Origin of the sequence: Burkholderia sp. BCC1208, from assembly GCF_902833095.1 — a bacterium.
GTDB lineage: Bacteria > Pseudomonadota > Gammaproteobacteria > Burkholderiales > Burkholderiaceae > Burkholderia.
Window position 1 is genome coordinate 460940 of sequence record NZ_CADFDY010000003.1, and the last position, 56481, is coordinate 517420.

General features: G+C 66.1%; 54 protein-coding genes and 1 pseudogene (2 of these 55 only partly in view). 17 read left to right on the forward strand and 38 right to left on the reverse strand.

The window, feature by feature from the left end; genetic code table 11:
• Nucleotides 1-262: the 5' end (the start) of a hypothetical protein gene (locus HWX09_RS09660; protein ID WP_027786360.1), read on the reverse strand. It extends 293 nt beyond the left edge of the window; 262 of the gene's 555 nt are visible here — the first part of the coding sequence; it begins with the start codon at nt 260-262; the stop codon falls past the left edge of the window.
• A gap of 106 nt (nt 263-368) precedes the next feature.
• Here HWX09_RS09660 and HWX09_RS09665 point away from each other — a divergent pair, with 106 nt between their 5' ends.
• From HWX09_RS09665 to HWX09_RS09675, 3 genes are all read left to right on the forward strand, one after another.
• On the forward strand, nt 369-602 hold the full coding sequence (locus tag HWX09_RS09665) for a hypothetical protein (protein WP_143751684.1): 234 nt from the start codon (nt 369-371) through the stop codon (nt 600-602).
• Nucleotides 603-715: 113 nt separating this feature from the next.
• A complete protein-coding gene (locus HWX09_RS09670; RefSeq protein ID WP_027786359.1) occupies nt 716-1969 on the forward strand; it encodes a LysR family transcriptional regulator in 1254 nt (417 codons plus the stop codon).
• Nucleotides 1970-2151: 182 nt separating this feature from the next.
• Nucleotides 2152-3048, forward strand: a complete 897-nt coding sequence (locus HWX09_RS09675; protein ID WP_027786358.1) for a DUF1932 domain-containing protein — start codon at nt 2152-2154, stop codon at nt 3046-3048.
• 62 nt (nt 3049-3110) lie between these two features.
• Here the strand turns inward: HWX09_RS09675 and HWX09_RS09680 are convergent, their stop codons facing one another.
• The 14 genes from HWX09_RS09680 to HWX09_RS09745 form a co-directional block, all read right to left on the reverse strand.
• Nucleotides 3111-3716 carry a DNA-binding protein gene (locus HWX09_RS09680; RefSeq protein ID WP_027786357.1) on the reverse strand — a complete coding sequence of 202 codons (606 nt, stop codon included), beginning with the start codon at nt 3714-3716 and terminating at the stop codon, nt 3111-3113.
• Nucleotides 3713-4960 carry an MFS transporter gene (locus tag HWX09_RS09685; protein WP_027786356.1) on the reverse strand — a complete coding sequence of 416 codons (1248 nt, stop codon included), beginning with the start codon at nt 4958-4960 and terminating at the stop codon, nt 3713-3715. Before HWX09_RS09685 ends, HWX09_RS09680 begins: the two co-directional genes overlap by 4 nt.
• 263 nt (nt 4961-5223) lie before the next feature.
• On the reverse strand, nt 5224-5553 hold the full coding sequence (locus tag HWX09_RS09690) for an H-NS histone family protein (protein ID WP_027786355.1): 330 nt from the start codon (nt 5551-5553) through the stop codon (nt 5224-5226).
• Between the two features lie 324 nt (nt 5554-5877).
• Nucleotides 5878-7227, reverse strand: coding sequence for a reverse transcriptase family protein (locus HWX09_RS09695; RefSeq protein ID WP_027786354.1), 1350 nt, complete (start codon nt 7225-7227; stop codon nt 5878-5880).
• Between the two features lie 420 nt (nt 7228-7647).
• On the reverse strand, nt 7648-8403 hold the full coding sequence (gene hutC, locus HWX09_RS09700; protein ID WP_027786353.1) for a histidine utilization repressor: 756 nt from the start codon (nt 8401-8403) through the stop codon (nt 7648-7650).
• Between the two features lie 50 nt (nt 8404-8453).
• Complete coding sequence (hutH, locus tag HWX09_RS09705; protein ID WP_027786352.1) at nt 8454-9947, reverse strand: histidine ammonia-lyase; 1494 nt, start codon at nt 9945-9947, stop codon at nt 8454-8456.
• Nucleotides 9948-9954: 7 nt separating this feature from the next.
• Nucleotides 9955-10746 carry an ATP-binding cassette domain-containing protein gene (locus tag HWX09_RS09710; protein WP_027786351.1) on the reverse strand — a complete coding sequence of 264 codons (792 nt, stop codon included), beginning with the start codon at nt 10744-10746 and terminating at the stop codon, nt 9955-9957.
• Between the two features lie 28 nt (nt 10747-10774).
• Nucleotides 10775-11521, reverse strand: coding sequence for an ABC transporter permease subunit (locus HWX09_RS09715; protein ID WP_027786350.1), 747 nt, complete (start codon nt 11519-11521; stop codon nt 10775-10777).
• Nucleotides 11522-11533: 12 nt separating this feature from the next.
• A complete protein-coding gene (locus HWX09_RS09720) occupies nt 11534-12256 on the reverse strand; it encodes an ABC transporter permease subunit (protein ID WP_027786349.1) in 723 nt (240 codons plus the stop codon).
• Between the two features lie 91 nt (nt 12257-12347).
• Complete coding sequence (locus HWX09_RS09725) at nt 12348-13208, reverse strand: transporter substrate-binding domain-containing protein (RefSeq protein ID WP_027786348.1); 861 nt, start codon at nt 13206-13208, stop codon at nt 12348-12350.
• Nucleotides 13209-13604: 396 nt separating this feature from the next.
• Nucleotides 13605-14588, reverse strand: coding sequence for a succinylglutamate desuccinylase/aspartoacylase family protein (locus tag HWX09_RS09730; protein WP_027786347.1), 984 nt, complete (start codon nt 14586-14588; stop codon nt 13605-13607).
• Between the two features lie 81 nt (nt 14589-14669).
• Entirely contained in the window at nt 14670-15998 is a 1329-nt protein-coding gene (locus HWX09_RS09735) for an MFS transporter (RefSeq protein ID WP_027786346.1), read from the reverse strand.
• 181 nt (nt 15999-16179) lie between these two features.
• On the reverse strand, nt 16180-17097 hold the full coding sequence (locus HWX09_RS09740; protein ID WP_027786345.1) for a LysR substrate-binding domain-containing protein: 918 nt from the start codon (nt 17095-17097) through the stop codon (nt 16180-16182).
• A gap of 98 nt (nt 17098-17195) precedes the next feature.
• The gene (locus HWX09_RS09745; RefSeq protein WP_027786344.1) at nt 17196-18155 is read right to left on the reverse strand and encodes an SDR family oxidoreductase; all 960 of its coding nucleotides are present in this window, start codon (nt 18153-18155) and stop codon (nt 17196-17198) included.
• Nucleotides 18156-18283: 128 nt separating this feature from the next.
• On the opposite strand from HWX09_RS09745, the gene HWX09_RS09750 reads away from it, so the two are divergent.
• Nucleotides 18284-19543, forward strand: coding sequence for an IS256 family transposase (locus HWX09_RS09750; RefSeq protein WP_027786343.1), 1260 nt, complete (start codon nt 18284-18286; stop codon nt 19541-19543).
• 303 nt (nt 19544-19846) lie between these two features.
• Here HWX09_RS09750 and HWX09_RS09755 read toward each other — a convergent pair whose 3' ends face one another.
• The gene (locus HWX09_RS09755; RefSeq protein WP_027786342.1) at nt 19847-20260 is read right to left on the reverse strand and encodes a DoxX family protein; all 414 of its coding nucleotides are present in this window, start codon (nt 20258-20260) and stop codon (nt 19847-19849) included.
• 980 nt (nt 20261-21240) lie between these two features.
• Here HWX09_RS09755 and fliD point away from each other — a divergent pair.
• A complete protein-coding gene (gene fliD / locus HWX09_RS09760; RefSeq protein WP_027786341.1) occupies nt 21241-22755 on the forward strand; it encodes a flagellar filament capping protein FliD in 1515 nt (504 codons plus the stop codon).
• 123 nt (nt 22756-22878) lie between these two features.
• On the opposite strand, the gene HWX09_RS09765 is transcribed toward fliD, so the two are convergent.
• From HWX09_RS09765 to rbsK, 4 genes are all read right to left on the reverse strand, one after another.
• Nucleotides 22879-23526: a hypothetical protein gene (locus HWX09_RS09765; RefSeq protein WP_027786340.1), complete on the reverse strand. Its 648-nt coding sequence runs from the start codon at nt 23524-23526 to the stop codon at nt 22879-22881.
• A gap of 448 nt (nt 23527-23974) precedes the next feature.
• Nucleotides 23975-24922: a dihydrodipicolinate synthase family protein gene (locus HWX09_RS09770; RefSeq protein WP_027786339.1), complete on the reverse strand. Its 948-nt coding sequence runs from the start codon at nt 24920-24922 to the stop codon at nt 23975-23977.
• A gap of 41 nt (nt 24923-24963) precedes the next feature.
• On the reverse strand, nt 24964-26286 hold the full coding sequence (locus HWX09_RS09775; RefSeq protein ID WP_027786338.1) for an MFS transporter: 1323 nt from the start codon (nt 26284-26286) through the stop codon (nt 24964-24966).
• A gap of 60 nt (nt 26287-26346) precedes the next feature.
• Nucleotides 26347-27273 (reverse strand): ribokinase, encoded by a 927-nt coding sequence (gene rbsK / locus HWX09_RS09780; protein ID WP_027786337.1) that lies wholly within the window; start codon nt 27271-27273, stop codon nt 26347-26349.
• Between the two features lie 241 nt (nt 27274-27514).
• On the opposite strand from rbsK, the gene HWX09_RS09785 reads away from it, so the two are divergent.
• On the forward strand, nt 27515-28585 hold the full coding sequence (locus HWX09_RS09785) for a LacI family DNA-binding transcriptional regulator (RefSeq protein WP_027786336.1): 1071 nt from the start codon (nt 27515-27517) through the stop codon (nt 28583-28585).
• A gap of 14 nt (nt 28586-28599) precedes the next feature.
• Here HWX09_RS09785 and HWX09_RS09790 read toward each other — a convergent pair whose 3' ends face one another.
• The 3 genes from HWX09_RS09790 to HWX09_RS09800 form a co-directional block, all read right to left on the reverse strand.
• Nucleotides 28600-29619, reverse strand: a complete 1020-nt coding sequence (locus HWX09_RS09790; RefSeq protein WP_034185516.1) for a lysozyme inhibitor LprI family protein — start codon at nt 29617-29619, stop codon at nt 28600-28602.
• A gap of 187 nt (nt 29620-29806) precedes the next feature.
• On the reverse strand, nt 29807-29941 hold the full coding sequence (locus HWX09_RS33835) for a hypothetical protein (protein ID WP_256980735.1): 135 nt from the start codon (nt 29939-29941) through the stop codon (nt 29807-29809).
• A 115-nt stretch (nt 29942-30056) separates the two neighbouring features.
• Complete coding sequence (locus HWX09_RS09800) at nt 30057-30974, reverse strand: LysR family transcriptional regulator (protein ID WP_027786334.1); 918 nt, start codon at nt 30972-30974, stop codon at nt 30057-30059.
• Between the two features lie 129 nt (nt 30975-31103).
• On the opposite strand from HWX09_RS09800, the gene HWX09_RS09805 reads away from it, so the two are divergent.
• Nucleotides 31104-31829 carry a pirin family protein gene (locus HWX09_RS09805; protein ID WP_027786333.1) on the forward strand — a complete coding sequence of 242 codons (726 nt, stop codon included), beginning with the start codon at nt 31104-31106 and terminating at the stop codon, nt 31827-31829.
• Nucleotides 31830-31890: 61 nt separating this feature from the next.
• Nucleotides 31891-32493, forward strand: coding sequence for an NAD(P)H:quinone oxidoreductase (gene wrbA, locus HWX09_RS09810; RefSeq protein WP_027786332.1), 603 nt, complete (start codon nt 31891-31893; stop codon nt 32491-32493).
• An 88-nt stretch (nt 32494-32581) separates the two neighbouring features.
• Here the strand turns inward: wrbA and HWX09_RS09815 are convergent, their stop codons facing one another.
• The 6 genes from HWX09_RS09815 to HWX09_RS09840 form a co-directional block, all read right to left on the reverse strand.
• Nucleotides 32582-32887 (reverse strand): hypothetical protein, encoded by a 306-nt coding sequence (locus tag HWX09_RS09815; RefSeq protein WP_027786331.1) that lies wholly within the window; start codon nt 32885-32887, stop codon nt 32582-32584.
• Nucleotides 32888-33110: 223 nt separating this feature from the next.
• Nucleotides 33111-33845, reverse strand: a complete 735-nt coding sequence (locus tag HWX09_RS09820; protein ID WP_027786330.1) for an LrgB family protein — start codon at nt 33843-33845, stop codon at nt 33111-33113.
• The gene (locus tag HWX09_RS09825; RefSeq protein WP_027786329.1) at nt 33842-34213 is read right to left on the reverse strand and encodes a CidA/LrgA family protein; all 372 of its coding nucleotides are present in this window, start codon (nt 34211-34213) and stop codon (nt 33842-33844) included. Before HWX09_RS09825 ends, HWX09_RS09820 begins: the two co-directional genes overlap by 4 nt.
• 266 nt (nt 34214-34479) lie before the next feature.
• Nucleotides 34480-35514 (reverse strand): alpha/beta hydrolase, encoded by a 1035-nt coding sequence (locus HWX09_RS09830; protein ID WP_027786328.1) that lies wholly within the window; start codon nt 35512-35514, stop codon nt 34480-34482.
• Nucleotides 35515-35571: 57 nt separating this feature from the next.
• Entirely contained in the window at nt 35572-35997 is a 426-nt protein-coding gene (locus tag HWX09_RS09835) for an organic hydroperoxide resistance protein (RefSeq protein ID WP_027786327.1), read from the reverse strand.
• 224 nt (nt 35998-36221) lie between these two features.
• Nucleotides 36222-36788, reverse strand: a complete 567-nt coding sequence (locus tag HWX09_RS09840; protein WP_027786326.1) for a TetR/AcrR family transcriptional regulator — start codon at nt 36786-36788, stop codon at nt 36222-36224.
• A 288-nt stretch (nt 36789-37076) separates the two neighbouring features.
• Here HWX09_RS09840 and HWX09_RS09845 point away from each other — a divergent pair, with 288 nt between their 5' ends.
• The 3 genes from HWX09_RS09845 (at nt 37077) to HWX09_RS09855 (ending at nt 41086) form a co-directional block, all read left to right on the forward strand.
• Nucleotides 37077-38930, forward strand: a complete 1854-nt coding sequence (locus tag HWX09_RS09845; RefSeq protein ID WP_027786325.1) for an ABC transporter ATP-binding protein — start codon at nt 37077-37079, stop codon at nt 38928-38930.
• 169 nt (nt 38931-39099) lie between these two features.
• On the forward strand, nt 39100-39504 hold the full coding sequence (locus tag HWX09_RS09850; RefSeq protein WP_027786324.1) for a helix-turn-helix domain-containing protein: 405 nt from the start codon (nt 39100-39102) through the stop codon (nt 39502-39504).
• A gap of 514 nt (nt 39505-40018) precedes the next feature.
• Entirely contained in the window at nt 40019-41086 is a 1068-nt protein-coding gene (locus HWX09_RS09855; RefSeq protein WP_027786323.1) for an alkene reductase, read from the forward strand.
• A gap of 478 nt (nt 41087-41564) precedes the next feature.
• Here HWX09_RS09855 and HWX09_RS09860 read toward each other — a convergent pair whose 3' ends face one another.
• The 3 genes from HWX09_RS09860 to HWX09_RS09870 form a co-directional block, all read right to left on the reverse strand.
• Nucleotides 41565-43106, reverse strand: coding sequence for a tannase/feruloyl esterase family alpha/beta hydrolase (locus HWX09_RS09860; RefSeq protein WP_230469156.1), 1542 nt, complete (start codon nt 43104-43106; stop codon nt 41565-41567).
• Nucleotides 43107-43344: 238 nt separating this feature from the next.
• Nucleotides 43345-43776: a MaoC/PaaZ C-terminal domain-containing protein gene (locus tag HWX09_RS09865; protein ID WP_027786320.1), complete on the reverse strand. Its 432-nt coding sequence runs from the start codon at nt 43774-43776 to the stop codon at nt 43345-43347.
• A gap of 115 nt (nt 43777-43891) precedes the next feature.
• Nucleotides 43892-45547: an AMP-binding protein gene (locus HWX09_RS09870; RefSeq protein WP_027786319.1), complete on the reverse strand. Its 1656-nt coding sequence runs from the start codon at nt 45545-45547 to the stop codon at nt 43892-43894.
• A gap of 242 nt (nt 45548-45789) precedes the next feature.
• Here HWX09_RS09870 and HWX09_RS09875 point away from each other — a divergent pair, with 242 nt between their 5' ends.
• Complete coding sequence (locus HWX09_RS09875) at nt 45790-46512, forward strand: nitroreductase (RefSeq protein ID WP_027786318.1); 723 nt, start codon at nt 45790-45792, stop codon at nt 46510-46512.
• Between the two features lie 64 nt (nt 46513-46576).
• Nucleotides 46577-47944, forward strand: coding sequence for an MFS transporter (locus HWX09_RS09880; RefSeq protein ID WP_027786317.1), 1368 nt, complete (start codon nt 46577-46579; stop codon nt 47942-47944).
• Nucleotides 47945-48124: 180 nt separating this feature from the next.
• On the opposite strand, the gene HWX09_RS09885 is transcribed toward HWX09_RS09880, so the two are convergent.
• On the reverse strand, nt 48125-48769 hold the full coding sequence (locus HWX09_RS09885) for a TetR/AcrR family transcriptional regulator (RefSeq protein WP_027786316.1): 645 nt from the start codon (nt 48767-48769) through the stop codon (nt 48125-48127).
• Between the two features lie 350 nt (nt 48770-49119).
• Here HWX09_RS09885 and HWX09_RS09890 point away from each other — a divergent pair, with 350 nt between their 5' ends.
• Entirely contained in the window at nt 49120-49920 is an 801-nt protein-coding gene (locus HWX09_RS09890; RefSeq protein WP_227789474.1) for a Crp/Fnr family transcriptional regulator, read from the forward strand.
• 179 nt (nt 49921-50099) lie between these two features.
• Here HWX09_RS09890 and HWX09_RS09895 read toward each other — a convergent pair whose 3' ends face one another.
• The 3 genes from HWX09_RS09895 to HWX09_RS09905 all read right to left on the reverse strand — a co-directional run bounded on the left by HWX09_RS09895 (nt 50100) and on the right by HWX09_RS09905 (nt 52491).
• Nucleotides 50100-50567 carry a hypothetical protein gene (locus HWX09_RS09895; RefSeq protein WP_027786315.1) on the reverse strand — a complete coding sequence of 156 codons (468 nt, stop codon included), beginning with the start codon at nt 50565-50567 and terminating at the stop codon, nt 50100-50102.
• 57 nt (nt 50568-50624) lie between these two features.
• Nucleotides 50625-51293 (reverse strand): hypothetical protein, encoded by a 669-nt coding sequence (locus HWX09_RS09900; protein WP_027786314.1) that lies wholly within the window; start codon nt 51291-51293, stop codon nt 50625-50627.
• A gap of 220 nt (nt 51294-51513) precedes the next feature.
• Entirely contained in the window at nt 51514-52491 is a 978-nt protein-coding gene (locus HWX09_RS09905) for a LysR substrate-binding domain-containing protein (protein ID WP_027786313.1), read from the reverse strand.
• Between the two features lie 57 nt (nt 52492-52548).
• Between HWX09_RS09905 and HWX09_RS09910 the strand changes: the two are divergent.
• From HWX09_RS09910 to HWX09_RS09920, 3 genes and pseudogenes are all read left to right on the forward strand, one after another.
• A pseudogene (locus HWX09_RS09910) lies at nt 52549-53446 on the forward strand (EamA family transporter).
• A gap of 643 nt (nt 53447-54089) precedes the next feature.
• Nucleotides 54090-55244, forward strand: a complete 1155-nt coding sequence (locus HWX09_RS09915; RefSeq protein ID WP_027786312.1) for a branched-chain amino acid ABC transporter substrate-binding protein — start codon at nt 54090-54092, stop codon at nt 55242-55244.
• A gap of 87 nt (nt 55245-55331) precedes the next feature.
• A complete protein-coding gene (locus HWX09_RS09920) occupies nt 55332-55634 on the forward strand; it encodes a hypothetical protein (protein ID WP_027786311.1) in 303 nt (100 codons plus the stop codon).
• A 52-nt stretch (nt 55635-55686) separates the two neighbouring features.
• Here the strand turns inward: HWX09_RS09920 and HWX09_RS09925 are convergent, their stop codons facing one another.
• Together HWX09_RS09925 and HWX09_RS09930 are read right to left on the reverse strand one after the other, a co-directional pair.
• Entirely contained in the window at nt 55687-56172 is a 486-nt protein-coding gene (locus tag HWX09_RS09925; RefSeq protein WP_158683530.1) for a prolyl-tRNA synthetase associated domain-containing protein, read from the reverse strand.
• A gap of 84 nt (nt 56173-56256) precedes the next feature.
• Nucleotides 56257-56481 carry the 3' end of an aspartate ammonia-lyase gene (locus HWX09_RS09930; RefSeq protein WP_027786310.1) on the reverse strand. The gene runs 1191 nt beyond the window's last position, so only the last 225 of its 1416 coding nucleotides appear in the window; its start codon lies off the right edge, out of view; its stop codon occupies nt 56257-56259.

A 56481-nucleotide genomic window follows, 5' to 3' on the forward strand; every position in this document is an offset into this window, starting at 1 on the left:
AGTACGACCCGATGCCGAGCGCGTCCTGCACGGCCTTGCCGAACACGAGCCCCGTCGCGTTGCGCGGGATGCCGGCAAGCGGCATCAGGTGCTGCGCGCCGACCCACACGAGTGCCTCGTAGACCCAGATCAGCACCGCGCCCGTCAGGCCGCCGCGAATGCCCGCGCGCACCGTGGCCGCAACGGCGGCACGACCCGGCGATGCGTCAGCCTGCGTGCCGCCCACCGGTTTGCCGGCTCCCAACGTATGCTGCCGTCCCATTGCGCTGCCTCGCTCGTCAAATGGGCACCGCGCTCGGCGGAACGCCCGGGGGTAATCGGACAAACAATGAATCAGATGGCGGCCCGACACGCCGGAAACTGCGTCGATGCGGCTGCCGGGATCGAAATTACGCAAGGGGCCGCCGGACCCAGTAGCCAGGGAAAACCCTGAAATTCCGTCGAAATGGCCGGACCTTCAAGCATTCCGGAACAACGCCATTCACCTGACGGATGGCCTGGAAGCCCGCCGGATATGGCGCTCGCGCCCGGCCGCACGCCGCTCCGCGAGCGTCATCGTCGGTCCTGACGAATCGAACCCGATAAATAAAACAGATAGCTGAATAAGCACGACGCAAGCTGCGGCACCCCCGTTCCGGTAAAGTCGAGCGACCTGCCGCCGGCGCGCCGCGCGCCGGCCGGCATTCAACGCGGCCCATCTGCACCTGACCGACCCATGGACAACAGCGACCTTCCGAACCTCGCCGGCCTGTACGCGGTGCAGCGCGTGTCCGAAGCGGGCAGCGTGAGCCGCGCGGCCGCGACCTTGTTTCGCGCGCAGTCTGCTGTCACGCGCGCCGTGCAGGAAATCGAAACGGCGCTCGGCGAGCCGCTGTTCGACCGGAAACCATCCGGCATGCTTGCGACACCGGTCGGGCGCGCAGTGCTCAAGCGCGGTGAGCGCGTGTTCGCCGAACTCGGCGAGCTGGCGAACTGGTGCGTGCTACGCCAGTCGCGACGGCGCGCATCGGCCGAGGGCGGGCTACCCGCGTATCTGCTCAACACGCGACGGCTTCAGCTGTTCTCGACGCTCGCGCGGCACCGGCACATGCCGAGCGCGGCGCGCACGCTCGGCGTCACGCAGCCGGCCGTCAGCAGCGCGATCCGGATCCTCGAGAGCGGCGCGGGGTTCGCGCTGTTCCATCGCCATCCGCGCGGCCTGCTGCTGACGACCGACGGCGAGACGTTCCTGCTGCACGTGCGGCGCGCGCTGAACGAATTGCGGCACGTCGCCGACGACGTCGCCGCGCTGCACGGCAGCATCCAGGGCACCGTGACTGTCGGCGCGCTGCCGCTCGGCCGCACGCTGATCCTGCCCGAAGCCGTCGCGCGCGTCGTCACGCGCTTTCCGAAGGTGCGCGTGATCACCGACGAAAGCGCGTATGAAGCGCTCGTCGCCGGCGTGCGCGCGGGCGATATCGACTTCATCCTCGGCGCGCTGCGCGCCAGCGACCCGACGAGCGATCTCGAGAACGAACGCCTGATGTCGGAGAACCTCGTCGTGCTCGCGCGGCGCGATCATCCGCTCGCCGGCGTGCGCAACCTCGGCATCAAGAGCCTCGCCGCGGCGCAATGGATCCTGCCGCGCAGCCATGCCCCCGCGCGCGGCCTGTTCGACGCGCTGTTCCGTCGCCTGAAGCTCAAGCCGCCGATGCCGACGGTCGAATCGGCTGACCTTGCCGTAATCCGCGGCCTGCTGCTGCACACCGACATGCTCGCGGTACTGTCCGCGCAGCAGCTGCATTACGAGTGCGACTCGGGGCTGCTGGCCGTCCTCGACGTCGCGCCGATGCGCGAGACGACGCGCGATATCGGCCTGATGACGCGCACCGGCAGCCCGCCGTCGCCGGCCGCGCGTGCGCTGATCGACGCGATCCGGATCGTCGCGACCGAAGTCGCGCGCTCGCCGCACGCAACCGTCGCGCGATAAAGAAAGCGCATGACCGGAGCGGCGGGTTCACATTGCATGGGCGCCGGCCGTCAGCCGACAATATCCAGCACCGGCCGATCGGCGCGGCGTCGATTCTCGATAGCGTCATCAACGACCCGGATACCGACGTTGCGAGCGCGACACGGCTTTTGCCCGACCCAGGTTCTGAAGGAGCGACACGCATGAACGAATCGACGCTCGCGTTCATCGGATTCGGCGAGGCCGGCGGCCTGCTCGGCGGTGCGCTGGCCGCGCGGAATCTGCGCGTGACGATGTACGACCGGCAACTCGACGACGCGCGCGCCGCGCCGGCGATGCGCGACAAGGCCGCACGCCTGAACGTGCAGGCCGCGCCGAGCGTCGCCGACGCGATCCGCGATGCGCGGTGGATCGTCTCCGCCGTCACCGCATCGTCCGATGCCGACGTCGCCGCAGCCGTGGCCGCGTGCATCCGGCCGGGCCAGACCTTCATCGACATCAACTCGGTGTCGCCCGCGCTGAAGCTGCACGGCCAGCGGCTGATCGAAGCCGCCGGCGGCCGCTATGTCGAATCGGCCGTGATGGCGCCCGTGCCGCCTGACGGGCTCGCGGTGCCGATGCTGCTGGGCGGCCCGCAGGCCGAAGCGGTCGCGCACGAACTGAAAGCGCTCGGCTTCAACGCGCGGGCCGTATCGCCCCGGGTCGGCGTCGCGTCGGCGGCCAAGATGTGCCGCAGCGTGATGATCAAGGGCATCGAGGCGCTGACCGTCGAATGCCTGGGCGCCGCCCGCGCGTACGGGGCCGATGCGCTCGTGCTCGCATCGTTGCGGCAGACCTTCGACCGGTTCGCGACGTCGCCCGACCTGCCCGGCTACCTGATCGGCCGCGTTGCCGAGCACGGCCGCCGGCGCGCGGCGGAAATGCGCGAAGTAGCCGAAACGCTACGCGAAGGCGGCATCGCACCGGAGATGAGCGACGCGTGCGCGCGCGTGCAGGATCGGTTCGTCGACAGGATGGCCGAACGTGGCCTCGACTATGCCGCACTGCTGCCGTTCGACTGGGCGCAGGTGCTCGACCTGCTGGACGACCGGCGGCGCTAAGCACCGGCAGTGGCGCGTGGAGGCCGCAACGCCTGCGATCGAAGCCGATCGCGCGACCTGACCTATCGCAGCGCCTGCGCCTGCTCCGCCGAAAACGCGTCTGCCACGAACCGGATCACGTCGTCGAGCGACGACGTGCACACCGCGTCCGCGGCAAGCGAGCGAAACGCCCCGTCCGGCCCGAAGCAGACGAGCGGCTTGCGCCAGCGCTGCGCGAGCGCAATTTCCTCGGCCGTGCCGTGCCCGCCCGGCAGCGCGACGATCAGGTCGCTGCTCAGCACGTTCACATAGTTGCGGTTGATCGTGTCCGGAGCCGCGCCCGGTTCCCGGCGCGGCAGCGGCGTGAGGACCGGAATGTCGACGAACGGATGCGGATAGCCGTCGAGCGGCACGAAGCCCGCGACCGGATCGGCCTGCGTCGGCAGGATGCCGATCGATCGGCCAGCCCGACCGGGCACGCCGGCGAACGCGCGCGCGACCGCCAGCATCACGCCCTGCCCGCCGCCCGTCAGCAGGTTGAACCCGGCCTGCGCGAGCCACGCGCCGAGCGGCTCCGAAAACGCGAGCCACGGCTCCTTGCCCGAGCCCATCACGCCGATCGTCCTGTTGTTCCGTTGCATCGTGGTTTCCGGTGAAATCGTGGCGGCGCAGGCGCGCATCGCGCTCATTCGAGCTCGACGCCCTTGAGTTCGGGGATCAGGAACAGCGTCGCGACCATGTCGAGCACGTAGAGGCCGGCGAGCAGCGCGATGGCCGTCTGGAACGAGTAGCGCGCGGCGAGCGCGCCGACCGCGACAGGACCAAAGCCGCCGACCGCGCGGCCGATGTTCCACAGTACGTTCTGCGCGGTCGCGCGTGCGGCCGTCGGATAGCCTTCCGACATCAGCGTCCCGTAGCCGCCGACCATCCCGTTGACGAACATGCCCATCAGCGCGCCGGCCCACAGCATCGCCGTCGGGTCCGACAGCCGTGCATACGCGACGACCGTCACGACCGAGCCGAGCTGGTACAGCAGGAACGTCGGCTTGCGGCCGATGCGGTCGGCCAGTTGGCCGAACACCCAGACGCCGATCATCATCCCGACGACGGTCGCCGCCGTCCACAGTCCCGATTTCGTCAGCGAGAAGCCCATCTGCTTCGACAGGAAGGTCGGCAGCCAGATCACGATTCCGTAGTAGCCGAAATTCTGGACCGAACACAGGATCACGATGCCGAGGCTCGTGCGCGCGGTGCGGCCGTCGGCGACGAGCATGCGGAAGGCGTTGGACTTCGGCTGCGCCGCGCGCTGCACGAACGCTTCGGGCTCGTGCAGCTTGTTGCGCATCGCCCAGGCGAGCAGCGCCGGCAACACGCCGACCACGAACATGCCGCGCCAGCCGATGTGAAGCAACAGAAACGGCGTCAGCAGCGCGGCCAGCAGCACGCCGGCCTGCCAGCCGAGCGCGACGTAGCACGACACGCGCGCGCGCTTGCCGGCCGGCCACGCTTCGGCCGCGAGCGCCATGCCGATCCCGAACTCGCCGCCGAGGCCGATGCCCGCGATGGTGCGATAGACGAGCAGATCCTGGAAGCCTTGCGCGAATGCGCACAGGCCGGTGAAGATCGCGAACAGCAGGATCGTCCAGGTCAGCACGCGCACGCGCCCGTAGCGGTCGCTCAGCGCGCCGAATACGATGCCGCCCGCGACCGCGCCGATCAGCGTCCACGTGACCAGCGCGCCGCCCTGCCCGGGTGTGAGGTGCAGCGCCGCCGTGATCGCCGGCAGCATGAAGCCGAGGATCAGCAGGTCGAAGCCGTCCATCGCATAGCCGATCGCCGATCCGGCCAGCGCTTTCCACGCGTACGCCCCGACCTGCTCCACGCGCGGGGCCGACGGGCCGCCGAGCGCCGAAGATTTCATGTTTGCTGCCATGGTGTCCTGCCACGAATGTCCGGCGACATTCTAAGGCCTGTGCCGGCGAACGACCGAGGCGCGCGCGTCGGCCCGCGCTGGCCGGACGGCTGGCGAGCAACGCGTGGAAAGGAGAAAGGGAAACGGGGATCCGGTGCGGCGGCAAGGCCGGCGATGTCGCGATCAGGCCGGACACCGGATGCAAGACTGCAGGCTGGCGGGGGATTGCCGGCCGAGCCGCCGGCGCGAACCAAACGGCGCCGGATGGCCCTGCGGCGCGGGCTTCAGCCCTGATCGTCCCCCGGCCACCAGGTTTTGGCCTCGCGGTCGACGGCGAGCGCTTCGAGATCCTTGCCGTCGAGCCATTTCGGCCGCGGGCCGCGCCCCGACCATGAGCGGCCGGTCGACGGATCGTAGTACTTGGCAGGCGCCTTGCGCTTGCGCTGAACGATGTAGCCGAGCGCGCTCAGCACTTCCTGCTGCGAAATTCCCAACAACTCGACCTGTTCCTTGAAGGCCGCGAGCGCGGCTTGCTTCTCCTTCTGCTTCGCCTCTGACAGCTTGATGTTCAGGTCCCGAAGTTGTGCTTCGAGTTCCTGCAGGGCCTGGGTCATGTATTCATCCTCTTTGGGCATGTTTTTGCAAAAAGCTCCGATGGCCGAACCTACCACGAAGTTCCGCCGATCGGGGCTGTCAAATAGGTGAATCGTCCACCTGAGCCGGCATGATTTGCGCGATGCGCACTAAACGACGTCGTGCGTCACTGACAGACAGGACCAGGCCGGCAATGGGCGGCACGCCGCGTACGCATGCACCGGGCGGACGGCGGCGGCAGGTGATCGCCGCACCAGGCACGGGTGCGGCATGGCGCGAATGATAGCAGTGCGCGGCGTCGCGATGCAGAAGTCGCCGGCCGGCGTCGATGCGGGCCCGACGGTTCAGCTGTCCGCGCCGTCGGCTTCCCACGCGATCCGGTCGAACAGCGCGCGCAGCTTCGCGCCGCGTGCCGCATTCAGCGCGGTCGCATGCGCGACGCGTCCGGCCAGATGCGCACGGAAATCCGGATGCGCGTCGCGATTCTGCGACGCCGGGCCACGCCGGATGCAGTTGGTCAGGATGGCCTTCAGGTGATCGAACGCGTCGCGCGCCAGGTTCGGATGACGATTGACGACCACGCCGGCCAGTTGCTGGCGCGTGCCGCGCCGCATCACGCGCGTCTTGCGCAAGTGCAGCGCGAAGCCTTCCTCGAGTGCGATCGCGGCGACCCGGACTTGCAACCGCTCGAGGTCGCGCGCGAGCGCGCCGCCGCCGGAAAACGCGAGATCGTCCGCATAGCGCGTGTAGGTCGCATCGAGCGAACGCGCGAGCGCGGCCAGCCGCATGTCGAACCGGAACGCGCACAGGTTCGCGAGCGCCGGCGACGTCGGCGCACCCTGCGGCAGATGCCGTTCGCGGTAGCGCTGGCGGCCGATCCAGTCGAACCGGTCGCGCAGGTCCGGCGCGAGCAGCCGCGCCGACGGCACGCGATTGGTGCACAGCCCGGTGAGCGCACGCGCGACTTCGGCCGGATACCCGAGCGTCGCGAACAACGCATGCACGCGCGCGGCGCGCACCGACACGAAGAAATCCGCGAGATCGAAGCGCACGACCACATCGCGATCCGCATGCGGCGCCGCGAACGACACGATCCCGTGCCCCTTGCGAAAACCGTGTACCGCGCCGTGCGGCGCAATGCGATCGAGCAGCCCGTGCAGGATGCGGCGCTGCGCTTCGCGCAGCCGCCCCTTCGGGATTTCGACGAGGCGGCACCCGCCGCTGCGCTTGTCGACCGCGACGTACGTGTAGTGATGCAGCGGCGTCGCGCTGCCGCGCGCATCGACGCGCCAGTGATCGGACAGCCAGTCGAGTTCCGGCGCGCTCACGCCGAGCCAGCCGGCGAGATCGCCGGGCGTTGGCCATTGCGGCACGTCGCAGCCGGCGAGCGGCGCCGGCAACGGTCGCTGGACCAGCGGCCGCCGCACGATGCGGATCACCGCCGGCCGACGGTCGCCATACCATGCGCGCACGAACGCGGGCGCCTCGGCCAGGACCGCCGCGAGCACGTCGGTATCGGTATCGGCCCAGTTCGTGCCGAAGCGCGCGAGCGCGAGGTTCGCGCATTCGTGCGTCCACGGCGACGCTTCGCCGAGCACGGCGGCCAGCCGGGCGACGACGCCGTCGCGTTCGGGCGGACCGGCGAGCATCGCCTCGGCAATCGTGCGGGTGGTGTCGCGCAGGGATGAGTGCATGGGAAAAGGGAGGCGGGACGATGAGTCAACGTGGCTGGTGCTGCGAGAGCCGTCGTTGCGCAACGCGCAACTTGCGCGCTTGCGACGCATCGGCGTATCGATCTGATCCACGGGGTAGCCCCGTAGTCCTGGAACATCGGCTGCCTGTTCCGGGCGTGTGCTTGACCCACCGCCCCGCGTCGGCGACTTTAACGGCCGGCGACGCCAGGTGTCAAATCGAGCCGGACGATGCGCGATGCGCGCCGGCGCCGCGATGCGGTCGCTCGTTTGCCCGACGCTCCCGACCGAATCGGGAACCCGCGCAGTGTATCGCCTTTCGATGCAGGTACGGCATTGCGCCATCCCGATCCATGCGGAGGCACCGGCCATCGCCGACTGAAGCGGCAAACGGTCCGCTCAGCGCTGACCCATCTCGCTTCCCTACATGTTGCCCGCCAGATGAAACCGCGACGCCGGATGCCACAGCCTGACCGACGTGGCGACCTGCTCGCCGACCCACGTGCGGCGTCGCAGCAGCAAGCACGGCTCACCGATTTCCATCACGAGATGCCGACGCACCTGCGCATTGGGCTTCTCCGCGTAGATCCGGAACTCCGCACGCTGGATCGGCGCCAGGCGCACCATGTAATGATTCGGCGTCTCGATCGTGAAGTCCTGCTCCAGATACGCGGGAAACAAGGCCGGATTGACGTAGCGATCCTCGAACTGGATCGGTTCGTCCTCCTCGTAATGCACGATGCGCGAATGAAACACGGGCCCGGTGCGCAGCCCGAGCGCATCGATCGCGTCCGGGTCGACGCTGCGCTCGATCAGCAGCACGCGCGCACTGTGCCGATGGCCGCGCTCCGCGATCTCGTCCGCGATGTTGCGGATCTCCAGCACCGTCGACTCGTAATGCCGGCGCTCGACGAACGTGCCGGCCCCTTGAATGCGCGTCAGCACGCGCTCGGCCGTCAGTTCGCGCAGCGCGCGCGACACCGTCATCCGGGCCACGCCGAATTCCTTGACCAGTTCGGCCTCGGTCGGGATCGCGCCGCCGGGCTTCCAGTCGCCCTTCGCGATCCGCTCGACGACGTAGCGCTTGATCTGCTGATAGGCCGGCAATGCCCGCGCCGGCACGGTGTCGGCCGACGCCTTCGCCGGCCGCGCGGAAAGTTTGCGTTCCGTTTCGCTCATGCGCCCTCGACCGAATGAATGTTGGGAGATCGGCCCGTCCTCGATCGTCGTCACTGCAACGACGGCGGCACACCGGCGACGATGCCGGTCGCGATCGCGATATCGTCCGCGAGCGGCCGGTCGTCGTGATACGCCGGCACGCGTGCGCGCACATGCCGCCACAGCGCGTCGGTCGCCGCGGCCCGCCCCGTTTCGTCCGGCTGCAGGTCGCACGCCTGCGCGGCGGCCAGCAGCTCGATCGCGAGCACGCGCGTCGTATTCTCGATGATGTCGAGCGCCTTCAGCGCGGCCGGCGTCGCATGACACAGGTGATCTTCCTGCAGCCCCGACGTGATGCCGCCGTCGAGGCTCGCCGGCGCGGCAAGCCGCTGATTCTGCGCGACCAGCGCGACCGCCGTGTACTGCGCGATCATGAACCCCGAACAACTGCCTCCCGGCGCGGCAAGAAACGCCGGCAGCCCGCTGACGAGCGGATTCACGAGCCGGTCGAGACGCCGCTCGGCGATCGCCGCGACCTGAGCCATCGCCGCCGCGAGGCTGTCCATCGCGAGCGCGATGCCCGCGCCGACCGCGTGCGCCTGCGAATGCACGGCCGGCGCCTCTCGCGTGCCGGCCACGATCGGATTGTCGGTGACGGACGCGAGTTCGCGGTCGACGACCTCTGCCGTGACGTCGAACACGTCGCGCGCCGCGCCATGCACGTGCGGAATCGTGCGCAGGCTGAGCGGATCCTGCGTATGCCGGCCGCTCGCCGCGGCAAGCATGCCGCTGTCCGCCAGCAGTGCACGCAAACGGGCGCCGACCTGCCCGATACCGGGCGAAATCCGCAGCGCGAGCGAAGCCGGATCGAATGCGGCGAGTTGCCCGCCGAGGTTCTCGAAGCTCATCGCCGCGATCCAGTCGGCCCAGTCGAGCAGCCGTTCGGCGCGGGCCAGCGCAAACGCCGCCAGCCCCGTGACGCACGGCGTCCCGTTGACCAGGCTCAGCCCTTCCTTCGCGCCGAGGACCAGCGGTTCGCGGCCGATGCGCCGCAGTGCCTCGTCGCCGCGCAGGCGTTCGCCGCGATGGCGCGCATGGCCGTGCCCGATGCAGACGAGCGCGACGTGCGCCATGTGGGTCAGATACCCGACCGAGCCGTGCGCCGGCACTTCGGGGAGGCAATCGTGCTCGAGCAGCGCGACGAGCTGTTCGACGACGTCGGCGCGGACGCCCGAATGCCCGTGCGCATAGTTGTTGATCGCGGCCGCGATGATCGCGCGCGTTTCGGCTGCACCGAGCGGCATGCCGACGCCCACCGCGTGACTCATCAGGATGTTGTGCGACAGCGTGCTCTGCTGTGCCGGCGACACGATCACGTCGCATAGCGCGCCGACGCCGGTATTGACGCCGTATGCGCGAATCCCGCGCGCGACGATCTCGTCGACGAGTTCGCGAGCGGCGACGACGCGCACGCGCGCATCGTCGGCCAACGCCAGCGGCTCGCCGGCCGCCACGGCCGCGACCTGTCGCCAGTCGAGCGGCCGCGCCCCACGGAATACGGTCATGGCAGCCTCAGTTCGCGGTGCGGTCGTGATGGCTCGACACGAATTGCCGGAAGCGCTCGGAGGTCTGCCCGCCGAACACTTCGTCGGGCGTTCCGTCCGTATCGACCTCACCCTGATGCAGGAACATCACGCGATTCGACACGTGGCGTGCAAACCCCATTTCATGCGTGACGACCAGCATCGTGCGCCCTTCCTCCGCCAGCGAGCGCATCACGCGCAGCACCTCGCCGACCAGCTCGGGATCGAGCGCCGACGTCGGTTCGTCGAACAGCATCACCTTGGGATGCATCGCCAGCGCGCGGGCAATGGCGACACGTTGCTGCTGGCCGCCCGACAGGTGCGCGGGATAGTAGCCGCGCTTGTCGGCGAGGCCGACGCGTGCGAGCAGCGCCTCGGCCTCCTCCACCGCTTCCGCGCGACTGCGCTTCTGCACGCGCAGCGGCCCCTCGACGAGGTTGTCGAGCACCGTCATGTGGGACCACAGGTTGAAGTTCTGAAACACCATGCCGAGCTGCGAGCGGATCCGGTCGACCTGGCGCCGGTCGCTCGGATGCAGCTTGCCGTCGCGTGCACGCTTCATCGCCAGTTCTTCGCCTGCGAGCGCGACGGAGCCGTCGTCGGGCGTCTCGAGCAGGTTCAGGCAGCGCAGGAACGTGCTCTTGCCCGATCCGCTCGCGCCGAGGATCGAGATGACGTCACCCTCGTGCGCATCGAGCGAAATGCCCTTCAACACATGATGATCGCCGAACGACTTGTGGATATTTCTGACCGACAGCGCAACGGGAGCAGGGGTGTTCATCGGATTCTCTTCAAAAGGACGGGGACGCTCAGGATGCGGCGCGCTGAGGATTGCGCGTCGCCGCGGCGGGCGCACCGGACGGCTTCGGCGCACGCAGGTGCCCGGAGAGCCGCCATTCGAGCGCGCCGAGCAGACGCACGACGATGAAGTTCAGGCCTAGGTAGATGATGGCCGCGCAGACGAACACCTCGGTCGTCCGGTAGGTTTGCTGGATGATCTGCTGCGCGACGCCCGTCACTTCCCACACCGTGACGAGGCTCGCCAGCGCGGTCGACTTGACGAGCAGCACGGCCTCGGTCGAGTACGCCGGCAGGCACTGGCGCAGCGCGATCGGGCCGATCACGCGCCGCAGCAGCGAGAAGCCCGACAGGCCGATGGAATACCCGGCCTCGATCTGCCCGACCGGTACGGCCATCAACCCGCCGCGCAGGATTTCGGCCGTGTAGCCGGCGGTGCACAGCGCAAGCGACAGCACCGCGCATACGTACGGCTCGCGCAGCACCGGCCACATGAAGCTCTCGCGGATCACGCCGAACTGGCCGAGCCCGTAATACACGAGGAACATCTGGATCAGCAGCGGCGAGCCGCGAAACACGAGGATGTAGGCACGCGCGAAGCGGTTCGGCAGCCAGCGCGGCGACACGCGCATCGTGACGATCACGAGCGACAGCAGGCCGCCGAGCACGAGCGATGCGAAGAACAGACCGAGCGTGGTCGGCACGGCCGCGAGCAGCTGGCGCAGCGTATCGAGGAGAAAAGCGAAATCGATGGACATGCTCGTTCTCCGTCAGTTGCGCGCGAAATTGCGGCGGAACGACCGGCCGACGATCGCTTCCGCCCGGTTGAACACGCGGTTCGACAAGCCCGTCATCAGCAGATACAACGCGCCGCCCGCGACGAAGAACACGAAGTACTGGTGAGTCGAACTGGCTGCGATCTGGCTCGTGCGGAGCAGCTCGGCAAGACCCGTGACCGAGATCAGTGCGGAATCCTTGAGACTCAGTTGCCACACGTTGCCGATACCGGGCAGCGCGAAGCGCAGCACCTGCGGAACCAGGATGCGCCGCAGCACCATGCCGCGCGGCATGCCGATCGCGCGCGCCGCTTCGAGCTCGCCTTTCGACACGGCGAGCACCGCCGCGCGATATACCTCGGCCTGATAGGCGCCCGAGATCATCCCGACCGCGAGCGCGCCGATCACGAACGGCGGCACGCCGATGAAACCTTCCGCGCCGAACCACTGGCCGACGGTCGTCACGAGCGTCGAACCGCCGAAGTAGAACAGATAGATGACGAGCAGTTCGGGCACGCCGCGAAATACCGTCGTATACAGATCGCCGAGCAGGCGGGCGGTGCGGTAGCGCGACAGCTTCGCAGCCGCGATCGCCGCGCCGATCACCGCGCCGACCGCGAGCGCGGCAAGCGTCAGCGCGACCGTCATCAGGGCGGCGAGCAGCAGCACACCGCCCCAGCCTTCGGATCCGAAGCCGAGCATTTCAAGAATCGCCATGCGTGCCTCCCGGCATGCGTTGAGTGAATCCGCTGGATGCGTGCCGCCGCGCGTCGTCAGGCGACTTACGCGGCGGCGCCCGAACGCGCGCTTACGGCGTGACGTCGGTCTTGAACCACTTGTCGGCGAGCTTCTTCACGGTGCCGTCCGCGAGCGCCGCGGCGATCGCCGTATCGAACTTCGTCTTCAGGTCGGCATCCTGCTTGCGAAACGCGAGCCCCTCGCCCGGCCCCCAGATCGGGCCGCCGAGCTTCGGCCCCGCGAGCACGATCGATGCGTTGTCCTTCTTCGCGTTGTTCGCCGCGTAGTACGTGACGTCGTCGAACGATGCATCGATGCGCCCGGCGACCAGATCGAGATCGCGTTCGGGCGACGTCTTGTACACGCGAATCGACGCGATGTCCTTGAAGCTGTCGTTGATGAATTTCGTGTAGACGGTGCCCGACTGGATACCGATCGTCTTGCCCTTCAATTGCTTGCGCAGCGTGTCGACGGTGGGCTTGTCCGCGTTGGCGTCACCCGTGAGCTTGACGATCGGCGCGCCGGGCGCGGCCTTCGGCAGGATCTTCGTATCGGTGACGGCGAACGTCGCCGGCGTCGCCGCGTACGGACGCGAGAACAGCAGGATCTTTTCACGCTCCGGCGTGATGGAAATCGCATCCATCAGGACATCGAACTTGCCGGCCTGCAGGCCGGGAATCATCCCGTCCCAGTCCTGCGCGACCATGTTGCACTGCACCTTGACGCGCTCGCACACGTTGGCGAGCAGTTCCGGCTCGAAACCGCCCAGCTTGCCGCCCGGCAGCGTGAGGTTCCACGGCGCGTAGCCGCCTTCCAGCGCGACCGTCACCGTCTTCCATTCCTTTGCCTGCACCGGTGCCGCAAGCGTTGCCGCCGCGGCCGCGATGACGCCGATCGCCCTGATTGCCCACTTGATGCGCTTGCCGTTCACGAGATTTCTCCTTGCGTTGAAGTTCGCCATCCCTTCGGTGCAGCAAGCCGCCTCAGGAATTTGTCTATACAAGCATGCAAGAAGAAAAACAGCGAGACAAGCGGCGATCAATAAAAACCGGGTAAACGCGGGAAATCCCCTAATTTCAGGGGTCCGGCGTGCATCGTTACGGGGAATTCCGGCACACGTTTGGTGCAATTCGAGCGGCCGAATCTCAAGGATGACTAGACAAATTTCGAATTCGATCGCCGGACGGGTTGGTCGTTCGGCGTCTCTCACACGCGTCGATTTCCGCCGGCTCGTCCGGGACGGACATCTGCGGTCGGCCGCGGTGCGCCGTCCGGGGCCGGTTTTGACGACAGCTTGCCGGTACGGGCCGGCGCCTGGCGGCCCGACTCAGCGTTCGAGCAGCCGCCCCAGCCGCATCATCGTGACGTTCACGCCGAGATGGCGCATCGACGGCTGCACGATCACGCAGTTGTCGTACGGCGTGACGATTGCGTCGTCGCCGTCGCGGGCGATCTCGGTGCCTGCCTTCGCGATCACTTCGAGCCCGGTGAACGGCTGCGAGAACCGGAAATCCATCGAACGCGCGACGACCGGCTCCGTGATTTCGATGAACTTCTGCCGGACCGGCGCGGCTTGCGTCAGGAACGCCGCGACATCGTCGCGCGCGACGACGCCTGCCTGCAGCAGGAAGCGCGCGGCGCTGTCGAGCGCAACGTCGCGCGCGCTCGCGGCGAAGTGCTGCCCCGTCTCGATCAGCAGCGCGTTCTTCGCGCTCGCCGGATCGCCGAAGCCGCCGTAGTCGCGCAGCCGCGTGCCGTTCGCATGGCCGCGATCGACGATCACGTGCTCCGGCGTGCCGAGCGCGGCCGCCAGCGCGATCGCCTTCTCGAGCGGCCCCGTCATCATCAGCGGCGCGGATGCTTCGTGCATCGAATGAATGTCGAGCAGCAGGTCGACCGTGTCGAGCAGCGGCCGCATCGCCCGCGCACGCGCCAGCTCGCGGCTGTCGCGCGTGCCGTCGAGCGCGGCCGGCGTCCACACGCGGTTCATGTCTTCGTCGAGGTAGCGCGTCGCGTCGGCGTTCTCCGCGCTGAAGTGCTCGTACGCGCCGACGTTGCCGAAGCCGAGCGACAGCCGGCCCGCGACCGGCCGCAGGCCGGCCGCCAGCAGCGCGTCCACGGCGATCGCGCCGCTGACTTCGTTGCCGTGCGTCAGCGCGAGGATCATCACGTGCTTGCCGGGCTTGCCGCTGTCGAACGTGTGCAGATAGTCGATGCCCGTATTGCCCGCGTGCCAGCGCGAGATGTCGGGAAAGGCCACTTCGATCGGATAGGCCGGCAGCGCGGCGCGGATGGCTTCAAGCGTGGTCATGTCGGAAGGATTCGTCAGGGTTCGGAAAAGGCGCGGCCGGCGCGGGCCGGTCACGCCGGAATCGGGTACGTGCGTGGCGCATCACGCCTCGGTCGCGCGCGTCGTCGTCGCGGCACCGGCCGCCGCGCCGCGCATCCGGCGGCCGAGCGAAATCACCGACGTGATGCCGAGCACGGCCGTCGCCATCACGTAGAAACTCGGCGCCAGCTTGTTGTGCGTCGCGTCGATCAGCCAGGTCACGATCAGCGGTGCGAAGCCGCCGAACAGCGTCACCGAGAAGTTGTACGACAGCGCGAGGCCCGTGCCGCGCGTGCTGGTCGGGAAGATGTCCGCGAGCAGCGCCGGCAGCGGCGCAAGGCTCACCGCGATCAGCAAGCCGACCAGCGCCTGCACCGCGAGCAGCGTTTCGACGCTCGGATAGCGGTTCAGGATCACGAACAGCGGCCACGTCGTCACGCCGACGAGGATCAGCGCGATCAGCATCACGCGAATGCGGCCGAACCGATCCGACAGGTGCCCGACGACGGGCGCCGCGATCATCAGCATCGCCCCCGTGACGACCGCGCCGAGATACGACGACGTGGCCGGGATATGCAGCTGCTTCACCGCATACGTCGGCATGTACAGCTTGTGCACGTAGTTGAACGCCGTGGCCGTCGCGACCACGCCCGCGCCGAGCAGCATGTTCGCGCGATCGCGCACGAACACGTCGCGCAGCGGCGACTTCGCGCGCCCGGCCTCGCCGAGCCGGCGGAAATCGGCCGGTTCGTCGATGTTGCGGCGGATGTACAGCCCGACCGGGCCGATCAGCAGCCCGACCGCGAATGCGACGCGCCAGCCCCAGGCATGCAGTTGATCGGCCGTCAGCAGCAGGCTCAGCAGCGCGGACACGCCGGCTGCGAGCACCGTCGCGAGCCCTTGCGTCGACATCTGCCAGCTCGCGAAGAAGCCGCGCCGCTTCGCGTCGGCCTGCTCGACCATGAACGCGGTCGCCGCGCCGAATTCGCCGCCCGTCGAGAAGCCCTGCAGCATCCGCGCGACGATGATCAGCAGCGGCGACGCGATGCCGATTTGCGCATACGTCGGTGCGAACGCAATCATCGCGGTGCCGAGCATCATCAGCCCGATCGAGATCGTTAGCGAGGCCTTGCGGCCCGCGCGGTCCGCATAGCTGCCGAGCACGATCGAACCGAGCGGGCGCGTGACGAACGAGATGCCGAACGTGCCGACCGACAGCAACAGCGAGGTGGCCGCGTCGTGCGTCGGGAAAAACAGCTGACCGATGACGATCGCGAAATAGCCGTAGATCAGCAGGTCGTAGAACTCCAGCGCGTTGCCGATGCTCGCGGCGCAGATCTCGCGCCACGGATTGTGCGGGGCCGGCTGCGCGGCGTGCGGGTTGCGGGTCATGCCTGTGCTCCTCCATTGATGCTGGCCGTCAGGATTGTGAAAGACGGCGCGCGGCGGTTGCCGGCGGCCGTTCGGGCCAGTCAAGCGCGGAGTGTAGGCACCGCGGCGCGTGCGTTCGTGCCGTTTCGGCACGCAATCGTGCTGATCGGCGCATCGCGCGCCGCGCGAGCCGCCGGCGGGTTCAACCGGCTGGCGCCCCGCCGTCGTCGCGGGACGGCGCGGTGCGCCAGATCGCGTCGAGGACCGGATGCGATTCGTTCCGGCGCCGGTACAGCGCGACGTCGAAGCCGATCTGCCAGTCGGCGCCGCCGACGATCGCGAGTTCGCCGCGCCGCACGTCGTCCGCGACGAGCCGCTGCGGCAGCCACGCGAGGCCGAGCCCGCGCCGCGCCATCGCGAGGATTGCTTCGTACGAATCGGCCTGGTACACGGGCCGCAGCGTCGGACGGTTCGGCATTTCGGCGAGATGGCGCGCGAGCACCGCGCGCAGCGTCAGCGTGCGGGCGAACGCGAGCCACGGCACCGGCGCCTGCCCGGCCGGCAGCCGGTAGCGCGCGCTGCCGCGCGCATCGAGTGCGCTGACGGGCACCAGCACCTCGCGTGCGACGGACAGCCAGTCGAAGCGGTCGCGATCGATCAGCAGCCGCGTGTGCGGGCTCGAATAGACGATCAGCATATCGGCCTCGCCGGCCGTCAACTGCAGGATCGCTTCCTCCGCACTGCCGGTCGACACGGTCGCCGTGAAAAAGCCTGCGCGCGCAACCGTCTCGTCGTACCAGTCGGGGAAGAAGGTCGCCGACAGCGTGCGGCCGGTCGCGATCCGGAGGGTGTTTTCCAGCACCGGCGACGCCTCCTGCAATTGCGTGCGTGCACCGTGCAGAATGTCGAGCGCGTTCGACGCGGCGTCGAGGAACACGGTGCCGGCCGCGGTCAACTCGAGCGGCTTCGTGCGTGCAATCAGACGCGTGCCGACCCATTCCTCGAGCGAGCGAATGCGGCGGCCGAACGCCGGATGCGTGACGAAGCGGTTTTCCGCTGCGCGCGTGAAGCTGCGCGTGCGCGCGAGTTCGACGAAGTCTTCGAGCCATTTCAGTTGCATAGCCGGGCTCCTGAGTGGGCGTTGAACGGCTGTACGATCCTCGGCGGATCGGCTCGTCGATGTCGGCGGGACGCCGCGAGCCGCCCGGGGTGTCGATCCTACGGCGACTGCGGCGCATCGCGCAGCACGGCCCGCAGCGCCGTATCGAACGGCGTCGCGTAATCGATCCCGAGCGAGCGCACGCGCGCGGCGTCCAGATGGCAGTCGTACGGGCGCGGCGTCGCGTCGGTCGGCTGGTCGATCGGCGCGAGCGACGCGGCGATGCCGAGCGCGGCGGCGATTCGCCGCGCGATGTCGTACTTCGTCATCGGCTCCTCGCTCGACCAATGGCGAATGCCCGTCACCGATTCACCCGCGAGATGGCGCAACGTCAGGTCACGGATGACCTGCGCGACGTCGGGCGTATAGGTCGGGTAACGGATCGCCCATGCGTCCATGCCGACCGCGTCGGCGCCCGGCCGCGCCGACGCGACGACGGCCGGCACGAGGCTCGTGACGGCCGACTCGCTCCAGTCGGCGACCGGGCCGAAGAGCAACGGCAGGCGCAGCACGCACGACAGCGGCGACGCGGCGAGGAGCGCGGCCTCGCCTTCCAGTTTGGTGCGGCCGTAGATGTTCAGCGGATTCGGGACGGCATCTTCGCCGTAGGGCGCGGCCCGGCCGTCGAAGACGTAGTCGGTCGAAATGCCGAGCGTCCATGCGCCGTATCGCGCGGCGAGCGCGCCGATGCGGGCCGGTGCGGTGACGTTGATTGCGCGGGCCGCGGCCGGGTCGCGTTCGCAGACGTCGGGGCGGCGTTCGGCGGCGCAGAGAATCACCGCTGCCGGTCGGCAGGTTTCAAAAACGCGTTCGAGGGATGGCTGGTCGAGGACATCCAGTTCGGCAATGCTTTCGGATGGCAATGCGAGCAATTTGGCGCCGGCGGTTTGCGGGTTCCGGATGGTGGCGAGCAGGGTCAGCGACGATTCGCGCGCCAGCGAGGCGGCAACCGCGCGGCCCAGCAGGCCCGAAGCGCCGATGAGGAGGATGGTTTTGCGTACCGGGGATTGGTTTGGCATGGGTGGCGATAAATCACGGAAACGTATGGATTATCGGGCCTATTGGATCGCATGAACGGCTCGCATCCGATCGAACCTATCCGAATGTTTGTGTGTGAGGCATAAACTGATGGCCAAGGAGCCACTTTATGCCACGCAAACGCAAGGAAGAAGTGACGATTGAACCGGGCAAGGGCTTGAACCTGGACCCGGAACTAATCAAGCAACTGGTACCCGGCACGCTGGATCGGGCGACGATCAACGAGCAGCTTGCGGCGCTCAAGAAGGCAATCTTCGAACGCGCGCTGGGTGGTGAACTGACCCACCACCTCGGCTACGAGAAGGGCGATGCCAAGCCGGCAGGCCGCACGAACCATCGCAACGGCACCAGCCGCAAGCGCATCGCGACCGACGATGACCTGCTCGACGTCGAGATTCCGCGCGACCGAGAAGGTACCTTCGATCCAGTGCTGATCGCCAAGGGCGAGCGACGCTTCACCGGCTTCGACGACAAGATCATCGCGATGTACGCACGCGGCATGAGCGTGCGGGAGATTCAGGGTTTCCTGCTGGAGATGTACGGCATCGAGGTGTCGCCGGACTTCATCAGTACGGTGACCGATGCCGTGATCGACGAAGTGCGCGAATGGCAGCAGCGGCCGCTCGAGCCGATGTACCCGGTCGTGTTCTTCGACGCCTTGCGAGTCAAGATCCGCGACGAAGGCGTCGTGCGCAACAAGGCGATCTACCTGGCGCTGGGCGTGCGGCGCGACGGCACACGCGACGTGCTGGGCCTTTGGATCGAACAGACCGAGGGCGCCAAGTTCTGGCTACGGGTGGTGAATGACCTGAAGCTGCGCGGCGTGCAGGATATTCTGATCGCCGTGGTCGACGGCCTGAAGGGCTTCCCGGAAGCGATCAATACCGTGTTCCCGGAAACGACGGTTCAGACCTGCGTCGTGCATCTGATCCGGAACTCACTGGACTTCGCCAGCTGGAAAGACAGGAAATCGGTCGCAGCGGCGCTCAAGGAGATCTATCGGGCACCGTCGGCCGAAGCCGCCGCCGTGGCGCTGGACGCGTTCGATACGAGCCCGTGGGGTACGAAATACCCTCCGATTGCCGCGCTCTGGCGCCGAGCCTGGGATCAGGTGATTCCGTTCTACGCCTTCGCGCCTGACATCCGGAAAATTGTATATACGACCAACGCGATCGAGTCGCTGCACATGCAGCTTCGGAAGATCATCAAGGCGCGCGGCCACTTCCCGTCGGACGAGGCCGCGCTCAAACTGATCTGGCTGGCGCTGCGCAACGTCGTTGCCAAGTGGACCGGCTCCCGGCACGATTGGAAGAGCGCGATGACGCAGTTCGCGCTGCTTTACCCGGAACGATTCAACATTGGAGTCTGAATCTCAACCCGCCTCACACACGAAATTCCGGATACCTCCATCCGATCGGGAACACGATCGCCCCCGTTCTTCGCCCCTTTCGCGCCTTTCGCGCCTTTCGCGCCGGCCAACGGCTTCGTGCTTCGTACGATGCGTGATCCGCGATGCGGATTCCGGCCGCGAACGGGCGCTGCGCGCCGGGCTTCGGCACGACACCGGTTCTGTCGTCGGCAGCGCACCGACTCCTCCGTCGCCCGCAAAAACGAAACCCGGCACGCGTGAGCGCACCGGGCTTCAGATACCGGACGGAAATACCGTCCCGCCTTACTTCCGGTCAACCGAATACCGGCCTGGCCCGCTCAACGCGAGCAACAACAACCCGCCGATGATGCTCACGTTCTTGTAGAAGTTGATCATCGCCATGTACTGCTCCATGCCCTGCAGCGCCCAGTAGCGATGGCCGATCAGCGCGGTGGCGAGCGTATAGGCGGCGAACGCCAGTGCGAGCGGACGCGTATAGAAACCGATCGCGATCAACACGCCGCCCACCAGTTCGACCGCCACCGCGATCACGGCCGCCAGCTCGGGCGCCGGATTCCCCGTCGACGCCATATACGCGACCGTGCCCGAGAACCCGTTCAGCTTCTGCCAGCCGAACAGCACGAACAGGATCATCATCAGTACGCGAGCCGCCAGCAGCAACTCGTCCTTCTTCGACTCCAATGAAACGTAACGCATAACAATCACCCTTGAATTGACGGTTCGATGCATCCAGTGCCGCTGCGCGCCCAATCGGCACGCTCTGCCGGCTACGGACCAACTCTTCGCGCAATCGGACGGCAAGCCACGTGGCCTGCCGTCGAAGAATCCGCCCGGTGACGCCGCGAGTAGCGGCGCGCTCCGAATCGGTTCTGGCGAAGCACGGGTGCAGTCTACTGTCCCGCCGCAAATCATCAATCCGTCCAAATATGATTCGCCGTCTCGAATCAGTTGACAATCAGGGAAGACCGGCCCGTTGTGCGACGGGTGGTTGGCCACGCAAACCATCGGCCTCCTTGTTTCTCAGCAACGCGAAAGGTGTCCGTTTTCTTTTACGTTATGGGAATCAGTGGATATTTCCGGATTGAATTGGAACGCGCCATCAAAACGGCGCATTTCACTAGTGACCCATCGGCACCCGCCAATACGCAACTCCTCAACGCCGTCTTTAGCCCGGTTACTCCCCGTCTTTACCAGCGATACCCGTATTATTTTTCAAGTCACGGACATGGCGCGAATGCGCCTCTCCGACCAAAACGCATGGAAACCAGACCTGCGAGACGACTCATCCGCCTTATATTTAGCGAAATCAACGAAAAGCATGTCACCAAACATTCATGCTTTCTCAAACTTCCACTCTACCGAAATTCCTTTAATAAATTCGATATAAATCATGCCTTTGTGAGAAATGCATCACACGTTTCCAGCATTCCACATCCTTCCATTCATCCACCTACATTCCCCTCAAGAAACATTACAAAAAATGACTAATTAATACCGATTTAAGAATACGATAGCGCACCGATTCGTTCTTACGTTTTCCCGACACTCCCGCGAGCCACGCGACGCGTCATACGAGAAAGCGCCATGCACGCGAATCGCCGCGCGCCCGCCCCGATCGCCGCAGGCCGACTCGACCGCCGTACGCCACTGGATCGCCTTTCAACCGGAGCTCACCCATGCCAACGAACACGCCCGTCAACAGTGGCGCGAACGCGAACAGCCTGATGCAACAGGCGGCGCAATCGATCATCAACGGCTCGACCGGCAATCCGGCGATGGACGTCGGCTCGCTCGTCAAGACGCTCGTGAACGCGAAGACGGCCGGACGGGCCGCGATGCTTGCCGCGTCGCAAGCGACCGGCAGCACGCGGATTTCCGCGTTCGGCGCGTTGTCGTCGGCGCTCGGCGCGCTCGAGGCCGGCCTGACGTCGCTGAAGAACGGCGCGCTGCAGTCGACGTTCAACGCCGTCGCGAGCGGCAAGGGCTTGACCGCAACGGCGGGTGCGGGCGCGGTCGCCGGCACCTACACGGTCGGCGTCACGCAGATCGCGACCGCGCAGGCGCTATCGTCCGCCGGCTTCAACGGCAGCAAGGCGCTCGGCACCGGCACGCTGACGCTGTCGCTCGGCAGCCAGTCGTTCAAGGTCGAAGTCCGCGGCACCAACAATACGCTGGCGGGCATCTCGGCGGCGATCAACGGCGCGTCGGGCAACCCGGGAATCAGCGCGACGGTCATCAACGGCACGGACGGCGCGCACCTCGTGCTCGCGTCGTCGAAGACGGGCGCGGCGAACGCGATCAGCGTCGCGGTCGGCAACGTGTCCGGCGACAGCGGCCTGTCGAATCTCGGCGTCACGTCGACGGCCGACCCGTCCGGCGGCGCGTCGAAGATCGAATCGGCGAACGGCGCGGCCGCCTGGCGGCAGAGCGCCGTCGCGCAGGATGCGAAATTCACGCTCAACGGAATCGCATCGGCCAGCGCGAGCAACACGGTATCGGGCGTGCTGACCGGCATCACGCTGAACCTGTCGGCGGCCGCGGTGAGCGCGACCGATACGCAGACGCTGACGGTCAGCACCGACACGAAGTCGCAGGCAGCCACAATCACGAATTTCGTGAGCCTGTACAACACCGCCGTCAAGACGATGGGCGCGCTGTCGAGCTACACGGCAGGCGCAAGCTCGCAAGGCGCGCTGATCGGCGATTCGACGCTGAACACGATCCGTAACGCGTTGGCTTCGATCGTCGCGCGCGGCGCCGACAACGGTACCCCCTCATCGAAGGGCAACGGACACGTGAACCTATTGTCGATCGGCATCAAGCTCGAGCGCGACGGCACGCTGAACGTCGACGGCGCGAAGCTCGACAGCGCGCTCTCCGCCAATCCGTCGGGAGTCGCGCGCCTGTTCAATCCGGAGAATGGAATCGGCACGCGCCTGGCCGACCAGATCTCGCAGTTCACGAAGAAGAACGGAATGATCGACGTGCGCACGACCGCACTGAACGCCGATCTGAAACGTGTCGCGCAGCAGCAGTCGGATCTGTCCGACTATGCCGCGCAACTGACGAGGCAGTATCAGGCGCAGTTCACCGCGCTCAACACGCTGATGACCCGGATGAATACCAACTCGCAATACCTGACGCGATTGTTTGGCGGTGCGAACAGTAACGGCACGCTGTCCAGGAAGTGAGCGGGTCGCGCGGTGCGCGCGGCCCGGAGACATCGTTCATGCCCGGCGGCGCGCCGGCGCCCGCCGGATTCGCATCGTCGCGGCCGGCAACCTGCCCGCGGTTGTCCTTGCAGCGCGCACGCGTCAGCCGAGACCTTCGACGCGGTCGGCGAACAAATCGATTGCACACGATACCTGGCGTCCGAAATAACCGGCGCGTTCGCGCTCGTACGCGCGCAGCAGCGACGTGCATTCGCGCTCGGCCCAGCGCCATACCGGGCCCTGCTTGGCGAATACCGGATGTTCGCGCAACTCGGCGGGTACCGCGTGCTCGTCCTCCCAGCCCCAGAAATAGGCCTGGTACGCACGGGCGAACGGCATGCCCAACTGGTTCGCAACGGTCTCGTCATGGCGCAGCGTGAAGTCGACGATCTCCTTGCGCGTGCGCCCGCCCACGTCGTCGTGGCGCGCCTCGACCCAGCAGTGATACCGCGCGAGTTGCGACAGATGCCGCGCGGTGCGGCGCCGCTCGCGCGTCGTGCACAGCGCGTACAGGTTGCCGCCGCCGAAATCCATCACTTCGCCACCCGCGAACGGCCGATAAGGCTTGCCGGTCAGCAGCGTCAGCACCTGCGCGCCGACGATCGCATAGTCGGCGCAGCGCATGTAGCCGCTGCGCGTCGTCGCTTCCGACACGCTCCGGTGGACGACTTCGTCGATCACGGCGTGCAGCATCGCATCAACCGGTGCCGCCAGGATCGGCGGCTGGCTTGTCGTCGTCACGTGTTGCATGGGCGAATGCGGCTTCAGCGGTTCGTCGGTAAAAGTCACTCCGCGGAATGGTATTACTAACCGTTACGACGAACGGATGCGAGATTGCGCAGATTTGTGCGCTTTTCTCGCCGCGTGCGAGAACATGTCGACAGTCCGTCAGACATCGTCAATACGACGCGCAGCAGGATGGCCGGACGAGCATCGACACCGCGCTCGCGGATCGCGGGCGGTTCGAGTGCGTGATTCGGTGATTTCGTGAAAAACCGCCGAATGACAGCCGGACAGCACGGCCGCGCGGCGGCACGCGTTGCCGCCATCGACGGAATGGGAATCGCGACGATCTCGCCGCGATGGCGACGCATCGCGCAACGCGGATCGCTCCAGCAGGCAACGGGCGTGCCGGCCTCGGGCACGGGGCACGCGATGCGATCACGCGCCGCGCTGCCGGTGCGGCGCGCGCCCTCCGTTATGACGCGGCGATCCGCCGGCGGAAATGCTCGGTGCCGGCCACGATCTTGTCGAGCACCGCGTCGAGCGCCCAGAATCGTTCGCGCACGTCGTAGTCGATCGCACGGCATTTGATCGACCCGAACGTGCCGATCCGCTGGTGATAGAGCTTCGCGAGCGCCGGGTAGCCCAGCGCCTCCGATACCGCCGAGACGACCAGGAACGTCGACAGTTCGTCGGCGAGCGCCGGATTCGACTCGCCTTGCGTACGCAGCCACCGGTAGAGATCGGGATGGAAGTTCGTGAACACGCCGTTGAAACCGGCGGACCCGGCCTTCATCGCGTCCCACGCAATCGCGGCGTTCGCGTTCAGAATCTTCAGCGGCGACCCCGCGGCAAGCGCGACGCGCCGCTTCACCGTCGCGAGATCGCAGCTCACGTCCTTGAGCATCACGAACCGGCCCGTGTCGATGCACGCGCGCAGTTCGTCATCCGACAGAAGCCGCCGGTAAGGCGCCGGGCATTCGTACAGGCCGAGCGGGAGATCCGACGGCAGTCGCGCGAGCAGCCTGTGAAGATGGTCGAGCAACGCGGCGCTGCCCTTGCGTTGCGGATCGAGACGGTTGGTCACGAGCACGACGCCCTGCGCGCCCGATTCGGCCGCCGCGCACAGTTCGACGGCCTGCGCGTCGATATCGTCGCTGATGTGGCCCGACGCGACGACCGGCACGCGCCCGGCCACCCGTTCGACCACGAAGCGCGCGAGTTCCGCGCGTTCGGCCAGGCTCAGGAACTGCATCTCGCTCGATTGCGCGACCGCGAACAACGCATCCGAGCCGTGCGCCAGATACCATTCGATGAGCCGCTCGAGCCCGGCGTAGTCGATCGAGCCGGCGTCGTCGAACGGCGTCAGCATCACCGGCACGATCCCCTCGATGGTCACGTTCGATTGCTGCGAGTGTTGCATCGGTTTCTCCTTCCTTCAGTGAATGCGAATGCAGGCCACGATCACGCCGGCAACGGTCCGGGCGCGGCGTTCGCGGCCTGTTCGGGAATCGGCTTGCGCACGAGCAGCAGGTAGGCCATCGCGCCGGCGAACGCGATCGCCGCCGCGGTGAGCAGCGCCGGCACGAACGACCACTTCTGCGCAATGACGCCGGTCAGGATCGGGGCCAGCGCGCCGCCGATGAAGCCGCCGAAATTCTGGATCGCGCCGAGCGACGCGATGCGGCTCGGCGGCGCGGCCGCCGTCGCGAGCGCCCACGAGCACGCCGATGCCGCGTTGGCGAGAAAGATCACCACCGAAATACATGCGAGCGCAACCGTATTGCTCTGCACGAGCGCGGCCGGGATCGTGAACGCGACCATTCCGAGCATCGCGGCCACCACCGCATTGCGCCGACTCACGACCGGCGAACGGCTGCGGCGCGTGACGAAATCCGACAGCCAGCCGGCGACCAGCGACCCGACGAACCCGCACAGGAACGGCACCGATGCGGCAAACCCCGTGCGCATCAGGCTCATGTGCCGCTCCATCGTCAGGTAGCCCGGCAGCCAGGTCAAGTAGACCCAGTTCAAGTACACGGAGCCGAAGAAGCCGATCAGCATCCCCCACGTCGTGCCGTGCGAGAACAGGCTGCGCCATTCGGCGAAGGTCAGCTTCGGTGCCGCGACGACGCTTTGCGCATCGGCATCGAGATAACCGCGTTCGGCGGCGGACAGTTGCGCGCGCACCGGATCGCGATACAGCGCGAACCACACGACGGCGACGACGAGGCCGAGCGCGCCGGTCGCAATGAACGCCCAGCGCCAGTCGAATGATGCGACGAGAACCGACAGCAGCAGCGGCGCAAGCGCGGTACCGAGCGGCGACGCGGCATTGAAAATGCCCGTCGGCGTGCCGCGCGCGCGCAGCGGAAACCAGTTGCTCACCACGCGCGCGGCCGACGGGAATTGCGGCGCCTCCCCGATGCCGAGCAAGATACGCGCGACGATGAACCAGCCGAAGGTGGACACGAGGCCGCCCGCCGCCTGCGCGAACGACCAGACGATCAGCCCGATGCCGAGCAGCCGGCGCGGGCCGATGCGGTCGACCAGCCCGCCGACCGGAAACTGGCACAGCGCATAGCTCCACGAGAATGCCGACAGCAGCAGCCCCATCTGCGCGAGCGACAGGCCGAGATCGCCGCGGATCGCCGAACTCGCGACGGCCAGCGTGCCGCGATCGAGATAGTTGACGATCCCGCTCGCCATCAACAGCGCGAGCGCGATGCGCTGACCGCGCCGAATCCGTGGCGGCGCGTGCGGAACAGGTTGGTTGTCGTAGTTCATGTCGATTGTCTCCATGTCACTGATATGGGCCGGGTCCGGCCGTTCCGTCGCATGCGGAATTCAGGTATCCATACGGTTGACTTCGTCGCGCGTCGGAATCGACGTCTGCGCGCCGTGGCGCGTGACGCTGATCGCGGCCGCACGCTGGCCGAAGCCGATCGCGTCGTCCATCGACGCGCCGCCGGCCCGCGCGGCCGCGAACCCGCCGACGAACGTGTCGCCGGCCGCGGTCGTATCGACGGCCACCACCGCCATCGCACGATGGCGGCCGCTTCCTGCGCTGCCGCGCCAGCAGACGCCGCGCGCGCCGAGCGTGACCAGCACGTTGCCCACGCCTTTCGCGCACAGCGCATCGGCGGCGCGCGCGGCCGACGCATCGTCGCCCACGGCGATGCCGGTCAGCGACTCGGCCTCGGTTTCGTTGACGACGAGATAGTCGACCCGCGCCAGCAACGCATCGAAGAGCGGCTGCGCGGGTGCGGGATTGAGCAGCACCGGCGTGCGGTGCGCGCTTGCGCAGGCAATCGCGCGCGCCACGGTGGCGACCGGCACCTCGAGCTGGCACACGAGCAGCGCGGCTCCGGCGATCGCGTCGCGCGCCGCGTCGATCCGGTCGGCGTCGACGCACGCATTCGCACCGGGCACGACGACGATGCTGTTCGCGCCGTGGTCGTCGACCGTAATCGTCGCGACTCCGGTCGCCGTGCCGCCGATCCGGTGCAGGTGCGTCACGTTGATGCGCTCTGCCGCCAGCGCGCCGTGCAGGCGTGCACCGAACGCGTCGTCGCCGACGCAGCCGATCATCGCGACCGATGCGCCGAGGCGCGCGGCCGCCACCGCCTGATTCGCTCCCTTGCCGCCATGAACGGTTTCGAACGTCGTGCCCAGCAGCGTCTCGCCCGGCACCGGCAGGCGCGGCGCGCGCGTGACGAGATCGATGTTGACGCTGCCGACGACGGCAATACGCGGTGATCGACGGCCGTTCATTGCTTGATGTAACCGCTTACATTTGCGATCGACAAAATGACCGGAAGGGTCGTCGTCTCTGAAAATTTCGCCATACGGATTGAACGAGTGTCTGAGATAATGGAAAGCAGCAGCAAGATAGCGCTTACATTCTCGCAGGCTCGCTCGAGAATGCAAGCGGGGCCATCACGAATCGAGGGTAAACAATGACGCTTTTGACGGCACACGGCGGCGGGACCGCCGCCACGCGCGGAGACGGCCGATGAGCACGCCCCGGGCACGCCGCGGCAGCGGCCGCTCGGTGCTCGGCGACGTCGCGAAACTGGCCGGCGTGTCGACCGCGACCGTCTCGCGCGTGTACAACGATCCCGGCAAGGTGTCGGCCGACGTGCAGCAGCGCGTGCGCGACGCGGCGCTCGCCCTGAACTGGATCCCGAATGCGGCCGGCCGCGCGCTCGCGTCCACGCGCACCCACATCACGGGCGCGATCATCCCGACCCTCGACGACCAGGTGTTCGCGTCGCAGGTCGCCGGCATGCAGACGGTCATGGCCGAGCACGGCATCACGCTGTTTCTCGGCTGCTCGAACTACGACCCCGCGCAAGCGCTCGCGCAGGTGCGCGCGATGCTGTCGCGCGGCGTGGAAGCCGTGTCGCTGGTCGGCGAAGCGTATCCGCCGGAACTGTTCGAACTCCTCGCGATGCATCGCGTGCCGTACGTCGTCACGTACGCCTATCGCGACGACAGCCCGCACTGCTGCATCGGCTTCGACAACCGCGCGGCGTTCGCACGGCTCACCACGCACCTGCTCGACCTCGGCCACCGCGATTTCGCGATCATCATGCAACCGTCGACGGACAACGATCGCGTGCAGGCCCGCCTGCGCGGCATTCACGACACGCTTGCCGCGCACGGGCTCGCGGTGCGCCCCGTGCATCAGCACGAAGGCACGGCCACGATCGCGTTCGGGCGGGCGAGCCTGCGCGCGATCGTCGGCAGCGATGCGGCGACGCGGCCGACCGCGGTGATCTGCGGCAACGACGCGCTCGCGCTCGGCGCATTGCTCGAAGCGCAGGCGCTCGGCATCGACGTGCCCGCGCAGTTGTCGATCACCGGATTCGACGACATCGCGCTCGCGCGCGAGATCCAGCCGCCGCTGACGACGATGTGGGTCGACACCGACGCGATCGGCCGCCAGGCCGCGCATGCGTTGCTCGACACGCTGGAGAACGGCGCGACGGGGCCCGGCCATGCCGTCCTGCCCGAACTGCGCATACGGGAATCCGCGGCGCCCCCAGCACGGACGCAGGCGCGCGCGACGCGCAAGAAATAGCGGGCAGCGCCTGCTTACTGCATCACGTCGATCGGCAGCGTCTTGTCGAGATTGTCGTGCCACGCGTTGATCGTCTTCGGCACGGTTTTCTTCCACGCGGGCACGTTCGAGTAGTAACGCATCCGGACGTTGTTCTTCGCATCGAACACGAGTAGCCCGATCCACAGATCGGTGCCGCGGCGCATCACGATCGCCGCGTTCGTCGTCGCGATACCGCGCACCCAGTACGACGTCACGTGTGCGCCGAGCCCGTCGAGATCCTTCTCCTCGGCGCTGTAGTTGACCATGTCGACGAGCGTCTGATAGTCGGCGCCGAGCAGCTTGTGCGCGGTCGCGTTCTGCTGCGCGTCGGCGACGACCTTGAGGCTCAGCAGGTCGGCTTTCGGTTCGGCCTGCGACTGCGCGGCGGTCACATAGTCGCCTGCGTACGTCACGCCCGCACCGGCGCCACAATCGAAATCGGCGCCCTGTTGCGTGACGCGGATGCGCCCGCCCTTGCGGTCGAAGTCGAGCCGGCACTTGTTCTGGCGGTAGGTGCCGCTGTCGCCGTGCAACATGATGTCGCCGTCGAGCCCGCCGGTATTCGCGCCGTTGTTGGCGCTCAGCTCGAAATGCAGGCGCGGCACCGTGCCGGTGAACGTCAGTTCGCCGCCGAACGACGGGTTGTCGCTCGTCCGATGCCACGTCTGCTGCCAGCGATCGGCAGCGAGCGGCATGCCGCTCAGGCTCGCGAGCCGTTCGCGGTAGCGGTCGCCCAGGCATGACGCATCGCTGCCGCACTGGTCGCGCTGCTTGAGCCACTTCAACTGCGCGGCCTTCAGCGCGGCCGTATCGCCGCCCTTCGCGAGCGCCGTCTTCCACGCGGCCGACAGATCGCCGTCGAGTTTCGATAGCGCGGGTTTCGCGCAGATCGTCTTCTCGGTCGGCGACGCGGCCTTCCCGCAGTCGAAGCCGGCCGCATGCGCGGCGACCGGTGCGAGCATCAGCATCAGCAGCGCGGCCGCCGCGATGGAGGGCAGCCGCGTGCGCGGCATTTCACAGGCGGGAATCGCGGCTTGCCCGCGCGAATTCGATCGGTTCTGGGTTGTCATCGGCTTGATCGTCGCTGGGTCGCGCGCCCGTAGAAGCTACCTGCACGCGACATTCGAAGTAAAAACGCCCGGCCCGGCATGCAGCGCATGCCGCCGCCCGCCGAAGCGTAACCCGGATGCGCGACGCCGATCAATCGACGTTCGATGTCGTCGCAACCATTTCGGCGACCGCACAGCAGCGCCCGACGCCGTCGCGCAACGCAGCTTCCGTCGCGGGATCGATGATCCCGATGAACACCATCACGCAGTCGTCATGCGCAGTCATGCTTTCGTCTTCCAGTGACGAGCACCGGATGCGCCAAGTCCGATACGCCGCATGACTCAACAATCTCCGCAAATCATGCGGAGATTAATCGCCACATTCACCGCAAAATACCCCGCTACCGTATCCGGCCCGCCCCGCTCGCGCCCGTCGGCGTCGATTGCCCGAGCCGCTCCGCGAGAAACCCGATGAACGTGCGCAGCGTGACGAACCCCTCCCGGTGCTGCGGAAACACCGCATTGAGCGTGATCGGCGGCGGCACGTAGGCATCGAGCACCGGCACCAGCGCCCCGCTGTCGAGCGCCGCGCCGACGATGAAGTGCGGCAGCAGCGCGATGCCTAGCCCCGCGATCGCGGCGTCGCGCACCACTTCGCCGTTGTTCGCGACGAGGGGGCCCTGCACGTCGAACGTGCGTGCCGCGCCGTCGACGCGGAATTCCCAGCCGACCCGCCGCTCGCGCCCGTACAGCACGCACGTATGGCCGGCCAGATCGGCCGGCGTCTGCGGCGCGCCGTGCCGCTTCAGGTAGGCGGGGCTCGCGCACGCGATCATCCGCCACGCGCCGAGCGGACGCGCGATCAGCGTCGAATCCTCGAGCGAGCCGATCCGCAGCACGAGGTCGAAGCCCTCGCCGATCAGGTCGACGCGCCGGTCGGTCAGGTCGAGGTTCAGCCGCACGGCCGGGTGCGCGGACAGGAATTCGGCGATCAGCGGCGACACGTGCGTAATTCCGAACGACAGCGGCGCGCTGATCTTCAGCGAGCCATGCAGCTCCGTGCTGCGCACCGACATCGCCTGCTCGGCGTCGGCGATCTCCGCGAGGATGCGCTGCGCGCGCGCATAAAACTCCTGCCCCGATTCGGTCACCGCGAGATTGCGGGTATTGCGATGCAGCAGCCGCACGCCGAGCGACGCCTCCAGCGCCATCGTGCGCCGGCTGACGAACTGCTTGGACAGCATCAGCTGGTCGGCCGCCGCCGTGAAGCTGCCTGCGTCCACGGTCGCGACGAAGATCCTGAGGTCGTTGAGTTCCATATTGTCCACTCCATAGCGACAGTCATTATCGCTACAGCGATTTATTTGTCAAATCGATTGACCTAAGATTCATCTCAACGAACGGCCGGGCCCACTTTCGAGGTCCGGCGACTTCAAGGACAGAAAATCATGATCGATATCCGTGCAGCAAACCAACGTGGCCGTGCGGAGCATGGCTGGCTCAGCTCCCGTCATACGTTTTCGTTCGCGAATTACTACGATCCGAAGCAAGTCGGCTTCTCCGACCTGCTCGTGATCAACGACGACCGCGTCGCCCCGGGCCGCGGCTTCGGCACGCACCCGCACCGCGACATGGAAATCCTGTCGTACGTGCTCGACGGCGCGCTGGAACACAAGGACTCGATGGGCACCGGCTCGGTGATCGTGCCGGGCGATGTGCAACTGATGAGCGCGGGCACGGGCGTGCGCCACAGCGAGTTCAACCACTCGCCGGACACGCCGGTCCACTTCCTGCAGATCTGGGTCGGGCCGTCCGAAAAGGGTGCCGAGCCGCGTTATCAGCAGACGAATGTCGCGGCCGACGACAAGCGCGGCAAGCTCGCCCTCGTCGTGTCGCCGACCGGCGACGCCGGTTCGCTGAAGATCCGGCAGGACACCAAGATTTACGCGGGCCTGTTCGACGGCGACGAAAGCACTACGCTGGAACTTGATCCGAGCCGCTTTGCTTACGTGCATGTGGCGCGCGGCAGCGTGACGGTCAACGGCGTGACGCTCGGCGAAGGCGACGGCGCGCGCATCCGCGGCGAACACGCGCTGACGATCGCGGACGGCAAGGATGCGGAAGTGCTGGTGTTCGACCTGCGTCCGGTCGAAGTAACGGCCGAATGGGCGTGACGCCCGTTCGGGAAACCGGGCTCCGCTGACCGCGGGGCCCCTTTAATCGGAGATTCGCAACATGGCCAAGGTTCTCGTTCTTTACTACTCGTCCTACGGGCACGTCGAAACGATGGCGCAGCACATCGTGGAGGGCGCGAAATCGGTGCCCGGCGTCGAGGTCACGCTCAAGCGCGTGCCGGAAACGATCCCCGCCGACCAGGCCCGCGCGGCCGGCGTGAAGGTCGACCAGGCCGCGCCGGTCGCCACGGTGGACGAACTCGCCGACTACGATGCGATCATCTTCGGCACGCCGACCCGCTTCGGCAACATGGCCGGCCAGATGCGCACGTTCCTCGACCAGACCGGCGGCCTGTGGATGAAAGGCGCGCTCGTCGGCAAGATCGGCAGCGTGTTCGCATCGACCGGCACGCAGCACGGCGGCCAGGAAACGACGATCACGTCGTTCCACACGACGCTGCTGCATCACGGGATGGTGATCGTGGGCGTGCCGTATGCGTGCAGCGGGCTCGTCAACATGAACGAAATCACCGGCGGCACGCCGTACGGCGCGACCACGCTCGCGGGCACGGACGGCAGCCGCCAGCCGAGCGCGAACGAGCTCGACATCGCGCGCTACCAGGGCAAGCACGTGGCGGAACTCGCGAGCAAGCTCGCGTCGTGACGCGACGGCCCCGCGACCGGGGGCCCGCACACGAACGAACGGCGCCGGGTCGACCGGCGCCGTTCGTCCTGTGCAACGCTTTCGACCGTTACTGGCCCGAAGCCGGCGCGGCCGGCGCCGCCTTCGTCGCGGGCGCCTTCTGCACGGCGTTCTGCGGATAGTTGCTCTGGTCGTTGGTCAACCGGTAGCCGCTGCCGGTGCCGATCGCCTTCAGGTCCGACGCGTGCCGCGCGCGGGCCGCCTTGCGCGCCGCCTTCTTCTGCGCCTTGTCGAGTTGCTTCGGCACCGGCGCGGACGAGGGATCCTGCGCGTATGCCGCCGGCGCGGCGGTCAACAACAGACCGAACGACGCCGCTACTGCCACTGCCACCGAAACCACGCGAGACTGCTTCATGACCGATCTCCTTGTCGATTGTTGAGTGTGGGTCGGACACCGGCGTGCACGCGACGGCTTGCGACAACGGCGCCGATGCAACGTTAGCCGATCGCTGCGCAAATGTCCTCGGGCGTTCCTGAATTCTCCTGATAACGCCCACGATACATGCACGCCGGGGGCGCCGTCCTTTCGGCCTGTCGTCCGCGCCATCCGGGAAACCGATACCCCGTCGGCCGCGCGCTCAGATCCAGCGCGACAGCACCGGCAGCAGGATCGGCACGACGAACGCCGTCAGTACGCCGTTCAACCCCATCCCGAGCCCGGCAAATGCGCCGGCCTCCTCGCTGACCTGGAACGCGCGCGCGGTGCCGATCCCGTGCGACGCGACGCCGAGCGCGAAGCCGCGCACGGCCGGCTCCTCGACCCGCAGCAGATTGAGAATTCCGCGCGCGCACACCGCGCCGAAGATCCCGGTCGAAATCACGAGCACGGCCGTGAGCGACGGAATGCCGCCGATCTCGGCGGCGACGGCCATCGCGATCGGCGTCGTCGCCGATTTCGGCGCGAGCGATGCGATCGTCTGGTGCGACGCCCCGAACAGCGCGGCGATGCCGACCGCCGACACGATCGCGGTCAGCGAACCCGCGAGCAGGCCGACGAGCAACGGCAGCGCGGCGCGCCGCAGCTTCGACCACTGGCGGTACAGCGGCAGCGCGAGCGCGACGGTCGCGGGGCCGAGCAGGAAATGGACGAACTGCGCGCCGTCGAAATACGTCGGATACGGCGTATGCGTGAGCGTCAGCAGCACGACAATCACCGCGACCGCGATCAGCACCGGATTCGCGAGCGGGTTGAAGCGCGCCCGCGCATAGACGGCCTGGGCGAACAGATACGCGACCAGCGTGATGGTCAGGCCGAGCAGCGGGCTCGCGGCGAGATAGACCCAGATCGCGCCGAGCTTCGGGAAGGCCGTCATTGCGCGCCCTCCGCGGTGCCGCCCGCGCGGCGCTGGCGCCGCAGCAGCGCGCGCGTGACGAGCGCCGTCACCGCGATCGCGAGCGTGGTGCTGACGGCCAGCGCGACGACAACCGCGACCGCGTCGCCGCGCACGCGGTCGGCCGACACCATGATGCCGACGCCGGCCGGCACGAACAGCAGCGACAGATGACGCAGCAGCTCGAGCGCGGTCGGCTCGATCGCATCGGCCACCTGCGGGCGCAGCATCACGAAGCCGAACAGCAGCAGCATGCCGATCACGGGGCCCGGCACCGGGAGGCCGAACAGATGGGACACGCCTTCCCCGAGACACTGGAAGATCAGCAAGACCGCGAACGCCTGCAACATGAACCGCTTCTCCCGAACCTGGCCGCGACCGTGCAGCCGCGCGGCCGATGAGCCGGCGACTTGCGACGCCGGCGTGAACGATACGCGCGATCGTACCAACAATGCCGGCACCCGGGCGCGATCGTGCGATTGCGTGCTCGCCATTCGACCGTTTCGCCCGCTCCGACCGACACCCTGCCGGGCATGAATGAAACGCTCGCACGCAAAAAAACGGCGGGCACGTGCCCGCCGTCCTGTCGTTCGGGTTCGAACGACCGTCGATCGCGTTACTTCAGCCGCGTCGCGATTTCATTGGCCATCGCCTTCGTCGCGGCCTTCGTCGGCGCATCGTCGGCCAGCGCGTTCAGCAGACCGAAATCATGGATCGTGCCGTCGTAGCGCGTGGTCGTCGCGTCGACGCCGGCCGCGTCGAGCTTGCGACCGTACGCTTCGCCTTCGTCACGCAGCACGTCGAACTGCGCGACCTGAATCAGCGCGGGCGGCAGGCCCTTCAACTGCGCGATGCTCGCGCGCAGCGGCGACGCGTAGATCTCGTTGCGTTGCGCTTCGTTCTTCGTATAGGCGTCCCAGAACCACTGCATCATCGGCCGCGTCAGGAAGTGGCCCTGCTGATACGCGTGGTACGAACCCGTGTCGAAGTTGTGGTCGGTGACGGGCCACATCAGCCCCTGGAAGCGGATCGCGGGGCCGCCCTTGTCCTTCGCCATCAGCGCGACGACGGCCGACATGTTCCCGCCGACGCTGTTGCCGACCACCGCGAGGCGGCTGCCGTCGACGCCGATCTCCGCGCCGTGCGCGGCCACCCATTTCGTCGCCGCATACGCCTGGTTGATCGCGACCGGGTAACGCGCTTCCGGCGACGGCGTGTAGTTCACGAACACCGCGACGGCGCCCGACTGCACGACGAGATCGCGGACGAGGCGCTCGTGCGTCGGGAAATCGCCGAGCACCCAGCCGCCGCCGTGAATGAACACGAATACCGGCGGCGTGCCCGTCGCGCCTTGCGGGCGCACGATCGTGACCGGCACCGACAGGCCGTCCTGCTCGATCGCGCGGTTCGAGACGTCGATGCCGGACAGATCGACCTTCGCGCCGTTCTGCGCGTCGACCAGCACCTGGCGCGCCTTCGCGGGGCTCAGCGTTTCGAGGCCCGGGCCTTTCTGGCCGTTCAGCGCGGCGAGGAACGCGCTCGTCTTCGCATCGGGACGGACGGCGTCGGCGCCGGCGGCGAACGCGGCAGGTGCGGTGGACAGTGCGGCTGCAACGGCGGCGGCGATCAGCAGCGGCTTGACGATCTTCATGGTGCAACTCCTTGGTTGATGCTTTGAATGACGATGAATGTTTTGCAGTGCGATCGATCAGACGAGCGTGAGCGTGACGTCGATGTTGCCGCGCGTCGCGTTCGAGTACGGGCAGACGACGTGCGCGCGCTCGATCAGCGTTTGCGCGATGTCGCGATCGAGGCCGGGCAACGAGATCTTCAGTTCCACTTCGATGCCGAAGCCGTTCGGGATCGCGCCGATACCGACGCTGCCTTCGATCGCGGCGTCCGCGGGCATCGCGATCTTGTCGCGCGCCGCGACGAACTTCATCGCGCCGATGAAACACGCGCTGTAGCCTGCGGCGAACAGTTGCTCGGGGTTCGCGCCCGCCCCGCCCGCGCCGCCGAGCTCGCGCGGCGTGGTCAGCTTCAGGTCGAGACCGCTTTCGGGCACCGTCGCACGGCCGTCGCGGCCGCCGGTGGCTTTTGCATGGGCGCGGTACAGCACTTTTTCGATCGACATGACAGACTCCTTTTTCAGCAAATGAATGAAACAGCCTTCGAACCGGGGCCCGCGTGCCGGCGGCTTCTCCGTCGACATCGCATCAATTTATCTACTCATAGATAGACAAACAGTCCCAAAAAAGCAGATGGGCGATCCATCTGCGCCAGCCATCTATCTACTACATGATAGATAACGAGATTCAATAAAAAGGCGGCGAACCGCCCGACTGCTTGCGCCGCCCGTCAGGGCCGCGTTTTCCAGACGGCCCCGACATCCTCGAGACGCGCCCGCGTGTGAAACAGCCGGCTGGCCAGCACGCTGCCCTGAAACGCCGCGTACAACGTGCGCGCCGCCGTATCGGGCTCGCCGCTGAACCGCAGCGTGCCTTCCTTCGCGCCTTGCGCGAGCAATTCCGCGAGCCAGCGCTCGTTGGCCGAGAAGAACGCCTGCACGGCCTGCCGCACGTTCTCCGGCAACGTTTCGATGTCGGCCGCGAGCATTCCGCACAGGCAGATCAGGTTGCCGTCACCGAGCGTGCGGCCGAACATCTTCGTGTACAGGCTCAGCTTTACGTCGGCCGGCAAGGCCGGATCGATTGCCCGCACGGCCGCGAGGACTTCGTCGCTGTAGGCCGCCACCGCTTCCAGCACGAGATCGTCCTTCGACGGGAAGTAGTAGTGGATGCTCGACGTCTTCACGCCCACCAGATCGGACAGGTCTCGATAGCTGAAGCCGTTGTAACCGCGCTGCATCATCAGCGTGATCGCATGATCGAGAATCTGTTCGCGGACGGTCGGTTTCGTTTCCATGAATCGAACTTTATCTACTCATAGATAGATAGTCAAGGGTTTTTTAGGAACGTGATTCCATTCGTGCGAGCCCGATGCGCGAGTACAGCGCCGTTCGCACGGCCGGGGCAGCTTACAACCCGCCTGCAGCACGATCGAATCGATGCGACACTTGAAGCCGGGCCACGCGATCGCGGCGTAACGTCCGTCGGCTGGAAGGGACGTGCCGGCACACGACGACCGCATCGCATCCGGCCCGGCATCATCGGCCCACCCGCTGCGTCGGGCCGCTATAAGGAGAACACGTCGATGTATTCGTGGTTTGAACGGCGCCTGCCGACTTTCCCGCTCGAGGATCCCGTCACGCCGCCGAAGGGATTCTTCTCGTTCGTCTGGGCGTGCACGAAAGGCGCGCGCGGCTGGATCCTGCTGATCGCGCTGACGTCGGCCGCGCTGGCCGCGTACGAAGCCGCGCTGTTCGCAATGATGGGGCACATGGTCGACTGGCTGTCGTCGTCGACACCGGCCGAATTCGGCGGCCGCCACTTCGGCACGCTCGCCGGTTTCGCGGCGATCCTCGCCGGCAGCGCGCTGCTGATCGCGCTGCATACGATGGTCAAGCACCAGGTGCTCGCGATCAACTTCCCGATGCGGCTGCGCTGGCTGTTTCACCGGCTGATGCTCGACCAGAGCCTGTCGTTCTACGCGAACGAGTTCGCGGGCCGCGTGACGACCAAGATCATGCAGACCGCGCTCGCGGTGCGCGATACGCTGTTCATGTCGGTCGACGTCGTGATCGGCGTCACCGCCTACCTGATCGGCATCCTCGTGCTCGCCGCCAGCTTCGACTGGCGGCTGATGATTCCGCTCGTGCTGTGGGCGCTCGGCTACGGCGCGGCATGCGCGTATTTCGTGCCGCGCCTGGGTGCGGTCGGCAGCCGGCAAGCCGACGCGCGCGCGCTGATGACGGGCCGCATCACCGACGCGTATTCGAACATCACGACCGTGAAGCTGTTCTCGCATACGCGGCGCGAAGCCGACCACGCGCGGCGCGCGATGGAAGCGTTCAAGGCGACCGGCGACGCGCAGATGCGGCTCGTCAGCGCGTTCGAGATCGTCAACCACCTGCTGTCGACGCTGCTGCTGATCGGCTCGGCCGGCCTCGCCCTCGCGCTGTGGATGCACGGCGAGGCGAGCGCGGGCGTGGTCGCGGCCGTGATCGCGATGGCGCTGCGCCTGTCGAGCTACTCGCACTGGATCATGTGGGAAATGACCGAGCTGTTCGAGAATGTCGGCACGATCCAGGACGGCATCAACACGCTGACGAAGGTGCGCAGCGTGGTCGACGCGCCCGATGCGAAGCCGCTCGCGGTGCAGCGCGGCGAAATCGTGTTCGACAACGTGCAGTTCGCGCACGAGGACAACGATCGCGCGGTATTCGACGGGCTGAACCTGACGATCCGGCCCGGCGAGCGGATCGGACTGATCGGCCGCTCGGGCGCCGGCAAGTCGACGCTCGTGAACCTGCTGCTGCGCTTCTACGACGTCGGCGGCGGCACGATCCGGATCGACGGGCAGGACATCGCACACGTGACGCAGGACAGCCTGCGCGGCGCGATCGGGATGGTCACGCAGGATACGTCGCTGCTGCACCGGACGATGCGCGAAAACCTGCTGTACGGCCGCCCCGACGCGACCGAGCGCGAGATGCAGGACGCGGCCGTGCGCGCGGAAGCGTCCGAGTTCATCGACCGGCTGCGCGACCGCCACGGCCGCAGCGGCTACGACGTCGAGGTCGGCGAGCGCGGCGTCAAGCTGTCGGGCGGCCAGCGGCAGCGCGTCGCGATCGCGCGCGTGATGCTCAAGGATGCGCCGATCCTCGTGCTCGACGAAGCGACCAGCGCGCTCGACTCCGAGGTCGAAGTCGCGATCCAGCGCAGCCTCGACACCCTGATGCGCGGCAAGACGGTGATCGCGATCGCGCACCGGCTGTCGACGATCGCCGCGATGGACCGGTTGATCGTGCTCGACGAAGGGCGCATCGTCGAGGAAGGCACGCACCAGCAGTTGCTGCAGGCGGGCGGCATTTACGCGGCGCTGTGGGCGCATCAGAGCGGCGGGTTCCTCGGCGAAACGGCGGAAGCGGAAAGCGTGGCGCAGTAGGCCGGGCGCCATGGCGACATGGCGGCCATCGATCGTCGGCGGATATCTTTGCCGATCGATTTCCCGCCGCAGGCGCTCCGTGGCGATCCATAGTGCCAATGGTATATTCTGTATACCTAGCATCAATTCGATATCAAAAGCGCTTGGACATCTTCCAAAAGGAACCGCCATGCTTGAACTGGAACCGCTCTGCTTCTCGTCCGACTGCCCGAGCCGGGTCTTATTCGATCAGATCTCCGACAAATGGTCGATGATGGTGGTGACCGTGCTTGATGGCGGTCCGCTTCGTTTCAACGAAATCCGTCGTCGGCTGCAAGGCGTCACCCAAAAGGCGCTCACTCAGTGTCTGCGCCGGCTGGAGCGCAACGGTCTGGTATCGCGCGAAGTGATTTCGCTTTCGCCAGTGGCGGTGCAGTATCAAATCACGCCGCTGGGCCGCACGCTGCAACAGCCTCTCCGAGCGCTGCACGAATGGACGCTCACGAAGCTGCCCGAGGTCGATGCCGCCCGGCAGATGTTCGATACCGCATCAAGCCAAAGTCCGGACGGAAGGCAGCTCCACTCGATTGCATGAGCGCGTCGTCGGCCGGTCGTGCAGCGCTTCGAGATCAATAGTCCGATGCACGAAGGCCAACCGACAGATGCTGTAGAACGGCGTGGCCCGGTGCGCATGACGGAAAGCAGTCTGCGGTTTTCATCCGGGGCAGTGCGCGGGCTCCGGCGTGTTCGTATGCGGGCATTCGATATCGATTCGTACCTCGAACAGATCCACACATTGACTGCTCGAGCTATTTGGATCTGAAACGCAGAGCACCCCACTGCTCTTGCACGCGCGGCCACTATCGACGGCTCGATAGTCCAGGCGCCGACGGCAATTCCCCGACAGTAGGTATCTTCAAACCTACTAGGGCGACTCAAAGTGCCTAATTGACGCCAAGTGTACGTTTGATACCGTATCGCTTGTCCTCATTGCGAGGCAAGCAACCTGCCAATCGGTCATCCGAGCGCAAGCACTTCTTTGGTCAAGTCATTTGGCCAATCGTCGAGCGCGAGCGGCTGTCCGAGAAAACGTTCACGTCCGAGAAAATATGGAAAATCGAAAGCTTCTTGCCCCCTTGAGCAACAAAGCGCTTACCTTCAAGAACCGAGTCTTCATGGCGCCGATGACGAGAGGTCGATCCAAGGATCAGGTGGCGACCGAACTCACCGCGACGTATTACGCGCAGCGCGCATCGGCGGGCCTGATTTTCACGGAAGGCTCCCAGATCAGCGCCCAGGCGGTCGGCTGGACGAATACCCCGGGGATCTACACCGCCGAGCAAATTGCGGGATGGAAGAAGGTAACCCAGGCAGTTCATGAAGCTGGCGGTCTCATTTTCGCCCAGCTCTGGCATACCGGGAGAGCATCTCATCCTGATTTTCACGGTGGAGAACTACCGGTCGCGCCGTCGGCAACCCCTTTCAATAGCCAGGCATTCACGCCCGAAGGCATCAAACCTTCCGTGACGCCGCGCGAACTGACCGTTGATGAAATCAAGTCCACAATTTCGGACTACGAAAAGGCAGCGCAGGCCGCGAAGGATGCGGGTTTCGATGGTGTCGAGGTTCACGGTGCCAATGGTTATCTGCCCGCGCAGTTTCTGGAAGACGGTTCAAACAAGCGCACCGACGAGTATGGCGGCACCGTCGAGAAGCGGGCGAGATTTCTGCTTGAAGCCACTGACGCGGCAATCAAGGTCTTCGGACCGGCCCGTGTCTCGGTCAGGCTTTCGCCGCGCATTCCGTACAATGACATGGGCGACTCGAATCTCGAGCAGACCTACATGTACGCGGTGGAAGCCCTGGAAAAGAAAAAGCTTGGGATCCTGCATTTCATGGAACCCGCGACCCTGCCTGAAGGCGTGAAACCCCTGGCGCCCGGGGCGCGCGAGCGGTTCTCGGGGATTTTCGTGTTGAATGTCGGTTATGACCAACAGTCCGCGGAACACGTGCTGCAGACCGGCCTCGCCGATGCAATCTCATTTGGCACGCTGTTTATCAGCAACCCTGATCTACCGGACCGCTTCCGCCTGGACGCACCTCTGGTCACCGCGGACGCCTCCACTTATTACAGTGGTTCCGAAGAAGGCTATACAGACTACCCGGCGCTTGCGTAGTCGGTCACGGTCGAAGCGGGCCCGGGCGAGCTCAGGTCTTGATCTTGATCGCCGCGCTCCGTCACGCGCCGTACCCATCGGGCCCGGCGCGGCGCTGCCGGCGATGGCCGCGTAAGCCTCATCGACACGCATGATGTTGCTGACGTGGCGCGCGTTGCGCTGCTCGATGCCGTCCATGCGAACTCGCAACGGGCTTATCACCTTACCGGTCCGGCGACGATCAACATGGCGGAAGTTGCCGAGACACTCTCGCGGCTTCTCGGCAAAACCGTGAGCTGTCAGCACCGCAGTCCGGATGCGCAGCGCGACGCGGGCGTATTTGCGTCAAGTTGACACCAGCGATTGCGATCGGCAGTCTGGCTCGATCAAGCGCTAGCTGCCGCATTCGCGAGATCGACCGTCGATCGCCAGGATCAAGGGTCGAGCCTCTCGGCTCGCCCCTTTATCGGCCCGGACTTACCGTCCCGACGCTACTCGCTCATGGTGAAGTACACGTATAGTTCTCCGCCGACATCGCGGCCTTGGCGTCATTGGCAGGCCCGGTGTAGCGCGGGTACTGCGGATACTGGCACAAGGGTCGCGTGAACGCCACGCTGCCATCCGTGTTCAGCTTCGATGCGACGAGGTTCCCGGGCGCCTTGCCCTTCGTCACCCACTGATCCAATACGGCTACCAGGTTGGTGGAGTCCGCACCCGGGCCGCCGGCGCAGTGATTCACGCCTGGAGCCTGGTAATAGCGAGCGAATGAGCTGACGGTCGATGCGCCCATCGTAGCTTGCAGCTTCTGGTAATACGCTGTCGTTGCACGGTGACTCAATGCCATGTCCGCGGTGCCGTGCCAAAGGAGCAGTTTCCCGCCATGGCTCACGAACGGGCTCACGTCGGCATTCGTCGCGCTATTGAGCGCAGCCATGGTGAACAGGGCCGCAGGGTTCGAATTCCAGTCGTATGCAAGTGAATTCGCATTGGCGTCATTGGCCAGATACGACTTCACCGTCGCATCCTGAAGCAGGAACTGAAGCGAACCATTGCCATTTCCCGTCGGGCCGGTAAACCACTGCGACCATCCGCCCGGGTCGTCTTCGTTGCCCGTCAGCGCCCAGCCTGGATAGCTATACGTTCCGTTCGCGAAACTCGAAGCACTGGTCCAGGTATTCGCCGCGGCAATCTGCGCGTCGGACAAGCATGAATCGCCGGCGTCGGTCCCGCTTGGGCAGCGAAGGACGGAAGGATCGAAATTGCATGCGGATTGATTGGACACTACCCCGTCCACGATCCCGTCTGCTGCATCGCATTTGTCTCGAATCGCTTTCGCCAGCAGGGAAATCTTCCCGGCCGTGAATGCCGCCCCGGGGGCCGCGACCGCCTTCGCGTTGCGATTGAACGCTCCCATGAATGCCGGCCAATCGTATGCCGGTGCGCGGACGATCACACCGTCGAAGAGATCAGGATTCCGCTGGATTGCCATCAATCCCTCACGCCCGCCATTGGAACACCCTTCGTAATAGGACTGGTCCGGCGCTTTGCCATAGATCAGATGCAGCATGTCTTTCGCAGCAGCCGCGGCCGTCGGAACGGAACCCGAACCGAACAGGGATGCCAGAAATGGATCCGTTGCAAACGAAGCATCCGCCGAAGACGAACCGATGTGGCCGCCGTTGCTTTGAACAATCGCGTATCCCGCTTTCAGGACTTCCGGCCCGCTCCACAGGAAATTCTGGATCGAGCCATCGTAACCGCCGCCCCCCGCATACAGCAGTTTCCCGTTCCAGTTGTCGGGCAGTTGCACCTGCATCGCGAGTTGAGGCGAGATCAGCGCCGATACCTTGCAGTAAGCCGGATCGGCACCTGCCGCCGCCACCATCGACGCGTCGGTGACCGACGCACCGCCAGCTGATTTTCCCTTTATCGCGTCGCAAGCCTGTTGTGCCGTCAGCGATACCGGTGACGCAGGCGCGTCGTCACTTCCACCACAACCCGATATCCCCATCGATGCAATGGCGGCCAGCGTGATCGCCACTACCGGACTTCCTCGCTTCGTTCTCACCTTCGTCTCCTCCTGATTGGAATGGCACCGCGTCACGGTCGAGGACGCCAGGACATGCTGCCTGCGTCGTACGTGCGCATTTGTCTCGCGTGTGACATTCAGACGCGACGTGGGCCATTTTCGGGAAAACACCTAACGGAACGTGGGGCGATGTATCGCATGCCATGTTGTCGTGCGACGGACCTTGCGCACCACTTCGGGCCCGGCCGGCTCACTCGGCAACGCGCGGAACGAGCACGGAGCCCGTCGCACGCACGCACGATTGCCCCGCCGCATTCGTGATGGAGCCGTCGAGGTCCAGCAAGCGGCCGCTGCGGTGCGGCCGGATGGCCGAAACCTCCCACGCGAGATCGATCCGCTCATCCGGAAAGACCGGCAGCAATAATTCGAACTGGAAGCGCACGCCAACCACCTCCCCCATTCGGGCGAAGTGCGACGCCGCGAGTCCCATCAGCAATGCGACGGTATAGGTACCGCTGACGATGCGTGTGCCGAAACGGGTGGCCGCCGCGTAGACCGCGTCGTGGTGTACCGGGTTGTCGTCTCCGCAAGCGAGCGCGAAGGCACGAGCGTCACTGTCGTTACAAACATGGCTGCGTGCGAACCGGTACCCGATTTCAATCGCCGAGGTGTCGCTTCTCATGCGCGTGGGTCAAAGTCGAAGATGGGTTCCGAACACGTACGCCGCGACCTCGGCAGAGGAAGCCGTCGTCGTCGACGGCGCCCGCTGCAGCAACGCACGCGGTCGCTGTCGTGGACTACACGCCCGATAAAGCCGTAATGGCTTCCCGACTTCCGACCCGTTCCCGAAGCCGGAATTTCTGGATCTTTCCCGTGCCGGTCTTGGGCAGTACGCCATACACGACGCGCACGGGGCACTTGTAATGGGCAAGGCGTTCCCGGCAAAAGCGGATGATGTCGGCTTCATCCGGAACCGCGGCGCCGGGCTTCAACTCGATGAACGCGCACGGCGATTCACCCCATTTGGCATCGGGCTGAGCAACGACAGCCGCGATCAGAACTGCTGGATGCCGATGAAGCACGTCTTCGACCTCGACGGAGGAAATGTTCTCTCCACCCGAGATGATGACGTCTTTCGAACGATCGGTGATCTGGATATAGCCGTCCGGATGCACGACGGCAATGTCGCCCGTATGAAACCACCCGCCGCTGAACGCTGCCGCCGTAGCAGCCTCGTTCTTGAGATAGCCCTTCATCACGACATTGCCGCGCATCAGCAGTTCGCCTTGCGTCTTGCCGTCCCAAGGCACCGGCGCATCGCTACCCGGCACCGCGACCCGGAGCCCCTCCAGGCAGGCCGACCGACTACCCTGTCTCGCCATGAGGCGCGCCTTGTCGTCCGGCGACAGGCCGCTCCAGGCAGGCTCGACGAAGCAACTCACGGGCGTGCCCGATGCTTCGGTGATGCCGTAGACGTGCTCCACTTCAAAACCCATCTCCGACACTGCCTTCAATACGGCAGCCGGCGGAGGTGAACCTGCCGTTCGCACACGAACCGTATGCGGCAGCGGCAGGCGGTCCGAGTCGGACGAACTGGCCAATGATGCAAGCACGATCGGCGCCGCGCAGAAGTGGTCGACACGGTGCTGCCGAACGGCCTCGAAGATGTTCGAGGCCGTCACCTTTCGCAGGCAGACGTGCGTGCCCGCCGCCGCCGTGATGGCCCATGCGAAGCACCATCCATTCGCATGAAACAAGGGAAGCGTCCAGAGGTATACCGGGCGACGCGGCATGCCCCAATCCGTCAGTTGAAGCATGCTCATCAGATACGTGCCGCGGTGGCTCGGGACCACGCCCTTGGGGTCCGAAGTCGTTCCGGACGTGTAGTTCAGCGCGATTGCATCCCACTCGTCCGATGGCCAGACGCCGGAAAATTCGGGATCGCCTTCGGCCAGGAACGCCTCGTACTCGATTTCCCCGATCGGGTCTCCCGACGTCGCCTCGGTATCGGCGATATCGATGATCAACGGCTTGTTCTCGAGGTGTTCAAGCGCGCTTGCCGCCAACGAAGAAAACTCGCGGTCCACCAGCAGGATCTTGCATTCGCCATGACGCAGGATGAACCGGACGCCCTCCGCATCGAGCCTGCAGTTGATCGCGTTGAGAACGGCTCCGGACAGCGGCACCCCGTGATGCGCCTCGACCATCGCCGGCGTGTTCGGCGCAAGGATGGATACCGTGTCCCCTCGCTCGATCCCGCGCTTGACCAGTGCGCTGGCAAGGCGACGGCATCGCGCCCTCGTCTCTCGCCACGTCTGCGTCGATTGGCCATGAATGATGGCCGTGTGATCGGGATACTGGTCCGCGCATCGATCGAGAAAATGAAGCGGTGTGAGCGGCACGTGATTGGCCGGCGTGCGATCCAGCCCTTTTCCATAGATGTTTTCGCTCATTTCCACGTCTCCTCATCGGTTCATGACTGCGCGTCCGTGGACGTATTCCGTCCTCGATCCGTCAAAGCAGTCTAGAGAAGATTCGGTACACGAAATGTCACCCCCGAGACATTCCCGCGGGCCTCATTGATTTCATCGAAGCGGGACGCCGATTGTCTTGCGCGAGACATTGGCGTCGGGCGCAGATCGCTACTCTCGCCGTGTGGACGTGCGGTTCGCACGATTGGATAGCGAGGTCATGGATGGAACGAGCAGCAGCACCGCCGCAGGAACTCTCGTCGATCAGGGCGGCGGTTGAATGGGCAATCGCGACGCGCCGCAGCGTCAGAGCGTATCTTCCGACGCCCGTGCCCGAGGAGACCATCAAGGCAATTCTCGACGTGGCCCGTTATGCGGCGACCGGCGTGAACATTCAGCCGTGGAAGGTCCACGTCGTCACCGGCGCGGCGCGAGACCGCGTATGCAATGCGATCAAGGAAGTCGACGCCGATCCGTCGCGGGCGGACATGCACGTCGATGAGTGGAACTACTACCCGAACGAGTGGGTATCCCCGTACATCGACAGACGGCGCGCGCTCGGATGGACGCTGTACGGGCTGCTGGGCATCCGGAAGGACGATAAACCGAGGATGCGCGAACAGCACGGGCGCAACTACCAATTCTTCGATGCGCCCGTCGGGCTGTTCTTCACCATCGACCGCGTCATGCAGCAGGGAAGCCTGCTCGATTACGGCATGTTCCTGCAGAACATCATGATCGTCGCGCGCACCTACGGCATCAGCACGTGTCCGCAGGCCGCCTTCATGAAGTATCACAAGATCATCGAGGAGGAACTGGGCATCGGGTCCGACGAAATGTTCCTGATCGGCATGAGCATGGGCTACGCGGACGACAGCCGTATTGAAAATGCGCTCGTGTCCGACAGGGCGCCTTCTTCCTCTTTCACCGTCCATCACACCACCTGAGTCCGCCGGCAGAGCGGTCGTCACTTGCAGCAATCACGATATCCACAAGGAAATGGAGGAGACCATGAGCAACGAAATCGATGTCCAGAAGGTCGTACAAGACGCAAGATTCTCCCGCTTTCACGGCTTGATCCTGTTCTGGTGTGTCCTGATCCTGGTTCTCGATGGCTACGATCTCGCCGTCGTCGGCACGGCGCTCCCGTCGATCATGAAAGATATGGGCGTCAACGCGGCAAAGGCCGGCTTCATGGCGAGTTCGGCACTGTTCGGCATGATGTTCGGCGCCATCTACCTCGGCATGCTGGCCGACAAGATCGGCCGTCCGGTTTCCCTCTGTGCATGCATCGGGTTATTCAGCGTATTTACCGCTGCCGCCGGTCTTACACATGATCCCGTGTCCTTCAGCATCACGCGGTTCCTGGCCGGCCTCGGAATCGGCGGGGTCTTGCCGATCGTCACCGCGCAGATGGGCGAGTTCGCACCGCGGGCCATCCGGGCACGCCTCGTCACGGTCGTGTTTGCCGGCTATTCGATCGGCGGGATTCTCGTCGCGCTGACGGGCAAGCAGATGATCGAATCCTACGGCTGGCAATCGGTCTTCTTTCTCGCAGGGACACCGGTGTTGCTCATCCCGTTCATCCTGATGACGATGCCCGATTCCTTTGCGTTCCTGGTACGGAAAAATCGTGCCGCGAAGATTGAAGCGACGATTCGCAGGATCGCGCCGGACGCGCGGCTTCAACCCGGCGACCGTTTCGTCATGCCGCAGCAGGCAATCAGCAGCACGCCCGTGGCGAGCCTGTTCCGCGATGGCCGCGGATTCAGCACCGTCATGATCTGGATCGCGTTCTTCATGGGGCTCTTCATGGTGTACGCGTTGAGCTCGTGGCTGACGAAACTCATGGCGATGTCGGGCTACAGCCTGGGGTCGGCATTGACGTTCGTCCTCGTCTTCAACGTCGGCGCGGTGGCAGGTGCGATCGGCGGAGGGTGGCTCGGCGACAAGTACAACATCAAGCATGTGCTGGTGGCGTTCTACGCCACGGGAGCCGTCTCGCTGGCGCTGATGGGATACACCCGGTCCACCGCGCTGCTGTTCCCGATCGTGTTCGTGGTCGGCGGCTCGACGCTCGGCACCCAACTCCTGGCCTATGCGTATGCCGGAGAGTTCTACCCGGCGGCGATCCGGTCGACGGGCGTCGGATTCGCGTCCGGCGTCGGTCGCCTCGGCGCGATAGCGGCACCCGTGCTGATCGGCTTGCTGGTCACGATGCGCCTGCCCCTCGAACAGAATTTCCTGGCGATCGCGCTTGCCGGCGCGCTGGGTACCCTCGCGGTCACGATGATCGACCATCGCCGCAGCGCGGTATCTCGGCACGATGTGGACGTGGCTCCCACGCGCATCGATGCCGCATCGTCCGCCAGCAGGTAAGACGACGCGTTTCCCGTCGCGGCCGGTCGACGCAGATTGCGGCTCGCGTTCACGCGCCGACGTTGCAGGATCGCCGGCGCGGAACGCACCGCACCGGCAGCAGAAGCCGGCGTTCGCGCGGGTTGTCGTGCAGGAGACGCCGACGCACCGCGCGTACCGTCCGTGCAGGCGATGTCGCCATCACCCGACCGTCACCGGCAATACCGGGGAGCCGGACACGCCGCGCAAACAAAACGTGATGATGGCCGTCACGTGGGCGCTGGCCTGCTCGGCATCGGGTGCTGCGTTGCCGGTGAGCGGGACGACCAGTCCCTCGAACAGACACCCGACGATGCAGTCCGCCGAAGCCATCGCATCCTGTGCCGGGAACTCGCCGTTCGCCATCCCCTGCTCGATGATCGTCTTGAATACCCTCGCCAGCGCTCTGTGAAAGGTCAGGCGCATTGCCTCGACATCGGGCTCGACAGGTTCGGCGACCAGCGAATAGGCGAGGCGCCGCCCCTGCAACGCACGGCTGGCGAACGTCCAGACGGCGGCACCGAGACGCTCCGCCGCCGTACCGTCGCGCATGGCAATGCCGGCGACGACATCGACTTCACGCTGTGCCGTCGTCCTGACCACCTCGACCATCAGGTCGGTCTTGGATGCGAAATAGCGGTACAGCGTGCCGATCGCGATTCCGGCGGCTTCCGCGATCGCATACATCTGCGCGTCGCGAAACCCCACGTCGGCCACCAGATCGCGCGCGGCCTTTACGATCAACGGATGCTTGTCGGCCCCTCTGCGGCGAACGCGAACACGCGCCTGACTAACTGGAATTTCCATTTCATTTACCGTCACATCCGAAGCACGGGCAGGCATCCCGCCGCGCTTCCCTGCATCATCACGATCGCAAACGTCGAATCGTCCGACCGTTGGCTCCCTGTACGTTTCGTATGATACGCCCAGGCAAAATATCGAGTATGGGTTCGTGACATGCCGGTACAAACACCTAGCCACCGTGCCTTGACAGTGAATATACTGGAACCTACTCTTAAGCGAATTTCAATTCTATTTAACGGATTGGCCAGTACATCCGGATTGTCCGAACGGCCCATGCACCATGTGATGCGTGGCGTCGGGAGCCCTCGCGCAACGGCACGCTATTGTTCCGAACGATGAACCAACTTTGTGGCATGCAAACCATCGACGCAAAGCGGGAAGCAGCGCCTCCGGCCGCCGAGATGGCACGGCCCTGCAACCGTGCGAATCTCGGCGTCCGAAAACATGACGACGGCCCCGGCGCCCCGGCAGCCGTCACCGTCGACGCCTTTCTCGCACGCTGCTCGTGGTACGTCGATCTGACCGAGGGCCAACGGGAGATGGTCAAGCGCGATTGCTTCGATAGGTCCTACGCTCCCGGTGCGGTCGCTTGCCACCGGGGCGACGCCGTGGACCATTGGCTCGGCGTGATCGAAGGCATCGTCAAGGTCGATACCGCGTCGAAAAATGGCCGCGTCGTCACGTTCGCCGGCATCCCGGCGGGCTCCTGGTTCGGGGAAGGCAGCGTCCTGAAGGACGAACCTCGCGCCTACTCCGTCACCGCGGTCCGCGACAGCCGGTTGGCCTTCATGCCGCGTGCGACGTTTTTCCGGCTCCTCGAGAACAGCCATACGTTCAGCCGCTATGTGATCGACCAGCTCAACGCCCGATGCGGCTACTACATCGGTCTGGTTCAGAACCTGCGGATACAGGAGGCGCCCGCCCGCGTGGCGTTTTGCCTGACCGAACTATTCAACCGACAACTGCATCCCGCCACGACGGCGACGCTCGGTTTCTCGCAGGAAGAAATCGGCAGGCTTTCGGGGCTCTCCCGCCAGAACGCCAATCGCGCGCTACGCACGTTGACCGATGCAGGGCTCATCCTCGCCGAATACGGGGCGGTGCAGATCCTGGATCTCGAGGGGCTGAGAAAATTCGCGCATTCGGAGGATTGAGTCCGGCTTCGTGTGGATAATCGGCGGCAAGACTCGGTACGGCATGCCGTTGCGCCAGGCAACGCTGCTTCGCCGCTTTGGTGGAGATATCTCGTCGAATACGCTGGCAACCAGCGGGTGCCGGTGGGCTTGGCCGCGCGGCCCATCCAGGGTCGAACGGGCACCACACCGTCCCGGGATCAGCGTGCAGTCTCGCGTCGGGCGACGCAGTACACAGCCGCTGCCGTGATCCCGAATATCAGATGAGCGATCAGCGTGATCGCGCCGCGAACCGGGATGAACCACGGAAAGATCGCCGTGAATCCATACAGGTTCACGCCGTACAGGAGAAGCCCGAACGCGCCGCCCGCAACCAGCGCGGCCACGCACGACAGACCGTGGACCAGCCGCACCAGCACGGCCGCATAGACGAGCGAAAGCATCGCATGCACGAGCGTCGCCACGCCCATGACCAGCGGATCGAAGCCGCCGGACGTATCGAGCACGCTTCGCCCCATCACGATCGCGGCCGTCAGGCGCGCGTCGCGCAACAGATTCCGGACGGCGTCATCGCCGGCGATTGCCCAGAGCAGCAATTCGATGACGGTCGATCCAAGCGCCGCGCCAAACGCCGCGCAGAGTATCGGGACCACACTCGCTCGTTTCAATGGTCGTCCTCATGGCGGGCCGGTCGATGCATCGGACCAACCGCCGTGCAACCCGGCTTACGACGCCCCTTCGCAGTCCGACCAGTACGCAAACGGGTCACGATGTTTCGGATAGTGCTCGTCCAGCCATTTCAGCAGCGTCGCCCGGGCATTGTCCATGTCGGCCTTCAACGACGACGTCGTCAGTTCGTGCACTTCGATGGACTTTTCCCGATCGATCACGAAGCAGTTCCAGTCGGGGCCGTCGAGATCCGGATCGTCGGATGCCTTCGACGACTGGCTCCAGCCGAAACGCTTGCGCGCATCGATGTAGTAGCGCGGATGCACCTTCAGATACGACATCTCGCCGCCCTGCAGGCTGCTCTCGGCGCGCAGCACGTCGCGTTCGTCGACGATCTGCGTGACTTCCGGAAGCCGGCGGGAGCGCCATCCGGCAGGCAGCGTCGCCACCGCACGGACGCTGTCGTAGGTGCCCCACTCCAGGCCCCACGCTTCGGCCATGCGTTTCATGAACGCGTCGGCGCTCGGATAACCGCGCAGCTGGATACGGGTCGACAGCGTGACTTCCACGCCGCCGCGACCGCCGGATCCACTCGACACCTCGTCGCCCGTTTCGAACGGATTGCCCGGGCGCGGCGAGTCGCGCTTCGCGTCCGCGGGCGCCAGGCCGGAAAAAAGCTGATCCAGCGCCGCACGCGCTTTCGACGATTTGTCTGGTCTATTCATCGGTTCCCTTTTGTACAAATTTGAACCCGTACTGTAATGGTTGGTGATTGCCCTGCCGTCGGGCAAAGGCTCGATTCCGCTTCACTGCGGCGATCTCGCCGTTTTCCGCGGCTGCATTGTAACGATTCGGCATCCACGATCGAACGAACGGAACGGGCGGCCCGCCGCATACGTGACGCGCGGGCCGAAGCGGTCGCCTGCGCGAACCGCCGGGTGCGCGCTACCGCAGCGCCCTCACCATCCGTTCCATCAACGCGAGGACCTCCGGCCGATTCTCGCCCTTCGCATGCACGAAGTGATAGCTGAGCAGCGAATCGACCTCGTGACGGCTCACGCGCACGAGTGCGCTGCGCTGCAGATACGCATCCGCAAGCGGCGTTCGCGCAAGCGCCACGCCCAGCCCCGCTTCGGCCGCCGCCAGCACGAGGTTGTAATCCTCGAACCGGCGATCCTGCGCGCGCGGCTTGAATGGAATGCCGAGCGCATCGAACCACGTGCGCCAGCCGGTCACGTCGGAATCGTGCAGCAACGGCATGTCGAGCAGCGCGGCGTCGCCCGTTGCGCGACGCATCCCGGCCAGTTGCGCGGCGAGCCGCGGATGTGCGACCGGATACAGCCGTTCCGGCATGAACGGGCGGGTGTCGAGTCGACGCCAGTTGCCGCGCCCGTACCGGATCGACAGATCCGCTTCGCCGCCGGCGATGTCCACGTTGCGCAGTTCGATGCCGAGCTCGATGCGCAACGCGGGCGCTTCACTCTCGAGCGCGGGCTGCCGCTCCAGCAGCCACAGCTGCGCGAACGCGGGCACCACGCTCATCCGGACCAGCCGCGGCGTGCGCGGCATGCGCCACTGATCGGCCGCGCCGTCGATGATCGCGAACGCCTGCTCGATCCGGCCGACGAAGCGCTGGCCGTCCGGCGTCAGGCGCACGCCGCGCGCATGCCGTTCGAACAGCGCCATCCCGAGCCAGTTTTCCACGGCGGCCACCCGGCGGCTGATCGCGCCGTGCGTGACGCCGGAGACGTTGGCGGCCGCGAGAAACGAACCCTCGCGCGCCACCGTGCAGACCGTCTCCAGGCTCGCGAGCGGCGGCCGCGGGCCCGGTATCGGCGCGGCGGCCGAGAGCCCGCCAGCCGCCTGACGCGCATGCGCCGAACCGTCGGCCCGCCGCGCTCCGGAGCTGTGAGCCATATTCATATCCGGATATTGATCTGTGCGCTAGCTTAACATCTCGCGACGCCGCACCATTGCCGCATGAATACGCTTTCGTCACCGACGTCGCGCAGCGCGCGACAACCGCTCGTCGCGGCAGCCGCGATCGCGTTCACGATCGTCTCGTGGGCATCCGCGTTCCCGTTCATCCGGATCGGCCTGCACGGCCTCGCGCCGCTGCAGCTCGCGGCCGCGCGTTTCGCGACCGCCGCGTTGCTCGTGATCGCGTGGCTCGCATGGCGGCGGCCGCCGCTGCCGGCGAAAGGCGATGCATGGCGCTTTCTCGCGTGCGGCCTGCTCGGCATCGCACTCTACAACGCGCTGCTCAATACCGGCGAACAGACCGTGTCGGCCGGCGCGGCGAGTTTCATCGTGAACACGCTGCCGATCTTCACCGCATTGCTGGCCGCCGTGTTTCTGCGCGAGCGCTTCAATCGCTGGGGCTGGCTCGGTTCGCTGATCAGCCTCGCCGGCATCGCGGTGATCGCGCAGGGGCAGCCCGGCGGCCTCGTCCTCGGCTCGGGAAGCACGCTGATCCTCGGCGCGGCGTTGTGCTCGGCCAGCTATTTCGTGTTGCAGCGGCGGCTGATTCCCGTGTACGGCGCGCTGCCGTGCACCGCGTACACGCTGCTGGCCGGCGCGGTGCTGCTCGCGCCCTGGTTGCCCGGCGCGCTCGCGTCGCTCGGCGGCGGGTCGCGCGACACGGCGCTGGCCGTGGTGGTACTCGGCGTCTTTCCCGCCGCGCTCGGTTACGCGACCTGGACCTTCGCGCTCGGCTACTTCGGCGCGGCGCGCGGCCAGCTTTCTCTACCTGACGCCGGCGGTCGCGACGCTGCTGTCGGTGGCGCTGACCGGCGAGCGGCCGGGCATCGCGACGGCGTGCGGCGGCTTGCTGGCGATCGTAGGCGTGATCGTCGTCGCATTGCGCGGACGGTCGTAGGGTCGAGATTGCCGTGAATTGCGGGGCCGACGCGAACGATCCGGATTTGCCGCGACGCCGGTCCCCGAGACGCCCCGGTCTTTGCCGATCAGGATGGACGGTTCGGCCTGCGCGATCGGCACCCATTCGCCGGCGCGGGCGGATTTGACCGTTAGTTGCATAATAGTGGTGATCGTCCTCAATGAAGCAGAACCATGAAACCGGATACGCCATTCGCCAATGACCAAACTGTGCAGACAAATCGACCGAACAGTTCCCGATTGACCGTGCGTCAGTGTCCATGGCTTCGCCGTGGCGACCGGCCGAATAATGGATACGGCCGTAAGGCCGACGACAGCGAACCGCAATCCGGGGGCCGCTGCGGCGCACGATTTCCGGTATCCGGAAGCATCGACATCCGCGCGCCGGCACACGCCGCAACGGCCCGCCACGCGGTGCACCGCAGCACGCGGAAGCGGGTTCCGATATATTCATACGAATTGCATCGCGTCAGGCGCGCGCCCGCTCGCCCGGGCGGCAGGTCACCCGGCCCGACGCCATGCAAGCGACGCCCGTGACGGGTATGGAAAATCGTCCGATCGCCCCGGCCCGCGGCCGGCCGGTCGAGACGTCAATAGAAAGACATTCAATTCGGAGATGGCAGATGGAACGAAGCACTGTCGGCATGCGCTGCAAACCCCTGATCACCGTTGCACTGGCTGCCGCCGCGTTCGCGGCCGCGTCGAGCGCGATGGCCGACCAGGTCGTGAAGATCGGCAGCGTCGAACCGACGACGGGCGGCATTTCGCACCTCGGCAAGGACAATGAGAACGGCGCGCGCCTCGCGGTCGAGGAAATCAACGCGAAGGGCCTGACGATCGGCGGCAAGAAGGTCACGCTGCAACTCGACGCGCAGGATGACGCGGCCGACCCGCGCCAGGCGACGCAGGTTGCGCAGAAGCTCGTCGACGACAAGGTCGTCGCCGTCATCGGCCACCTGAATTCGGGCACGTCGATCCCGGCATCGAAAATCTACAGCGACGCGGGCATCGTGCAGATCTCGCCGTCGGCCACGAACCCGACCTACACGCAGCAGGGCTTCAAGACGACCTACCGCGTCGTCGCGACCGATGCGCAGCAGGGCCCGGCGCTCGCGAGCTATGCGCAGTCGAAGGGCGTGAAGAGCGTCGCGGTGATCGACGACTCGACCGCGTACGGCCAGGGTCTCGCGAACGAGTTCGAGAAGAAGGCGAAGGCGCTCGGCCTGAAGGTGCTGTCGCACGACGCGACCAACGACAAGGCGGTCGACTTCCGCGCGATCCTGACGAAGGTGAAGGGCGAGAACCCCGACGCGATCATGTACGGCGGCATGGACGCCACCGGCGGCCCGCTCGCGAAGCAGGCGAAGCAGCTCGGCCTGCGCGCGAAGATCCTGTCCGGCGACGGCGTGTGCACCGACTCGCTGGCCGAACTGGCCGGCCCGGCGGCCGACAACGTGCTGTGCTCGCAGGCCGGCGCGGCGCTCGAGAAGATGCCGGGCGGCGCGAGCTTCCTCGCGAAGTACCAGAAGCGCTTCAACCAGGGCATCAAGTTCGACGCGCCGTTCGCGTACGACGCGGTCTATATCGCGGTCGATGCGATGAAGCGCGCGAACTCGACCGACCCGGCGAAGATCCTCGCGGCGATGCCGGCGACGAAGTACGACGGCGTGATCGGCACGACGACGTTCGACTCGAAGGGCGACCTGACGCACGGGATCATCTCGATCTACGGCTACAAGAGCGGCAAGAAGACCTTCCTCGACCAGGTGAAGATGTAACCCGACGCGGCGCCGGCACGACGGGAACGCCACCCGTCGGCGCCGACGCCGTGCGGGCCGATTCAGGCTTTACGGAGACGAAGCATCATGTGTGCAATGGCGTATGCGGAATTCCAACAGGAGTTGAAGAAGGCGCAGTTGACGGCGCGCGAGTTCGCCCGCCTGATCCGGATGAACGAAAGTTCGATCACCAACTATTCGAGCAAGGGCACCGTCCCTTCCCACCTCGCGGTCATCGCGAAACTGATCGGCACGCTGGCCGCGCATGAAATCGACTTCCGGCGCGTGATCCGGCAAATGCGGATCGAGCCGAAACGGCCGCGCGGCGTCGGGGTGTTTCCCGCGGCGGAAAAACCGCGCGCCGGGAAGACCGTCGACGGCGAATCGTGAACCGCCGCGTTCATTGACGATACCCCTGCAATTTCCGGTGCGAAGTGGCGCTTCAACCCGTCTGCCGCGCACCAAGAGGCTGCCAAGCGGGAACGTGCTCGATACCCTGCAGGAAGTTCTCGAGGTCGCGCCGCGATAGCGCGATTGTCGCGGCATTGTCGAGCGGATGAAACAGGAAGACCGGTTCGTCGGCCAGGTCCGTGTCGATCACCAGCTGAACCTTGCCGGCGTGGTCATTGACCAGCGCGAGCGGACTCAGCGATCCAGGTCGAACACCGAGCAGCTCGTAGAGATGCTCGGACGAAGCGAACGACAGGCGCTTGCTGTTCAGCAAACCGGCCACTGCATGCAGGTCGAGTGCCTTGTCCGCGATCGTGACGACGAGGTACAAGCTGCCCTGCTTATCCTGCAGCAGCAGATTCTTGCAGCGTGCGCCATCGATCGAAAGCGCGAGCGCCCCGGATTCAGCCATATTGAGTACCGGCCGATGGTACTCGCACTCAAACCGCACGCCGCGTTGCTCGAGCAGTTCGAGCAATTCATCCCGCTCCATCATTTCCCGTTCGAATCAGAGGATTTCCAAAAAGCCGGCCGCCGCGCCGCGTGCCCGGCCAGACATCCGTCACCGCGGCTCGAAGACCGGATACGAAGCCTTGTCGATCTCCGCCAACGCGTCGGTCCTGGACAGCAGGCCTGACTCGTCGAGGATAACCGCCAGCGGGCGGCCTTCCGCAACCGACTGACGCGCCAGCTTGCTCACGCGTGCGTAGCCGAGCGTGGGCACGAGCGCGGTGGCAACCGCCATCGAATCCATCAGATGCTGCTCGTTGCGCGCGATATCCGCCTT

Excerpts from the sequence above, each read along its gene's own strand:
- HWX09_RS09900 (WP_027786314.1), bottom strand. The coding sequence starts at position 51,293 with ATGAATAGACCAGACAAATCGTCGAAAGCGCGTGCGGCGCTGGATCAG.
- HWX09_RS09905 (WP_027786313.1), bottom strand. The coding sequence starts at position 52,491 with ATGAATATGGCTCACAGCTCCGGAGCGCGGCGGGCCGACGGTTCGGCG.
- HWX09_RS09850 (WP_027786324.1), top strand. The coding sequence starts at position 39,100 with ATGCTTGAACTGGAACCGCTCTGCTTCTCGTCCGACTGCCCGAGCCGG.
- HWX09_RS09865 (WP_027786320.1), bottom strand. The coding sequence starts at position 43,776 with ATGAGAAGCGACACCTCGGCGATTGAAATCGGGTACCGGTTCGCACGC.
- HWX09_RS09680 (WP_027786357.1), bottom strand. The coding sequence starts at position 3,716 with ATGAGCGCGATGCGCGCCTGCGCCGCCACGATTTCACCGGAAACCACG.
- HWX09_RS09770 (WP_027786339.1), bottom strand. The coding sequence starts at position 24,922 with ATGCAACACTCGCAGCAATCGAACGTGACCATCGAGGGGATCGTGCCG.
- hutC (WP_027786353.1), bottom strand. The coding sequence starts at position 8,403 with ATGAGCGAAACGGAACGCAAACTTTCCGCGCGGCCGGCGAAGGCGTCG.
- HWX09_RS09690 (WP_027786355.1), bottom strand. The coding sequence starts at position 5,553 with ATGACCCAGGCCCTGCAGGAACTCGAAGCACAACTTCGGGACCTGAAC.
- HWX09_RS09750 (WP_027786343.1), top strand. The coding sequence starts at position 18,284 with ATGCCACGCAAACGCAAGGAAGAAGTGACGATTGAACCGGGCAAGGGC.
- HWX09_RS09740 (WP_027786345.1), bottom strand. The coding sequence starts at position 17,097 with ATGCAACTGAAATGGCTCGAAGACTTCGTCGAACTCGCGCGCACGCGC.
- HWX09_RS09715 (WP_027786350.1), bottom strand. The coding sequence starts at position 11,521 with ATGTCCATCGATTTCGCTTTTCTCCTCGATACGCTGCGCCAGCTGCTC.
- HWX09_RS09855 (WP_027786323.1), top strand. The coding sequence starts at position 40,019 with ATGGAAAATCGAAAGCTTCTTGCCCCCTTGAGCAACAAAGCGCTTACC.
- HWX09_RS09880 (WP_027786317.1), top strand. The coding sequence starts at position 46,577 with ATGAGCAACGAAATCGATGTCCAGAAGGTCGTACAAGACGCAAGATTC.
- HWX09_RS09735 (WP_027786346.1), bottom strand. The coding sequence starts at position 15,998 with ATGACCCGCAACCCGCACGCCGCGCAGCCGGCCCCGCACAATCCGTGG.
- fliD (WP_027786341.1), top strand. The coding sequence starts at position 21,241 with ATGCCAACGAACACGCCCGTCAACAGTGGCGCGAACGCGAACAGCCTG.
- HWX09_RS09695 (WP_027786354.1), bottom strand. The coding sequence starts at position 7,227 with ATGCACTCATCCCTGCGCGACACCACCCGCACGATTGCCGAGGCGATG.
- HWX09_RS09875 (WP_027786318.1), top strand. The coding sequence starts at position 45,790 with ATGGAACGAGCAGCAGCACCGCCGCAGGAACTCTCGTCGATCAGGGCG.
- HWX09_RS09885 (WP_027786316.1), bottom strand. The coding sequence starts at position 48,769 with ATGGAAATTCCAGTTAGTCAGGCGCGTGTTCGCGTTCGCCGCAGAGGG.
- wrbA (WP_027786332.1), top strand. The coding sequence starts at position 31,891 with ATGGCCAAGGTTCTCGTTCTTTACTACTCGTCCTACGGGCACGTCGAA.
- HWX09_RS09820 (WP_027786330.1), bottom strand. The coding sequence starts at position 33,845 with ATGACGGCCTTCCCGAAGCTCGGCGCGATCTGGGTCTATCTCGCCGCG.
- HWX09_RS09720 (WP_027786349.1), bottom strand. The coding sequence starts at position 12,256 with ATGGCGATTCTTGAAATGCTCGGCTTCGGATCCGAAGGCTGGGGCGGT.
- HWX09_RS09730 (WP_027786347.1), bottom strand. The coding sequence starts at position 14,588 with ATGACCACGCTTGAAGCCATCCGCGCCGCGCTGCCGGCCTATCCGATC.
- hutH (WP_027786352.1), bottom strand. The coding sequence starts at position 9,947 with ATGACCGTATTCCGTGGGGCGCGGCCGCTCGACTGGCGACAGGTCGCG.
- HWX09_RS09890 (WP_227789474.1), top strand. The coding sequence starts at position 49,120 with ATGCAAACCATCGACGCAAAGCGGGAAGCAGCGCCTCCGGCCGCCGAG.
- HWX09_RS09840 (WP_027786326.1), bottom strand. The coding sequence starts at position 36,788 with ATGGAAACGAAACCGACCGTCCGCGAACAGATTCTCGATCATGCGATC.
- HWX09_RS09745 (WP_027786344.1), bottom strand. The coding sequence starts at position 18,155 with ATGCCAAACCAATCCCCGGTACGCAAAACCATCCTCCTCATCGGCGCT.
- HWX09_RS09685 (WP_027786356.1), bottom strand. The coding sequence starts at position 4,960 with ATGGCAGCAAACATGAAATCTTCGGCGCTCGGCGGCCCGTCGGCCCCG.
- HWX09_RS09920 (WP_027786311.1), top strand. The coding sequence starts at position 55,332 with ATGTGTGCAATGGCGTATGCGGAATTCCAACAGGAGTTGAAGAAGGCG.
- HWX09_RS09665 (WP_143751684.1), top strand. The coding sequence starts at position 369 with ATGCGGCTGCCGGGATCGAAATTACGCAAGGGGCCGCCGGACCCAGTA.
- HWX09_RS09825 (WP_027786329.1), bottom strand. The coding sequence starts at position 34,213 with ATGTTGCAGGCGTTCGCGGTCTTGCTGATCTTCCAGTGTCTCGGGGAA.
- HWX09_RS09765 (WP_027786340.1), bottom strand. The coding sequence starts at position 23,526 with ATGCAACACGTGACGACGACAAGCCAGCCGCCGATCCTGGCGGCACCG.
- HWX09_RS09675 (WP_027786358.1), top strand. The coding sequence starts at position 2,152 with ATGAACGAATCGACGCTCGCGTTCATCGGATTCGGCGAGGCCGGCGGC.
- HWX09_RS09755 (WP_027786342.1), bottom strand. The coding sequence starts at position 20,260 with ATGCGTTACGTTTCATTGGAGTCGAAGAAGGACGAGTTGCTGCTGGCG.
- HWX09_RS09845 (WP_027786325.1), top strand. The coding sequence starts at position 37,077 with ATGTATTCGTGGTTTGAACGGCGCCTGCCGACTTTCCCGCTCGAGGAT.
- HWX09_RS09915 (WP_027786312.1), top strand. The coding sequence starts at position 54,090 with ATGGAACGAAGCACTGTCGGCATGCGCTGCAAACCCCTGATCACCGTT.
- rbsK (WP_027786337.1), bottom strand. The coding sequence starts at position 27,273 with ATGAACGGCCGTCGATCACCGCGTATTGCCGTCGTCGGCAGCGTCAAC.
- HWX09_RS09830 (WP_027786328.1), bottom strand. The coding sequence starts at position 35,514 with ATGAAGATCGTCAAGCCGCTGCTGATCGCCGCCGCCGTTGCAGCCGCA.
- HWX09_RS09805 (WP_027786333.1), top strand. The coding sequence starts at position 31,104 with ATGATCGATATCCGTGCAGCAAACCAACGTGGCCGTGCGGAGCATGGC.
- HWX09_RS09815 (WP_027786331.1), bottom strand. The coding sequence starts at position 32,887 with ATGAAGCAGTCTCGCGTGGTTTCGGTGGCAGTGGCAGTAGCGGCGTCG.
- HWX09_RS09870 (WP_027786319.1), bottom strand. The coding sequence starts at position 45,547 with ATGAGCGAAAACATCTATGGAAAAGGGCTGGATCGCACGCCGGCCAAT.
- HWX09_RS33835 (WP_256980735.1), bottom strand. The coding sequence starts at position 29,941 with ATGACTGCGCATGACGACTGCGTGATGGTGTTCATCGGGATCATCGAT.
- HWX09_RS09800 (WP_027786334.1), bottom strand. The coding sequence starts at position 30,974 with ATGGAACTCAACGACCTCAGGATCTTCGTCGCGACCGTGGACGCAGGC.
- HWX09_RS09785 (WP_027786336.1), top strand. The coding sequence starts at position 27,515 with ATGAGCACGCCCCGGGCACGCCGCGGCAGCGGCCGCTCGGTGCTCGGC.
- HWX09_RS09710 (WP_027786351.1), bottom strand. The coding sequence starts at position 10,746 with ATGAACACCCCTGCTCCCGTTGCGCTGTCGGTCAGAAATATCCACAAG.
- HWX09_RS09835 (WP_027786327.1), bottom strand. The coding sequence starts at position 35,997 with ATGTCGATCGAAAAAGTGCTGTACCGCGCCCATGCAAAAGCCACCGGC.
- HWX09_RS09670 (WP_027786359.1), top strand. The coding sequence starts at position 716 with ATGGACAACAGCGACCTTCCGAACCTCGCCGGCCTGTACGCGGTGCAG.
- HWX09_RS09775 (WP_027786338.1), bottom strand. The coding sequence starts at position 26,286 with ATGAACTACGACAACCAACCTGTTCCGCACGCGCCGCCACGGATTCGG.
- HWX09_RS09790 (WP_034185516.1), bottom strand. The coding sequence starts at position 29,619 with ATGCCGCGCACGCGGCTGCCCTCCATCGCGGCGGCCGCGCTGCTGATG.